Origin of the sequence: Marinobacter sp. LQ44, assembly GCF_001447155.2 — a bacterium.
In the GTDB taxonomy this organism is placed as follows: domain Bacteria; phylum Pseudomonadota; class Gammaproteobacteria; order Pseudomonadales; family Oleiphilaceae; genus Marinobacter.
In genome coordinates, this window is the sequence record NZ_CP014754.1 from 2,574,560 (window position 1) to 2,632,230 (window position 57,671).

At 57.2% G+C, this 57,671-nt stretch carries 45 protein-coding genes (2 of these 45 running past the window's edge); 28 read left to right on the forward strand and 17 right to left on the reverse strand.

Annotation, left to right across the window (positions count from 1 at the left end):
• The 9 genes from ASQ50_RS11885 to ASQ50_RS11925 form a co-directional block, all read left to right on the forward strand.
• Window positions 1-2,072, forward strand: the 3' portion of a protein-coding gene (locus ASQ50_RS11885; RefSeq protein ID WP_068351499.1) for a type VI secretion system Vgr family protein. The gene continues 52 nt to the left of window position 1, outside the view; 2,072 of the gene's 2,124 nt are visible here — the last part of the coding sequence; its start codon lies beyond the left edge, outside the window; the stop codon is at window positions 2,070-2,072.
• A 17-nt stretch (window positions 2,073-2,089) separates the two neighbouring features.
• The gene (locus ASQ50_RS11890; protein WP_227513150.1) at window positions 2,090-2,629 is read left to right on the forward strand and encodes a DUF4123 domain-containing protein; all 540 of its coding nucleotides are present in this window, start codon (window positions 2,090-2,092) and stop codon (window positions 2,627-2,629) included.
• A 39-nt stretch (window positions 2,630-2,668) separates the two neighbouring features.
• Window positions 2,669-6,787: a hypothetical protein gene (locus ASQ50_RS11895; protein ID WP_058090732.1), complete on the forward strand. Its 4,119-nt coding sequence runs from the start codon at window positions 2,669-2,671 to the stop codon at window positions 6,785-6,787.
• Window positions 6,780-7,937 carry a hypothetical protein gene (locus tag ASQ50_RS11900; protein WP_156510005.1) on the forward strand — a complete coding sequence of 386 codons (1,158 nt, stop codon included), beginning with the start codon at window positions 6,780-6,782 and terminating at the stop codon, window positions 7,935-7,937. Before ASQ50_RS11895 ends, ASQ50_RS11900 begins: the two co-directional genes overlap by 8 nt.
• A 66-nt stretch (window positions 7,938-8,003) precedes the next feature.
• The gene (locus ASQ50_RS11905) at window positions 8,004-8,549 is read left to right on the forward strand and encodes a hypothetical protein (protein WP_058090730.1); all 546 of its coding nucleotides are present in this window, start codon (window positions 8,004-8,006) and stop codon (window positions 8,547-8,549) included.
• Window positions 8,550-8,671: 122 nt separating this feature from the next.
• On the forward strand, window positions 8,672-8,914 hold the full coding sequence (locus tag ASQ50_RS11910) for a hypothetical protein (RefSeq protein ID WP_058090729.1): 243 nt from the start codon (window positions 8,672-8,674) through the stop codon (window positions 8,912-8,914).
• 129 nt (window positions 8,915-9,043) lie between these two features.
• Window positions 9,044-10,345: an IS1380 family transposase gene (locus tag ASQ50_RS11915; RefSeq protein ID WP_058092932.1), complete on the forward strand. Its 1,302-nt coding sequence runs from the start codon at window positions 9,044-9,046 to the stop codon at window positions 10,343-10,345.
• 266 nt (window positions 10,346-10,611) lie between these two features.
• Window positions 10,612-10,818 carry a hypothetical protein gene (locus tag ASQ50_RS11920; RefSeq protein ID WP_058091636.1) on the forward strand — a complete coding sequence of 69 codons (207 nt, stop codon included), beginning with the start codon at window positions 10,612-10,614 and terminating at the stop codon, window positions 10,816-10,818.
• A 45-nt stretch (window positions 10,819-10,863) separates the two neighbouring features.
• A complete protein-coding gene (locus tag ASQ50_RS11925) occupies window positions 10,864-12,513 on the forward strand; it encodes a hypothetical protein (protein ID WP_058091635.1) in 1,650 nt (549 codons plus the stop codon).
• A 53-nt stretch (window positions 12,514-12,566) separates the two neighbouring features.
• On the opposite strand, the gene ASQ50_RS11930 is transcribed toward ASQ50_RS11925, so the two are convergent.
• The 4 genes from ASQ50_RS11930 to ASQ50_RS11945 are packed head-to-tail and all read right to left on the reverse strand — an operon-like array spanning window position 12,567 to window position 16,031.
• On the reverse strand, window positions 12,567-13,655 hold the full coding sequence (locus ASQ50_RS11930; protein ID WP_058091634.1) for a rhomboid family intramembrane serine protease: 1,089 nt from the start codon (window positions 13,653-13,655) through the stop codon (window positions 12,567-12,569).
• Window positions 13,652-14,377, reverse strand: coding sequence for a hypothetical protein (locus ASQ50_RS11935; RefSeq protein WP_058091633.1), 726 nt, complete (start codon window positions 14,375-14,377; stop codon window positions 13,652-13,654). The genes ASQ50_RS11930 and ASQ50_RS11935 overlap by 4 nt, the downstream gene beginning before the upstream one ends.
• Window positions 14,378-14,380: 3 nt before the next feature.
• On the reverse strand, window positions 14,381-15,289 hold the full coding sequence (locus tag ASQ50_RS11940; RefSeq protein ID WP_058091632.1) for a hypothetical protein: 909 nt from the start codon (window positions 15,287-15,289) through the stop codon (window positions 14,381-14,383).
• A gap of 7 nt (window positions 15,290-15,296) precedes the next feature.
• Window positions 15,297-16,031 (reverse strand): DUF1190 domain-containing protein, encoded by a 735-nt coding sequence (locus ASQ50_RS11945; protein ID WP_058091631.1) that lies wholly within the window; start codon window positions 16,029-16,031, stop codon window positions 15,297-15,299.
• A gap of 163 nt (window positions 16,032-16,194) precedes the next feature.
• Between ASQ50_RS11945 and ASQ50_RS11950 the strand changes: the two genes are divergently transcribed.
• Entirely contained in the window at window positions 16,195-17,358 is a 1,164-nt protein-coding gene (locus tag ASQ50_RS11950) for a glutathionylspermidine synthase family protein (protein WP_058091630.1), read from the forward strand.
• A gap of 9 nt (window positions 17,359-17,367) precedes the next feature.
• Here the strand turns inward: ASQ50_RS11950 and ASQ50_RS11955 are convergent, their stop codons facing one another.
• From ASQ50_RS11955 to ASQ50_RS11965, 3 genes are read right to left on the reverse strand one after another with little or no spacing between them, the layout of a single operon-like run.
• Window positions 17,368-17,691, reverse strand: a complete 324-nt coding sequence (locus ASQ50_RS11955; protein WP_058091629.1) for a hypothetical protein — start codon at window positions 17,689-17,691, stop codon at window positions 17,368-17,370.
• Between the two features lie 44 nt (window positions 17,692-17,735).
• On the reverse strand, window positions 17,736-18,431 hold the full coding sequence (locus ASQ50_RS11960) for a PspA/IM30 family protein (protein WP_058091628.1): 696 nt from the start codon (window positions 18,429-18,431) through the stop codon (window positions 17,736-17,738).
• 14 nt (window positions 18,432-18,445) lie between these two features.
• Window positions 18,446-18,850, reverse strand: coding sequence for a YjfI family protein (locus ASQ50_RS11965; RefSeq protein WP_058091627.1), 405 nt, complete (start codon window positions 18,848-18,850; stop codon window positions 18,446-18,448).
• A gap of 205 nt (window positions 18,851-19,055) precedes the next feature.
• Here ASQ50_RS11965 and ASQ50_RS11970 point away from each other — a divergent pair, with 205 nt between their 5' ends.
• From ASQ50_RS11970 to ASQ50_RS11990, 6 genes are all read left to right on the forward strand, one after another.
• Window positions 19,056-19,682, forward strand: coding sequence for a hypothetical protein (locus tag ASQ50_RS11970; protein ID WP_058091626.1), 627 nt, complete (start codon window positions 19,056-19,058; stop codon window positions 19,680-19,682).
• A gap of 43 nt (window positions 19,683-19,725) precedes the next feature.
• A complete protein-coding gene (locus ASQ50_RS11975; RefSeq protein WP_058091625.1) occupies window positions 19,726-21,729 on the forward strand; it encodes a hypothetical protein in 2,004 nt (667 codons plus the stop codon).
• A gap of 78 nt (window positions 21,730-21,807) precedes the next feature.
• Window positions 21,808-23,328 (forward strand): DNA repair ATPase, encoded by a 1,521-nt coding sequence (locus ASQ50_RS21440; RefSeq protein WP_227513151.1) that lies wholly within the window; start codon window positions 21,808-21,810, stop codon window positions 23,326-23,328.
• Between the two features lie 76 nt (window positions 23,329-23,404).
• Window positions 23,405-27,064 carry an ATP-binding protein gene (locus ASQ50_RS11980; RefSeq protein ID WP_227513152.1) on the forward strand — a complete coding sequence of 1,220 codons (3,660 nt, stop codon included), beginning with the start codon at window positions 23,405-23,407 and terminating at the stop codon, window positions 27,062-27,064.
• A gap of 34 nt (window positions 27,065-27,098) precedes the next feature.
• Window positions 27,099-28,715 (forward strand): hypothetical protein, encoded by a 1,617-nt coding sequence (locus tag ASQ50_RS11985; RefSeq protein WP_058091624.1) that lies wholly within the window; start codon window positions 27,099-27,101, stop codon window positions 28,713-28,715.
• Window positions 28,716-28,791: 76 nt separating this feature from the next.
• On the forward strand, window positions 28,792-30,180 hold the full coding sequence (locus tag ASQ50_RS11990; RefSeq protein WP_058091623.1) for a hypothetical protein: 1,389 nt from the start codon (window positions 28,792-28,794) through the stop codon (window positions 30,178-30,180).
• Window positions 30,181-30,324: 144 nt separating this feature from the next.
• On the opposite strand, the gene ASQ50_RS11995 is transcribed toward ASQ50_RS11990, so the two are convergent.
• Window positions 30,325-34,032 (reverse strand): ankyrin repeat domain-containing protein, encoded by a 3,708-nt coding sequence (locus ASQ50_RS11995; RefSeq protein ID WP_058091622.1) that lies wholly within the window; start codon window positions 34,030-34,032, stop codon window positions 30,325-30,327.
• Between the two features lie 157 nt (window positions 34,033-34,189).
• Here ASQ50_RS11995 and ASQ50_RS12000 point away from each other — a divergent pair, with 157 nt between their 5' ends.
• From ASQ50_RS12000 to ASQ50_RS12010, 3 genes are all read left to right on the forward strand, one after another.
• A complete protein-coding gene (locus ASQ50_RS12000) occupies window positions 34,190-35,017 on the forward strand; it encodes a hypothetical protein (protein ID WP_156510006.1) in 828 nt (275 codons plus the stop codon).
• A gap of 126 nt (window positions 35,018-35,143) precedes the next feature.
• A complete protein-coding gene (locus ASQ50_RS12005) occupies window positions 35,144-35,581 on the forward strand; it encodes a YtoQ family protein (RefSeq protein WP_058091620.1) in 438 nt (145 codons plus the stop codon).
• A 52-nt stretch (window positions 35,582-35,633) separates the two neighbouring features.
• Window positions 35,634-36,524: a DNA ligase gene (locus ASQ50_RS12010; protein ID WP_058091619.1), complete on the forward strand. Its 891-nt coding sequence runs from the start codon at window positions 35,634-35,636 to the stop codon at window positions 36,522-36,524.
• Here ASQ50_RS12010 and ASQ50_RS12015 read toward each other — a convergent pair.
• Window positions 36,521-37,120 carry an ATP-dependent zinc protease gene (locus tag ASQ50_RS12015; RefSeq protein ID WP_058091618.1) on the reverse strand — a complete coding sequence of 200 codons (600 nt, stop codon included), beginning with the start codon at window positions 37,118-37,120 and terminating at the stop codon, window positions 36,521-36,523. The genes ASQ50_RS12010 and ASQ50_RS12015 overlap by 4 nt on opposite strands.
• 229 nt (window positions 37,121-37,349) lie before the next feature.
• Between ASQ50_RS12015 and ASQ50_RS12020 the strand changes: the two genes are divergently transcribed.
• Both ASQ50_RS12020 and ASQ50_RS12025 read left to right on the forward strand, forming a co-directional pair.
• Window positions 37,350-38,261, forward strand: a complete 912-nt coding sequence (locus ASQ50_RS12020) for an esterase/lipase family protein (protein WP_058091617.1) — start codon at window positions 37,350-37,352, stop codon at window positions 38,259-38,261.
• Window positions 38,258-38,548 carry a hypothetical protein gene (locus ASQ50_RS12025; protein WP_058091616.1) on the forward strand — a complete coding sequence of 97 codons (291 nt, stop codon included), beginning with the start codon at window positions 38,258-38,260 and terminating at the stop codon, window positions 38,546-38,548. The genes ASQ50_RS12020 and ASQ50_RS12025 overlap by 4 nt, the downstream gene beginning before the upstream one ends.
• Before the next feature lie 32 nt (window positions 38,549-38,580).
• On the opposite strand, the gene ASQ50_RS12030 is transcribed toward ASQ50_RS12025, so the two are convergent.
• Window positions 38,581-41,154, reverse strand: coding sequence for a diguanylate cyclase (locus ASQ50_RS12030; protein ID WP_412535684.1), 2,574 nt, complete (start codon window positions 41,152-41,154; stop codon window positions 38,581-38,583).
• A gap of 309 nt (window positions 41,155-41,463) precedes the next feature.
• On the opposite strand from ASQ50_RS12030, the gene ASQ50_RS12035 reads away from it, so the two are divergent.
• On the forward strand, window positions 41,464-42,243 hold the full coding sequence (locus ASQ50_RS12035; protein WP_058091615.1) for an ATP-binding protein: 780 nt from the start codon (window positions 41,464-41,466) through the stop codon (window positions 42,241-42,243).
• A gap of 6 nt (window positions 42,244-42,249) precedes the next feature.
• Here ASQ50_RS12035 and ASQ50_RS12040 read toward each other — a convergent pair whose 3' ends face one another.
• Genes ASQ50_RS12040 through pdsR form a run of 3 tightly spaced genes read right to left on the reverse strand, consistent with a single transcriptional unit; the run spans window position 42,250 to window position 46,315 of the window.
• Window positions 42,250-43,557: a DUF3422 family protein gene (locus ASQ50_RS12040; RefSeq protein WP_058091614.1), complete on the reverse strand. Its 1,308-nt coding sequence runs from the start codon at window positions 43,555-43,557 to the stop codon at window positions 42,250-42,252.
• A complete protein-coding gene (pdsS, locus tag ASQ50_RS12045) occupies window positions 43,554-45,611 on the reverse strand; it encodes a proteobacterial dedicated sortase system histidine kinase (RefSeq protein ID WP_058091613.1) in 2,058 nt (685 codons plus the stop codon). The genes ASQ50_RS12040 and pdsS overlap by 4 nt, the downstream gene beginning before the upstream one ends.
• 2 nt (window positions 45,612-45,613) lie before the next feature.
• Window positions 45,614-46,315, reverse strand: coding sequence for a proteobacterial dedicated sortase system response regulator (pdsR, locus tag ASQ50_RS12050; protein ID WP_058091612.1), 702 nt, complete (start codon window positions 46,313-46,315; stop codon window positions 45,614-45,616).
• Window positions 46,316-46,595: 280 nt separating this feature from the next.
• Here pdsR and ASQ50_RS12055 point away from each other — a divergent pair, with 280 nt between their 5' ends.
• The 5 genes from ASQ50_RS12055 (at window position 46,596) to ASQ50_RS12075 (ending at window position 50,701) form a co-directional block, all read left to right on the forward strand.
• Complete coding sequence (locus tag ASQ50_RS12055; protein WP_227513153.1) at window positions 46,596-48,635, forward strand: marine proteobacterial sortase target protein; 2,040 nt, start codon at window positions 46,596-46,598, stop codon at window positions 48,633-48,635.
• On the forward strand, window positions 48,632-49,213 hold the full coding sequence (locus tag ASQ50_RS12060) for a class GN sortase (RefSeq protein ID WP_058091610.1): 582 nt from the start codon (window positions 48,632-48,634) through the stop codon (window positions 49,211-49,213). The genes ASQ50_RS12055 and ASQ50_RS12060 overlap by 4 nt, the downstream gene beginning before the upstream one ends.
• Before the next feature lie 48 nt (window positions 49,214-49,261).
• On the forward strand, window positions 49,262-49,981 hold the full coding sequence (locus ASQ50_RS12065; RefSeq protein ID WP_058091609.1) for a lysophospholipid acyltransferase family protein: 720 nt from the start codon (window positions 49,262-49,264) through the stop codon (window positions 49,979-49,981).
• A 74-nt stretch (window positions 49,982-50,055) separates the two neighbouring features.
• Window positions 50,056-50,298: a GlsB/YeaQ/YmgE family stress response membrane protein gene (locus ASQ50_RS12070; RefSeq protein WP_058091649.1), complete on the forward strand. Its 243-nt coding sequence runs from the start codon at window positions 50,056-50,058 to the stop codon at window positions 50,296-50,298.
• A gap of 1 nt (window position 50,299) precedes the next feature.
• Window positions 50,300-50,701, forward strand: a complete 402-nt coding sequence (locus tag ASQ50_RS12075; RefSeq protein WP_058091608.1) for an MAPEG family protein — start codon at window positions 50,300-50,302, stop codon at window positions 50,699-50,701.
• A gap of 64 nt (window positions 50,702-50,765) precedes the next feature.
• Here ASQ50_RS12075 and ASQ50_RS12080 read toward each other — a convergent pair whose 3' ends face one another.
• The gene (locus ASQ50_RS12080) at window positions 50,766-51,206 is read right to left on the reverse strand and encodes an OmpA family protein (protein ID WP_058091607.1); all 441 of its coding nucleotides are present in this window, start codon (window positions 51,204-51,206) and stop codon (window positions 50,766-50,768) included.
• Window positions 51,207-51,501: 295 nt separating this feature from the next.
• Between ASQ50_RS12080 and ASQ50_RS12085 the strand changes: the two genes are divergently transcribed.
• Window positions 51,502-52,953 carry a rhomboid family intramembrane serine protease gene (locus tag ASQ50_RS12085; RefSeq protein WP_058091606.1) on the forward strand — a complete coding sequence of 484 codons (1,452 nt, stop codon included), beginning with the start codon at window positions 51,502-51,504 and terminating at the stop codon, window positions 52,951-52,953.
• A gap of 50 nt (window positions 52,954-53,003) precedes the next feature.
• On the opposite strand, the gene ASQ50_RS12090 is transcribed toward ASQ50_RS12085, so the two are convergent.
• The 3 genes from ASQ50_RS12090 to ASQ50_RS12100 all read right to left on the reverse strand — a co-directional run.
• Window positions 53,004-54,458 (reverse strand): hypothetical protein, encoded by a 1,455-nt coding sequence (locus tag ASQ50_RS12090; protein WP_058091605.1) that lies wholly within the window; start codon window positions 54,456-54,458, stop codon window positions 53,004-53,006.
• A 129-nt stretch (window positions 54,459-54,587) separates the two neighbouring features.
• Window positions 54,588-55,583, reverse strand: coding sequence for a two-component system response regulator (locus tag ASQ50_RS12095; RefSeq protein WP_058091604.1), 996 nt, complete (start codon window positions 55,581-55,583; stop codon window positions 54,588-54,590).
• Window positions 55,580-57,671: the 3' portion of an MHYT domain-containing protein gene (locus tag ASQ50_RS12100; RefSeq protein ID WP_058091603.1), read on the reverse strand. 815 nt of this gene lie beyond the right edge of the window; the window shows 2,092 of its 2,907 coding nt (coding positions 816-2,907); its start codon lies beyond the right edge, outside the window — the gene reads right to left on this strand; the stop codon is at window positions 55,580-55,582. Before ASQ50_RS12100 ends, ASQ50_RS12095 begins: the two co-directional genes overlap by 4 nt.

The window sequence follows — 57,671 nt, forward strand, 5'->3', positions numbered from 1 at the left end:
CAGATCACTTTTCGGTAGTTGGCTTTAAGCTGGCCGAACAGCTGTCTTCCTTGTTTCATGGCCGGTTAGAACTGGCGAGCACCGACCCCGATGTGGCCGCTGCTGACGTTCTGGAACAGCCGGTGGACCTGGTAGTCTGGCAAGATGGCCAACCCCTGCGGCGCTTCACCGGCGTGGTCAACGAATTCGTCCGAGGCAACACCGGCCACCGCCGCACCGCCTATGAAGTGGTCATCCAGCCCCCGGCCTGGCGCCTGGGCCTGATGCACAACAGCCGCATCTTCCAGACCCAGAGTACCGACACCATCGTGCGCACCCTGCTCGAGGAGCGGGGCATTATTGATACGGTCTTTGACTTCAAGCGCCCCCCTGAAGAACGGGAATACTGCGTCCAGCATCGGGAAAGCGACCTGCAGTTCATTGAACGACTGGCCGCCGAAGAAGGCTGGCACTACCGTTACCAGCACGGCAGCGTGGATGGCGAAGAACAACCAGCATTAATCATCGCTGACCACCACGGCGACGCCCCCAAGCTGGACCCGGTGCCCTGCAACACCCAGGCCGGCGGCAGCAGCAAACAGGCCTGCGTATTCAGCTTCGCCTACGAAGAACGCATCAAAGCCGCCTCCGTGGCCATGAAGGACTACACCTTCAAAAACCCCGCTTACGCCCTGATGCACGAGCACAGTGCTGGCGGTGTGAACCACAGAGAAGACTACCAACACTACGACTACCCCGGCCGCTACAAGGCCGACGCCAGCGGCCAGCCCTTCACCCAGGCCAGACTGGACGCCCTGAGAAACGACGCCTCCCTGGCCCAGGGCGAAAGCAACCGCCCGGACTTTACCCCCGGCGCCAAAGTCGAGCTGCAGGACCACGACAGCCAGAGCCTGAACCGGGAATGGCTGCTGACCGCCATCACCCACACCGGCAAACAGCCCCAGGCCATGGAAGAAGAGGGTGGCAGCGAACCCACCAGCTACCACAACGACTTCACCGCCATCCCGGCCGACAAAACCTGGCGGCCAGTGTGTGAACACAAACCCATGATGGACGGCCCCCAGATGGCCATCGTCACCGGCCCCGAGGGTGAAGAGATCCACTGCGACCAGTACGGCCGGGTGAAAGTGAGATTCCCCTGGGACCGCTATTCAAAGAACGACGAACACTCCAGCGCCTGGCTGCGTGTGGCCCAAGGTTGGGCCGGCGGCCAATACGGCTTTATGGCGTTACCCAGAATCGGTAACGAAGTGATTGTCTCCTTCCTGGACGGCGACCCGGACCAGCCCATCATCACTGGCCGAACCTATCACGCCACCAACACACCGCCCTACGCGCTGCCGGAACACAAAACCCGGACCACATTAAAAACCAAAACCCACAAGGGTGAGGGCAGCAACGAACTGCGCTTCGAAGACGAAGCAGACCAAGAGCAAATCTACGTTCACGCCCAGAAAGACCTGGACCTGCTGACGGAAAACAACCGTACCGAAGTCATCAAGAACGACAGCCACCTGACGGTGGAGAACAACCGCTTCAGCCACACCAAAGGCAACAGCCACCATACCGTGGACCGCGAAAAGCGCGAACAAACCGGCAAAGACCACAGCTTCAACGTCACCGGCACCCTGCACCTCAAAGCCGGCACCGCCTGGCTCAGTGATTCCGGCACCGAGCTGCATATCAAAGCCGGCCAAAAAGCAGTGATCGAAGCAGGAGCCGAAATCACCCTCAAAGCCGGTGGCAGCTTCGTAAAGATCGACCCCAGCGGCGTGGCCTTGGGTGGTGCGAGCATCAAGATGAACGCCGGTGGCGCTGGCGGCAAAGGCAGTGGGCAGAAGGTGCAGGTGCCGGAGAGGCCCGGGTTGGTGACGGCTGCAGGCGGGGTTGTGGCGCCGGTGGCGTTGGCGGAAGTCGATCAACGTCTGGATGCCGAGCCAAAAGCCATCGTTGCCCATCGCCTCAAGCAGGCACGCATGCAAGGAACGGCCATTGTTGAGCAGTGCCAGCAACAACCTGATGGCTCCTGTCCGCTCGGTAACTGCCCGTGCGGCAAGAACCAGTCGGCATGATCGGAGGGGAGAGGTCCGTGGCATTACCAAAACCTTCATCTGACAAAGTGCGTTACCTGGTGTTGGAAGCCCGCCAGAATCCGCCGGTTGTGCGGTCTTTGTATGCGCAGGCAGACAACCCGAATTGGGTGCACCTGTTTGCTGAAACAGACTGGCAGCAATACCTGACTGAAAGCCCCGTTGTCCTGGAAGCAAACCAGAGTAGCCCTGAATACCAGTGGGCGCTGAAAGGACTGAAAGAGGGACGATTAACGGGCCTGATTCTGGAGTCGTCAGAAGGGCTCGAGTCCGTCACGCAATGGTTAAGAGCGCGTCTGAAAGTACGCTTCGATGGGCAACGACAGGGCCTGTTGCGCTTCTATGACCCGGATGTTTGGCATCGGCTATCTCCGGTGGTCCAGGACCAAGCGGATGTAGTGGAACGAGTTATCTACTGGCATGGTGATTCCGGTGAGGCCCGCTGGCTAACCACCGAAAAACCAAGCCCGTTTAACATGTTCCCTGTGCCCACACTGAACGAAAGCCAATGGCAGGCATTGAACATTGTTATTGCCTGAGAATGAATTCACCGCTAGACAAAGCAAGGAATGACAGGGATGTCTGAGAACAACTCGAACCAGGTTGCCGGAAGCTGTGGTCCCGCCTGTGAGGGCGAATTACTCTTTGTCGAGGTAATGGGAAGGGATCACCCGAAAGGGCATGCCTTCCGGATCTTTGATGAGCAAAATGTCGAACGGCAAGAAAAACTGGAAAGCCGGGTGGCTGTGGAGGATCTTGGCGATTCGCTTCTTCATATCTGGCCGTGGCAAGGGGAACCGAACCGTAGCCTATGGCTGGAGATTGCTGCAGATGAGGGTGATCCGATTCATGTACCGTTTCTTAAAAGTGCAACTGCTGTGCAACGTGAATCGGAGCGCCAGCATCATGTGATACTTCCCATCATTCCGACCACGCTGATCTCGGGTGTAACCCTGAAAGGTAACAACCCCGCCCACCGCGTAGTGTCGCGTCCCGGTTTTATCTATCTATTCCACGAGGGGAAACTTTGGCGTGAACTTGAAGTACGAATGAACGAGCAAGGGGTTACGAGTTACCACGATGTGGCGCTTGAGAACTATAGGCAGACCGGTGGTGAGTTTGAGCCTGGCTATCGAGCTGTGACAGGTGCCGCCCTTAGTGAAATCTGGGTGCCGGCACGAATTGATGGCAACTGGATCAGTATCGACGCAGCGTACAGTGAGTCTCAGTGGCCAGGGGCCCGAGTTAACTATTTACAGGGTAAGCCTCTGGTCAGAGTGGATCGCTGCAGCACCATTAAAATGGAGCTTGCGGATCCGAAGCATCAAGACGGCGAGACCTACACAATCAACCCAGGCCTTACCAATGCGTTCCTGGCTAGCCATCTCGCACCCCAAAGGAGCCGAAACCCTTTAATCGAGTGGCATTTTGATCGCCCGGAGAACTACCTCTTTGATCTCAAAGGTAGCTATGCTGCGTCGGCAGCGGAAGCGGCAGTCGGAATCCACCAACGTCAGGAGGATCCAGACCCCGAGGACGTGATTCATGAGGATGAGCGTCCGGAGATGTCGGTGCTAGCCAAATGTCTTTATCGGACATTGAAAGAAGTGGAAGTGGCTGATGAGCCAACGAGTGATGAAGAAGGGCTCGGGATACTGGATTGGCCTGAAAATATACAAACTGTCGGAGATTGTATTAAGGACGCACGCGATCGGCTGATTGGGGCTATCCAGCTGGATGACCCGGTTGGAAAGCTACGTTATCTGCAGCAGCGTCGTCAGGTAGCGGCCTGGTTCTCCAATGCTGCAGTGAGACGGGCAAAGGCCCGGCCTTATTTTGAGTCCGCCCTGTTAATGAATGCCGCAGTTGTACCCAGCAATATTGGTGGGAGATTAAACCCACTGCACAAGTACATGTCTGAACTAAATGATGAGGGGCGGAAGGAGCTTGAACGTTCCATCGCCGTGTCTGAGAGAAGGCTTGCAGTGGAGTATGGGGCTAACCTGCAAACTGATCTTCTGGATCTGTTGCAGCGTAGCTGGGTCCAACATAGTTTGGTGGATCTGTTTACGCATGATGGTTACGACTATGCGGGTGCTTTTCATTTTCTGGTGTCATTAATCCAAGAAGTGATCAAGGAGTCTGCCGAATGTGACGTTTTGGCGGCTAGAACAGACGGCCCGATGACCGGTAAAGGAAAAGAGTGGCTTCTGGACATCTGTCGCGCAGGGCGCGGCCAATTACTTTACACACTGCTGTTTCCCAGCGTTACTATCGAGGACCTGAAGCAGCCCTATGTTACTCCGGCCGAACCGGACGAAAACACAGGCGACGGTCAGTTCCGGGCCAGCGAGTTGGCATCGCTGGAGGATGAAGATCTCCCAGAAATAGATCTTGTCAAGACGCGGGATGGCCTGGAATTGGCCGCCGCGGCCGAGACAGGGATTTTCTCAACGGTCTTTGCTTCAAGCATGCGGATAGGCACCCAGACACTGTTGAGCATCCATGGCAATCTTTGGTCGGCAATTCAAAGTGCCAGTCAGCCCTTGATCAGCAATAACCAGAAACTTAAAGATCTTGACGCCCAACTCAAGGCAATCGAAACGGAAATGGATCGGTTGCGGCAGGAAAGGGCAGACGCCGAGAGAGCGAGTACGGAGGCAAGGGATAACGCGGTTGATGAGCGGAATGAAGGTCACCGACAGGCCGAACAGGCCAGGCAGAAAGCGCGGGCAAACCTTGCGCGTATAGCTGCACAGGAGTCTGAAATTGATCTACGCTCAAAGAATCTGGCAGGACAAAGACAACTGTTATACGCAGGCTTGATCCAAGCGCGAATGAAGCTGTATTCAGGGTCAATTGAGCAACTCAGGGCATCCCTGCCTTCCCTCATGGGCAGCATCCGGCTGGAGCGCTTTTCAAAGGCGAAGCAAAAACGCTTCCTCGTGCTCGGGATCACTGGCTTGGAGGAGCTTCCCGAAGGAATGAGGGCCATTCAGATGTTTGGTGATATTACCGAACTGACCGAGGGAAAGGTTCACCATAGAGCCTCCACGAACAAGTCTCGTGCCCGTGCACAAGGGTTGCCTTCCGGTAAAGCGAGCGAAGTCTTGTTGCTGGTTGTGCCGGAGAACGAGCGAATGGCGAAAATTCTGAAACACCTAGATGCGGCACAAAGACAATACTCCGGGGCGTTGAAGGAGCTGGGCATATGGGAGCGCTATGCGGCCCAATCCTCCAACTTGTCGGCGGCAGCGACTGCTGTGGTGGCCCGGCGGGTGGCAGAGGCAGAGCTCAAACTAGACAAGGCATTGAGCCAGTTCGAGAAGGTCGATGGTAACCTGCGAGCGGCCAACGATGCTGTTGGCGATCTGGAAGCCAACAGAAATACCCTTGGGGCCAAAGTCCGCGAGCTCGAAGAAACGGTGACTAAGACGGAGAAAAGGCGTCTTTACCGGGTGCTCAATTCTCCACTTTTGCCTGCTTCAATCATGCTTATGGAGTTGCATAATGTGTCAGGCGTGGTGGCTGCTTACGAGAGAAATTTCAGAACTAAGGGGGAGTGGAATGCAATTTCGGGGGCTGGAAGTGCATACTACGACATAGGTTATGCCTCCGTTATGCTAACAGAGCGATTTCTGCAGAATGTGGCGATTGTTGAACGGGTATCGAAGCAGTTCCTGTCTCGTGAATGGAATGGTCGTTTTGCTACAAAGCTAGCTGGATATCTTGGTGGTCCCCTAACGTGGGGCAGGGCCTTGGGCGGAGTGGGCGGCGTCCTGATGAGCCTCGTCTATGCCCTTGACGCGAATTATTTTTTTCGTATGGGTAATACTGGCGCGTCGGTTGGTGCGGGAATAGTCGCTGCTGGGGGGGTGGCATTGACATTTGCCAGCGTGGCCGGGTCTGCAGGGTTGTTGTTTCTGGGGCCGGCTGGGTGGCTTGCTTTGGGTGTGGCGCTGGCAATTTCGGGTACGGCAGTGATGGCCTGGTTCAACGAGAAGCCCATTGAGATCTGGATGCGCCATGGTCCCTTCGGGTCGATGGCCGAGAAACCCTTTCTGAAAGAACCTCAGGAAGCTTATTACCGCCTGGCAAGTCTATTAATGGGTGTGAGTGTCGTGATCGAACCCAACCCTCTGCGTGGGCGGGCGCTCCGGCGGGAGTTGGCTGAGGAGGACGAGGATCGCCTGGCGGTACTCCGAGAGGCAAATACCCGTTTACGGATCGAAAGCGCTTTCCCTGGTTTATTCAAAGGAGCTGAGATGGTGGCTGTGAAGCCACACCTTCAATTGGTTGAGACAAAGTCCGAGCGGGGGTATTTGCTGGGCGTGAGTGACATGTCCAGAACGATGGTTAGGCCATTCGCAAAAACTGAGTTGAAGGAACATGTACTTCTGGAGGAGGAGTTCGATGGTGGGACTTATGTGTATCTGAAAACGCCTCTTACCCGCAGCAAGGGATCGGAGCGCTGGTTCGGAGCGGTGGATCTGAAAGAAACCTGGACCTATCACTGGGATGTCCGCATTCAGGTGCAAATTCACGCTGAAGAAGGCAAGGCTCCCATGGTTTTCCCCGCGCCAGATCCGGAGGACCCATTGACTTACAACAAAGATGATCCTAAACATGCTCAACCGGACTTCAGTAAGAAGGGTCGCCCATTCTGGTATGAGGAACAGGTCCGTTACTATGGTTGACCCAACAAACACAGGGACTGATTTCGGTGGCTACTATGGCACCGACGCATATTGTCCCGAATCAGTACCGGAGCAACCCGTTCAAAGTCAGGATTTCAATCATTCTAAATTAGGGCGATCAGCGGGCTTTCGGCTGCCTTGGGGGAGAGCGCAGGATGTCATGCCATCCAACTTATTTGCTCGCTGGCCACCAAAAGCCTTGCGAGAGATAGAACTAATTGGGAATCTTTTGGAGGAAGCAGGGCACCAAGGCCAGCAAGATCATCAAAGTATTCGGTATGCGCCGCTCGCTTTCCGGTCTAAGTTGATCAATGCGCTTGAGGTATTCGGAAAAGCTCTCTTCTGGGTCAGTTTACCTCTTGGGGTTGTTATATATGTGATGCATGCCTATCTTACAGACTCCAAGTTGTTAATTGCACTGCAAGATGTCTACTCATTTATTCTGATGATAACAGGCATACCCGCCCTCATGTGGCTGTCCTCAACACTCGTTTTCACCCTATTTCCCCGATGGAGCGTAAAAGCCGGACGCGGTCCTGAATGGGAACTCGACCGTCGCAACGGGATGGTTCGGGTGTGGAGTTACCGCCGTGCCGTGCCTTTTATTGGGCCACGCAAAGTCACGGTTTTCGAGGCGCCTTTCTATGAGTTCGACGGCTTTGTGGCCGGTGGGGCAACCCGGTATGGGCCAAGGTTCGATTTCATCCTGTGCCACCGCTATAGCAAGCTGACGGTGCATATCGGCGATATTCTTTTGGGCTGGCACCATAACCCCCGGCCTTGTTACGCGCTCTGGGATTTCCTCCAGAACTACATGGATGTGAGCCGCCCACTGCCCGAGTTTCCGGTGCTGGAGCCCCATCGACACAAAGACCCTGTAACCGCCGAACACGACAGGAAATCAGGGCGCCCGGAACGTTACTGGCGGGATATGGACGATAAAACCTTCAAGCAAAAAGAGGATGAGATGCTTAGCCGGGTCCTGAGCATTGACACCGAGCAACGCCCGAACCTGATGGCAAAGAAGGTTCGCTATGCGCACATGACCCCAGAGGACATGCTCGCCTATGGGCGTGGTTCCCGTCGGGGTCGTAATGGGGCTCGTGCACCCAGGCCGTCAGTTGGATATGTGCAAAGGGATTGGAAATAATCCAGTATCGGCTTGCCGTACCTACACTTATCAATTCTAAAAGCATCGGTTAATGGACTAACTCCGATGGATTCAACGTATTCAAAAATATCAACCGTCAAGCATCAGGTGTACCTGAAGAACAGGGCATTGATGTATACAACCGGCATTCTATTGTTCGGGACGGTCCTGGGTTTCGGATATTTGTTCTATTTGGAAGCAACTGCCGCGTTTGCACTTGGCTTCATATTGTTTTTGAGTGTTGCCGTGCTGGGCCTATTGCGTATCGATTTCGGCAAGATCAATCACATGATCGAGATTACCCCTCAATTCCTGAGAGTGGATGACTGTATCTTGAAAGAGATTGCCTGGCAGGATATCGCTCACCTCAAGCTGGAAAGCCATTTCAGCAAGGGAATCAAGCGGTCTGCGCTTCTGATCGTTTACCTGAAGAACAATCACACGTACGACCTGCCAGAACCTGGGCGAATTCTATCCCGTCATCGATCGGACGGAGGGATTGTTGCTACGAATCTGTACAACTATGCCGGCGATTATAAGGACATCTTCAATAGTCTCTGTGAGGCGCGAGAAAGCGGTCAGTTTGTTTTGTGGAATCGCTCTCAACATTGAGTATGTAATTTGCGCATTTCATGCCAGGGTCAAGTTGCCCGAACGCTTGGTCGGGTAAACTGCCAGGGTTGATGCATTAATCATTAGAACCATCAATAACGTGTCACCACAAGGAGAACACTATGTCAGGAAGTCGCGATCATCTCGAAATGTCATTCATGTCCATCCAGTGCTTTGCCGATGACGGCAAGTTGGATGCCGAGGAACTAGGATCAATCGTTCGTATTGCCGAGCGCGATGGTGTGATTGATGAGAACGAAATCCGGGTACTTCGGAACATCATTTCCAGAATCAAACCGGAAGAGGTGGATGACGCCATGCGCCGCCGCTTGCAGGAAATTGAGCGCAAGATTTCGGCAGCATGATTACATGAAGAAACTGGGGCTAACCCGGATTTCTCATGAGAAGGTAGCATAAGGAAGGAAGAAGCGGCTGAAAGTGTTATGATTTCAAGCTCCTACACAAAAAACCAACACTAACCGCCGCTATCCAAAATGGTACCCGAAAAGCTGACCTTCTCGCCACTCGTTCGCCGTAAAATTGAAGCCGATTTCTCCGGTGGTCATATCACCTCCGATGCCGGGTTGCTCCTGCTTCGGGAAATCGACAAGCAACACCGTCTGACTCAGCGCCTGGCCTCGGTGCTTAACGATTCACGGAATCCGGTCTTGGTTCGTCACAAGCTGGAAACCATGACTCGACAACGGGTCTTCGGCGTAGCCGCCGGATATGAAGACCTGAACGATCACGAGGCACTGCGTTTTGACCAAGCTCTGCAAACCGCTGTTGGCCGAGAGAGCGATTTAGCCGGCAAGTCCACGCTGTGCCGAATGGAGCAGCAGGTGGACAGGCAATCGGTCGTTAAAGCCCACGAACTACTTTGGCATCACTTTATCGAACAGCATGAGACACCGCCGAAGGAAATCGTGCTGGATTTTGATGGCACTGATATCCCGGTTCATGGCGACCAGCCCGGCAAGTTCTTCAACGCCTATTACGACCACCACTGTTACTTTCCGCTGTACGTGTTCTGTGGTCGCCACCTGCTGGTGAGCTACCTGCGCACCAGTAACCGCAGTGACAGCCGCCACAGCTGGGCCATTCTGGCCCTGCTGGTGAAGTTCATTCGGCAGTACTGGCCTGATACCCGCATCATGTTCCGGGGTGACAGCGGCTTCTACCGTCCCCGATTGCTGAGCTGGTGCGACCGGAATAACGTGGATTACCTGGTCGGCATCAGCAAAAACAGCCGGTTGCTCAAGGACGTGGAAGCGCCGTCACAACTGGTCCGGGACACGCACCAGAAAGTCGGTGAAAAAGTCTCCGCCACTTATCGGTTCCGGTATCAGGCGCATTCCTGGAAGTTCCCTCGCTGGGTGGTGGCTCGCCTGGAAGAAGGCGAGCTGGGTTCCAACCCTCGCTTCGTGATCAGCTCCCGCTATGACGACGGTTTTAAGCTCTATTACGAACAGTACTGCGCCCGAGGCGACATGGAAAACCGGATCAAGGATCAGCAGCTGTATCTGTTCGCGGATCGAACGTCGAGCGTTCAGTGGTGGACCAATCAATGGCGGCTGATCTTATCCGGCTTCGCTTACACCTTGTTCGAGCGATTACGAGCGCACCTGAAGAAGACACCCTTCGAACGGATGAGCGCCAGCAATCTGCGGCTGAAGCTGATCAAGGTTGGCGCGGTCATCATCCGCAATACCCGCCGAATCCGGGTGCTGATGAGCGACAGCTATCCCTATAAAGATGAACTCACAGATCTGGTACGCCGCCTGGTTCCGGGGTAGATGCCCGGGCTCCCCCGGCCCGACGCAATGGGGGAAAGGGGGAAGTGTGTCCAGGCAACAGAAAATGATCACAAATTGGCCAATAATGGCCGCGCCTGAGCTGTCATGGCGGTAAACCGCCCAACCTGCAAGGCTGGCTGGGTAGCTATGAGAAATCCGGGCTAACCATAGTTGCGCTCGCTCGGTGCATCGCAGCGGTTGAATCCTGAAGTGGAGCTGCTGACCATACGCCGCTCAAATGGACACGAATACAAGGAATGTCAGGAATGGAATCTTTCTCAAAGCGCCGGCTTACCGCCGACGAATTACCTCACCGTATTGAAAATTTCCCGCTTGCTCAGAATTGGGAAATGATTCTTCTGAATCCCGGGCCCATTTTTTCCATTGGCGTCATGCTCCTGGTAGCCGGTTCTCAGATCACACCTTCCGTGATTCAGGAAGTTCAAACATACGTCTACGAGCAGCAAAGCTGAGCAAGGCTCGTTTCAAGAAAATCAGTTCCAACAGGGATCGTAGCTATGGGCGCAGTTGTAGAATCGTCACCGTCTGCTTCGCTGAAGAAAGCGTTGGACCAGAACAATAGCAAGGAATTGCTGACTCGCTGGGCAGAGCAATCCTTTTTTACACTTTTTGCGACGGACCCTTCGGGTATCGAGCGTGTGGCCTTTGTCCAGTATGGGCCGGATCAGGCTGCTATCGTTGCATTGGACCAGCAGGAGGCTGAGGATCTGGTCTCGGCGCTTACTGAGCATAACCCATCAGTCAAACCCTTCGTCAAAACCTTGCCCCTTTGGGAAATTGCTCGTTTGGCCCATTCCGATGGGGGCATCGTGACGTGGCACCAACAAGGCACCGTGCTTGAGGGGCGTCCTTTGGCGGCGCTTGGGTATATGGCGCTGGTCACAAGCGAAGAGGGCGGCGATCGTTATTACAAGATAACAACTTTGCCCCTTGAGGGTGAGGGCGCTGAGGACCTGGCTCCGGGCTGCCTGCAGCACTGGAACGACGAAGGTGAAGACGCCGACACCGGTAATCTGCGACTGATTTACGATGACACCGTTGATTGGCAGGGTAATCCCATGCTGCCGGATTTGCCGGAGTCAGCAGTGCCACGCTCAGCTCTTTCAGACGGTGAGCGCCGGATATTTGATCGTTGGGCAACGCCGGTGCTTGGCCGGCACGTGCCGTTGACGCGGGATCAGAACGCCAGTCATCAGCCCCGGTTATCCGCCGTTGAGACAATGCCTCCGGCACTCCTGGCCACGGCACAGCAGTTCTACGAGTTGCTGGAGGAGCGGTTGTTCAACCAGAGTTCGGGCCTGAAACTCGAAGTGGCACCCACGACGATTACTCCAATCGCCGTTGACGATGATGGTAACGAATATGAGGGAGAACCTGTCGGAGCCATTCGATTTGCGGTTCAATACATGCAGCAAAGCCGCTTTGGTGCCGGTATAACGTCGCTCAAACTGTATGAAGAAACACTGAGGGTTGAAGAGGTTGAACGAATGCCGTATCGGCTGCCGCAGGCGCCGGGGCTTCATCCACTTCCAGACGCCCTGCGTGGACTGCTTCTGCGGCACATTAGCTGGAGGCTGTGCGTGCTTTCTCGCAGGTTGGAAGACGGTTTGTTTTTCTTGGGTGGGCATTTACGGGACCTGCTTTCAGCTCAGCCAGAAAACTCGGATTCACGCTTTTTCAGTGATCCCGATGACGAACGGTTTCCCTTTCTGGCCGGTTTCCGGTGTGGTGAGAATCTGGTGCCGGTGTTGGTTCTCGGGATGCAGGATGGCAACTATGTCTGTAGTCCTCAGCAAGACGTTGAGTTGGATGAAGAGCAGGTCGCCACGGAGCTGCCGCAACGGGAATTTGTCGTTGTCGATGGTGTTATGACCCTTTGGGACGCGCTGGGCTCTATTGTTGTGCCGCCGGCGCTGATTGAATATCCGGAACCCTGGTATAACGGTGTTCGGGTGTCGCTGGACCAAACCGTGTCACAAACCATCAGGAGTCTTGCGCTTCTGAGTTTTGCCTCTCAGGACGATGACACCTCAGGGCCAGCTGTTTCCGAAAATCGTGACAACGCTTCCGAAGGCAAATTGCTCCTGAAGTGGATGGGAGCAGCCGCCATTGTCTTTGTTTTCGTCATGATTCTGGTTGGCTACTGAGTCTGCGTTGGCTTGGGCGATTGTGTGTAACCCGTCAGCCGGTGAACGCCTACCTACCGGCTGATGGCTGCCTCTGGCTGGTTCAGCATGGCGATCAGCGGATTCTTTGCAAGAACATAGTCTCGCATCAGGTATCCGATCAATAGACCAAATACGAACCCGCCAAGATGAGCAGCCCAGGCCACGCCGCCCTGGGCGGTAAACATCCCGAACAGATTGATCAGGCTCCAGATCAGGAAATACCAGTGGGGGGCCAGTTTCTTCTGGTAGATAACGATCATGAATGTCAGGCTGGCATGGCGGAACCACATGAGATAGAGGCCGAACAGGGCCGCGATGGAGCCGCTGGCGCCTACCAGTAGCAACGGCCCTTGAGAGGCATCAAACAGCATAAGTTCTGCCAATGCGGCGACCACCCCAGACAGCAGATACAGGCCTAGAAAAGTCCAGTGGCCCAATGCGTCTTCCAGGTTGTCGCCGATAATCCACAGAAAATACATGTTACCGACAAGGTGCATCAGCCCGCCGTGAACAAATTGGTAGGTAAACAGTTGCATGGCCACATGGGCTGCACTCGGGGAATCTGAGTTAAGGCCAAGGTTCAGAAAGATCCATTCGTTGGAGCCGGCATCATAGACGCCACTGAAAAAGACAAGAGAGCATAGTGCGATCAGCAGCCATGTCACCCAGGGTGTGCGATGGGGCTGAATGTTGTATTCAACCGGCATGGCCGTGAAGAACTGGAACACCCAGGATTTCCAAGTGACCTTTTTGTTCAGTTCCGCCAAGGCATCCTTAAGCAACGGGGAGTGAATGACTTGATCCACTTCATGCTGGTCAAGCCAGACACCGTCGCAGGTCGGGCAGCAGTCGATCTCTACGCTGTAATCGGCCAGTAACTGGTAGTGCGTCATGGGAACCCTGCATCTGGTGCACTGGCGATTGCTTTCGCCCAGTTTCGGCCCCAGGTGCTGTTCATGATCGTAGCGCTCAATATGATCGTGGTGGCCGGTTATGGCACAGTTCAGGCTGCCATCTTCAAACCACACCCCATGGCAATGCCTGCATTCAGCAATTCGTTGGTCGCCTCCCTGGAGTGGCCTCAGGGTGCGGGTGTCGCAGGCAGGACAGTAGGATTTCACAGTTGCTCCATAACTTGCTGATCACGCTTTTCCAGGAACCAGTCAAGAGTTTGGGTGAGGGTCCAGGCCGCAAGCATGTAAATCTGGCACATGATCAGAAAGCCGAAGGTTCCGGAAACAAGATGTATAACGACTAGCGGGATATTCGCGACGACAAACAGGGTTGTAAGCGAGCCATCTTTGACCTTTTTTCGGATGTGGTCCTTGAGTTTAGCCGGTTGCCACCGCCGGATCGACGGCACTTCCGCCGGGGTTAATTCCGCCACAATCCGGGAATCCACGCCCAGATGCCAGCCACTATCCAGGGGGGTCTTCAGGTCAAGGTAGCTGCCTTCTGATCCTTGGCGAAGCTCGAGTGCTAGGGACGTGCTTTGCTCTGAGTTCAGATGACTGATGGTGTGATTGGCCAGGTCAACAGAATACACGTGCCGTCCGGTGCCGAAGGTAACGCTTGCTGCCGTAAGAGCCAGCCAGAGGCCCGTCCAGCAATACAGAATCAATAACAGGTTGTTCTCGCCCCATGCTGTGTAGGTAAACGGCACCACAAAGCCGTAAGTCAGCACTGCGATTACCGGGAACCAAACCACGAGCAAACTGGTCAAGGCCGACCGGTTGCCGGCAAGCAGAAGTTGCCCTGCATAACGGTTGTGGTTTCGGATTTGTTTCAGGCTATCTAGCGGGTTAGTAACCGCCTGAGACGGTTCCATGCTGGCGGTCGTCATGACTTACAGATTCCTTTCTATTGGAAGAAATACCAATTCATAGGGCAAACCGGCACTGAGCCGTTGCATGTTCTGGGAGGCGGCACCGGCAGTCACATCGGAAAGTGCTAAAGCGTAATCTGTGCCGTTCGCTCGCAGGCTGTGCAGAAGAAACATCGGCTCACCCGGAGGCGTGGTGCCGCGCCAGACTTTTTTCACCGGGCGGATCAAGCCTCTGGCGAAAGGTGGTAGCGCGTCCTTTGAGGACAATTCTTCCAGCAGGTCGCTGGTGCCTGCCAGCGTTCCATGTTGAAGCAGAAGTTGGCCATTGCGACGGAGCCCGACCACCGCATCGGGCCATGTCAGTTGGCGCCATTGTTCCAGGGATTCCAGTACCGGCAGTTCCCCGGTGTCAAAGCTATTCCAGAACTTGGCCAACTTGCGGAGATCGGTCTCTGACAAGACGGTAAGGCTACGTTCGTATGGTCCTGCCGGCTCACCTTTATGCCACACGGTTTTGTACTCCACTTGCCTTGAGCTGTACCGGCTTGTAGGAGAATTGTCGATACCGCGAATGGCGATGATTTGCCCTGTGCTCCAATCGCCGTCGGAGTAGGCCCAGGACGTCAGTGTTTGAATGTCCGTAACACGAAAATTGACCAAGGCGCGGTTGACGCAGCGGACCAGAAAGCGGGGATGAGTTCCTGCCCGGGCGAGCACCGGGGCTTCGCAGGTTTCCGGGTCAATGCCCAGGTCTGTGTGCGCTAGCGGTTCGTCTTTGTTGGGCTTCAGCCAGCGCAGGGTCTCCGGTGATTGCGTTAGCCGCTGCTGAAGGTCTTCGGCGAGTGCCGATATTGTCGTTTCTGCTTGCGTTGTTACGGTGGTGAACAGGCAGGCTACCAGTGTCAAGGCGCTGAAAGTGCGTTTAACCATTTTTTGATCAGCTCCTTGCCGCCTGCATGGTTTGCCTGGCAGTGGAGCCAAAGCCGCCACGCTGGCTGGTGCCGGTGAAGGTTCTGCTGGTGTTGGCTGCCAGTTGGCTTTTGGTGCGTGTTACGGGATCACGAAGATTCTGGTTGCCAAGGTACTGACCGTTGGCCATAACATAATGCCAGAGGAAGGGCGTGTGGCTGCGATAAGTCGAGCCCTGGCCTCCATCACCACTGCTGCTCAGAGTCTCGTCGGAAATGCTGTACACCGGCTGCAATTGCCTGTCATCCAGAGATTCGGGCGCGGGCTTGGTTCCCTCATAGGTGCCATCAAGGATGGCTTGATCGACCAGAAAGCCCGAAAAGGGGGGACGATAGTAGCCATCTGCTGTGCGCTCGCAGACGGAGAGATCGTCAATACCGCACCAGCCATTTTCACACGAACTGTTGACGGTTACGTGAGCAAAGTCCGACTCACATTGGTGGCGAGAAGTGTACTTTGGGGCGATTGACGGATGCCGCTCTGCTGCCTCTGCGTTCAGTGTCTCGCAATAGTCCTGTGCGCCTGGCAAGGCGGTCTGGCATGCCTGCAGGTCCCGAAAAACCCGGACCTCAGAATGCAGAGGGTCCAGGCCAAGCACAGCGAAGGGCGTAGCACCCATTAGCACCAGCGTCGCGGTCTGGGAGCGTTTCTGACGACGGGTACGGGTTGGCAGTATGGCGTTTGCCTCGTCCTGAGTGGCCATGGAGTATCCTTCTCCTGTATGCAGTTTGGGCGGGAATTTATAGCAAGCGAAAGGAAAGGTCAATCCGGTTGGACTTGGCGACTTTCCCGGGTGTGGAAATGCCGGTAGACTCTCGCGCTTCAGGAAAGTATTAGACTGGCCCGCCTCAGGAGAAGGACACTCCATGGAACGCATACAAATGGCTCCCCGCCCGGATTGGTGCTCTCAGGCGGAATCCTATGGATTCCATTTTCATACCCTGGAGGGCGAACCCTATTGGGATGAAACCGCCTGTTATCGGTTTACGCTTGCCGAGATTGAAGACGGTATTGAGGCACCCACCGAGCAACTTCACGCAATGTGCCTCGATCTGGTGGGTGAGGTGGTCTCAAGCGAGCGCTTGATGGATCAATTGGCGATACCCGGGAAGGCCTGGGATCTGATCGCCGAAAGCTGGAAGTTTTCTGAGCCGTCACTTTATGGGCGAATGGACTTCTCGTTCGATGGTGTCGGGCCTGCGAAGTTCTACGAATACAACGCGGACACCCCTACCTCTCTCTATGAAACGGGTTTCTTCCAATGGTTGTGGCTTGAACAACAGATTGAGCGAGGGCAGCTGCCGGCAGGCGCCGATCAGTTCAATCGATTGCAGGAGGCTCTGATCGAGCGGTTGGCAATGATTGGTCGTGCAGGGCAGTCGTTTCACCTGGCCTGCTGCCGGGACCATCCCGAAGATGCCGGTACCATTGAGTATCTCGCCGACTGCGCGGATCAGGCCGGGCTTAATCCCAAGACCTTATTTATTGATGAGATTGGCCTTGGAGAGCGTCAGCGATTTTTTGGCCTTGATGATGAGCCTGTTGATCAATTGTTCAAGCTATACCCTTGGGAATGGATGTGGCAGGAATCTTTTTCCGATTATGTGGGTGCCAGTGGCACCCAGTTTGTCGAACCGCCATGGAAGCTGATCCTGTCGAACAAAGGTATCCTGCCTTTGTTGTGGGAGCGCCATGAGGGCCATCCAAATCTTTTGCCAGCCTGGTTTGAAAGCGATAAGCGACGTGATCCGAACCTCGAACGCTGGGTTCGCAAGCCGTTGTTCTCCAGAGAAGGTGCAAACATTGCGATTGAAACCGGCGCCGGAGTGGAGGCTCAGGTTGAGGGGCCATATGGCGATGGGCCAACCATCATTCAGGGTTGGTGTCCGCCTCCCCGTTTCTCCGGGCACTATTGCCTAATCGGGAGCTGGATTGTGGGTAACGAGGCTGTCGGGATGGGTATCCGTGAAGACAATACGGCGATCACGCGCGACACGTCGCGGTTCGTCCCGCATTTCATAGACGGCTGACGAGCGCCGCTATCCCGCCAGGTAGTTGCTCGCAAACGCCTGCAACTCCCCCGCCACCCGCTGCCGAATCGCGGCGCGGTCGTTGGGATCAAGCCCGTACTTCTTTGCCAGTACCTCAAAATCCTCATCCCGCAGGGTGATGGTCAGCCGGGGCCTGGTGCGATTCTTACGGTAGGGCAGTTGCAGGACTTTGCGGACCATATCAGCGGTAGTCATGTCCTGCAGGGCCGCAGACACCCGGAAGGCGCGCTGGATGTCGTTGGAGAGATCAAAGGCCAGTTGCACCGCCTGAACCGCTTGTTCTTCTTTTGACCAGTCCGGTTTCTTTGCCATTGGCTTAGCCTGGATAGGCGCCCCCGTGTTGGGGGCGCAAAGTGTTACTGAGCCTGGTTGCCTTTCAGGCGGGCAAGGACATCGTTTACCGCGTCTTGCTCGCTGTCAATGCCGGCGGCTTTGAGCTTCTCATCGAGGTCTGCCCCGGTGAGCTCCTTCTCAAGCGTAGCGCTGGCGGTTTGCCGGTCTTCTTCCCGGGCCTGGCGGTCGCGGATGCGCTCCAATGTTTCCTTGGCGGTGCTCAGGGAAGACTGGTTGCTGTTGATATTGGTATCGATCTGGGCGGTGGTGCGCAGCACCCGCTCGTTGGTTTTCACCACCTGCAGTTCCCGGCGGTAGTCGGCCAGCTGCTTTTCTGCCCGTTGTACGCGCTCTTTCAGGCCGCTGATGCGCTGTTGCAGCAATTCGCGGGTCTGGGTCAGTTCCCCGGCGCGGCGTTCGTGGCCCACGATCCGTTCTGCCACTTCCCGGGCCAGCTCTTCCTGGCCGGCGGCCAGGGCTTTGCTGGCGTCCTGTTCGCGTTTGCTGGCGCTGTCCTGCTCAACGCGGATCTGCCGGGCCAGCGATGCGGATTCGGCCATCAGGGCAGCCAGTTCCTGCTTGGCCTGTTTCAGTTCCTGTTCGGCGTCTCGCAGTTCCTGTTCCAGAATGCGGTTGCCCTGGCCATCCACAACGGCTTCACCCAGTTCGTTAACGCCACCGCGCATGGCGGTCAGGATTTTCTTCAGTACGGTTCTCATGGTTCAGCCCTCACTCAAGCCAGGTAGTCTTCAAAAGTCTGTAACAGGTCGATGGCATTCTCGGCGAGCGTGACCAGTTCCTGCATGATTTCGGTCGTACCGGAGGTGGGGCTCAAGGCGCCATATACCACGTAATGATCGCCGGTTCTTCCCAGTGCGCTGAGGGGCATGGGTACGCTTAGGCGGAGCATGTTTTCATGCAGCTCGTTCAGGCGTTCCGGGTTAAGCTCCTGTTCGTCAAAAAGGTACGCAAGGCACAGAATCTGGGTGTCGGTTACGGTAACGTACACCGGCGTTTCTTCAGCGCCGGAAACGACCACTTGCAATACCGGCTCGTCACCGGCTACGGGCATCACATCAAAGGTACGGCCTGCATGGGTAGCATCACCCAAGGCCAGGGTGAGGGATTGAGTGTCCACGAATAGCTCCTTCCTGTGGCATTGAATCGGTTCGGCCGATCCGGACGAACCTTGTCCTGTCGCTTGACATTTTATGTCAATAAGCCGAGTCTATACTCCGCAATTAAATATTTGCAAGAAATAGTTTATTTGCGTTATAAAAGCGCCTAATTGCTGACATGAACTGTCAGCGCATGGATTTACCGGAACGGATGTCTGGTCGCGTATGGAAACATTCTTCGCAGTTGCGTTCTCCTTCCCGACGGTGGTTTTCTCCGTACTGCTTTGCGTGGCCATTATTTACTGGCTGATTTCCCTTTCCGGTATGGGCGATGTAGATGCCGAGGGTGATCTTGATGTGGCCGGTGATTTCAGTGGCCTGATGGTGACTCTCGGCTTGCAAGGCGTGCCCCTGCCGCTGGTGCTCACCCTGTTGTTCCTGGCTGGCTGGTTGACCAGTTATTTCATTGATCTTGCCTTGGGCGCCCTGGTGCCGTCGGGCATTCTGCACTGGTTGTACGCGCTGGCGGTGCTGTTCACAGCCCTGGTTGCCGGCCTGTTGGTCACGTCCATTGTCGTTCGTCCCCTTCGGCCCCTGTTTCGCCGTGCCTATCTGCCGCCTCTGCAAAAACGCATTATAGGAACACCCTGCGTGGTGATTTCCTCCTCGGTTTCTGAAACATCCGGGCGGGCAGAAGCCCATCTGGACGGTGCCCACCTGGTGTTGCAGGTGCGCAGCCATTCCCCGTTGTCCCATCGGGAGCGGGCCATCCTCATTGAACATATTCCGGATGCCAACGCCTGGTGGGTGGTGCCCGAATCTGAATTTCTGTCCGGCGGCTCCGCCGGTTAACCCTGCACAAGCGTCCTTCCAATCAGCTCAGGAGAAAGCGTAAATGGACTTATCTTGGATCATCCCGGTCTTTATGACTGTCGGCGTTCTGGTCTTGTTGATACTGGGCATTCTGGCCCTGTTCAAGGCTTTCTATCGCAAGGTCGATCAGGGCCAGGCCCTGATCGTGAACGATCTGTCGCCCACCCCGAAGGTGTACTTCACCGGCGCCATGGTGCTGCCGGTTATTCACCGTTCCGAGACCATGAAAATCTCGGTCATTACCCTTGAGCTGAACCGAACCGGCAAGGAAGGGTTGATCTGTAAGGACAACCTGCGGGCGGATATCACCGTAGCTTTCTACCTGCGGGTCAACGAAACCGCAGAAGATGTCTTGCGGGTTGCCAAATCGGTTGGGGTTGGCCGTGCCTCTGACCGCGATGCGGTCAACGAACTGTTCAATGCCAAGTTCAGTGAAGCGCTGAAAACCGTTGGTAAGAAGCTGGAGTTCATGCAGCTGTTCGAAGAGCGGCAGCGGTTCCGGGATTCCATTGTTGAGACCATCGGCGAAGATCTGAATGGCTACATCCTCGAAGACGTGGCCATCGATTACCTGGAGCAAACACCGAAAACCTCTCTGGATCCAAACAACATTCTGGATTCCGAAGGCATCAAGCGCATCACCGAAATCACTGCGCTGCACAACGTAGAAACCAACCGCCTGGAACGTGATCAGGAGCTGGAAATCCAGCGCAAGAACGTCTCCGCCCGCGAAGCATCGTTGGAATTGGAGCGTAGTCAGGCCGACGCAGAAGCCCGTCAGCGCCGTGAAATTGAAACCCTGCAGGCCCGCGAAACCTCGGAAACCGAGCAGGTACGTGAGCAAGAGCGTGCCCGCGCTGAAGCTGCCCGCATCAAGACCGATGAAGAGCTGGCGATTGCCGAAGAGAACAAGCAGCGTCAGATCGAGATGGCCATGAAGGCCCGTGAGCGTGCGGTGCAGATTGAGGAAGTGCGCATTCGCCAGGCCCGTGAGCTGGAAGATGTAAACCGTGAGCGCGCCGTAGAGATCGAGCGCATCGGCATGGAGAAGGCGCTGGAAGGCGAGCGTAAGGAAATTGCCGACATCACCAGTCAGCGTATTGCGGTTGAGCGCAACGTGGCGGAAGAAGAAGAGAACATCAAGGATGTGCGGAACCGTTCTGAAGCCGAGCGTTTGAAGGTGAAGAAAGTGGTTGCGGCCGAAGCCGATGCCGAAGAGCTGAAGCTGATGGATGTGAAAGCCGCTGAAGCCGCGTTCGAACGCTCCAAGCTGGAAGCGGAACAGGTGCGCGTGAAAGCCCAGGCAGACCTGGATGCGGCCGAGAAGAAGTCGGTGGCTGATGAGAAGCTGGCTCGTGGTCGTCAGGCCATGGCAGCGGCCGATGGCCTGGCCGATGCCCAGGTCAAGGAAGCTCAGGCAACTGCGATCCGTGCGGATGGTCTGGCCCGTGCCGAAGTTAAATCGGCCACGGCGAAGGCTGACGAAGAAGCTGGCCTGGCCGAAGTACGTGTGCTGGAGCAACGCCTTGAAACCGAAGCCATGGGCGAAGAGAAGCTGGGTCTGGCCAAAGCGGATGCCCGCAAAGCCATGGTGCTGGCGGATGCCGAAGGCGAGCAGCGTATGGGGCTGGCCAAGGCCGATGCCCGCGAAGCCATGGCCAAGGCCGAAGCGTCTGGCCTGGTCGAGAAGCTGAAGGCCTACGATGGTATGTCTGAAGAAGCCCGCCACTTCGAAGAATTCCGCATGAACCTGGAAGTTCATGAGAAGGAAGTGATGGCGCAGATCGAAGCCCAGAAGACCGGCCTGTTGGAAAATGGTCGCGTGATGGCGGCGGCCCTGAAAGACGCCAAGTTTGAAATGATTGGCGGCGACGGCGGCATCTTCGAGAAGTTTGCCCAAGGGCTGGGTTACGGCAAGAGTGTGCAGGGCGTTCTGGACAAGTCGCCCTCGCTGCAGGCAGCCCTGGCCGGCATCGCCGGACGGGTTTCCGGTGAGAAGTCCAGCCGGACTTCGGAAACCGCCTGAAGCCCCAGCGACCGCCGGTCCAAACACCGGCGGTCGCTGTTCCCATTCCGATTTCCCTTCAGTTCAGGATGATTTGGTATGTCGACGGATCGCACCGGCCTTGAAAGCATTGTTCAGGAAGGCTCTGCCTTCGAAACCATCCAGCGGCGGCTGAAAGAGCAGGGCGGGCAGCTCCGGGAGCAGGTGTCCGGGTTGAATCAGGCCCGGGAAGAGGTTTTCGGCAGTGCCGGCATGAACGTACTTGGCCGGGCCCGGGTCAGAACCGAAAACAATGCCATTGCACGGGATGTGGTTCGTCTTGGGGACAAACTGCTGTTCGGCTTCAATCTCCAGCTTGGCTTGCGCAAGTCCCTGGCGGTTGAGGATGTGTTCCGGCTGTACCACCTGAATGACGGCGACAGCGGTTTCGAAATGACCGAAGCCGCCATCGAAGGCTCCTTCCTGACCGATGCCCGCTTCGCCACAGACTTCCGGGAACTGCAGCAGTACTACAACACCGCCACCCTGTCTCAGCTGGTCATCCTCAAGGGCATGTTGCTGATGGCGTTCCGTATTGGTGACAAGCTGGACGACCTGAGGGTGTTCCGCTGGGAACTGAAGCCGGATGGCAACGTAAACCGATACGTGGACAACCGGGGCGAGCGCGACCTGACCTTCCCGGACCGTTTCAGCTTCCCCTGGAAAACCGTTGGCCGTGACAGCCAGGTACAGGGCCGTTCGCCGCATCTGAACATTGCCGACACCCTGTTTGTCGACAACCTGCGGGGCAACATCACCTTCAAGGTGGAGAACAACACCGCCACCGGCGAGGGCATCTATCAGGACGCCGTGGAGTCTGACTCCCAGTCCCTGGACGACGCCAGCTTCGACTACGCCGACCTTGGCGAGATTCTGCTGGTGCGGATTCTGCCGTTCAATGAAAAGCACTGGCGCTACTACCTGTTCAATCGCACCCAGCGCAAGGTTGAACGGGTGGATGCCATGGCCGGTTCGGTGGCGTCGTTGCCGGACAATCACGGCCTCATTTTCCCCTCCGGCTATTACCTCACCACCGGTGAACTGAAAACCTTCCAGATTCCGGATGGCGATTTCCGGCTCAAGCGCACGCTGCGCTCACCGAACGGTGAGGACATGTTGTATGTGTTCTACGAGCAACTGACCGGGCAGGTGATACTGTTCCGCTACAACCTGATTCGGAAACAGGCGGATGTGCCCCTGATTGGCCATGGCTTCGCACTGTTCGAAAACGGCCATCTGGTGGTCCTCAATGCCGATAACGAACCGACCCTGGTGCACCCGCTGCAGGTATGGGAAACCCCGTTTACCTCCGAGAGCTTCCATGCCCAGGCCAGCGTGGCAAACGATTCGGAACTGGCTCGGATTGGCAATCCGGAACTGGTCCGCGGCATTGCCGAATTGAACACGGTGGTAACGCTGGTGGATTCCTCCAGTGCCAGTGAACGCCACTTCACCAGCCTGATTCGCACCGTTGACCGTGTGCTCGACCAGTTCTTCTGGCTGTCTGGCAGGCAGGAAGAGGCTCTGTTCGCCGGCCTTCATCAGCATCTGAGCACCATCCGCGGCACTGGTACTGGATGAGTATGAGAAAGTCCAGAGTATCCGGGCCCAGACGGAAACCGCCATTAATGACGTGGCTGAGGCCCAGGGCACCCTGATGCGAGATCTGAAGCCGGACAGCTGGAAAGCGCCGGATCAGTTCGTCAGTTACCTGGCCCGCCTGCGCGAACATCGGGGGCGGGTGCGCACCTTGAATGATCGGCGGTATGCCGATAAGGCCCGTATCGAAACGCTGGAAAGCGATCTGGCCGACGCTGAGGAGCGGCTGACGGAGCGAACCTTCCGTTTTCTGGCCTCACCGGAGGCGCTGGATGGTTACCGCAAGACCCTGACCGAATTACAAACTGACCTGGCCGAGGCCGACACCCGGGATGCCCTGCGCAAGATTGTAGACCGCTACCGGGAGCTGACTTCCGGGCTGGATATGATTCAGGGCATGCTGGCGTCCATGGCCGGTGACGATGCCGCGCTGGAAACCGCCATCACCGATAACATCTCGGGCATCTACGCCACCATCAATCAGCAGCGCTCGGAAGCGGAACTGCGCCTGAAAGAGCAGGGCAGTGCCGAGGCCCGGGCCCAGTTTGCCGCCCGGCTGCGGTTGTTTGAGCAGAGCCTGGCCAACGGCGTGAGTTCCCTGACCGATGTGCGGGAATGCGATGGCCTGATGACCCGTATGCTCGACCAGTTGCAGGAACTGGAAAGCCAGTTTGGCGAATACGATGAGTTTCTTGCCGCCATTCTGGAGCAGCGTGAGAACGCCCACGAAAGCATTGAGGCCCGGCGCCAGCAACTGCAGGATCAGCAGCAGCGCCGGGTAACGACACTCACCGATGCCGCCGAACGCATACTCCGGAACGTCACCCGCCGGACCGAAAGGTTCGCCAGCCCGGAAGAACTGCACGCCTTCTTCGCCTCCGATGCCATGGTGGCGCGCCTGCGCAGCATGGCCAAAGAGCTGCGGGAGCTGGGCGCGGCCATGGAAGCGGATGACTGCCTGGGGCAGCTCAAGGCCGCCCAGGACACCGCGCTCAGAAGTGTTCGCGACAAAGCCGATATCTTTGAAGACGGCGGCGCGGTCATCCGTTTGGGCAAGCACCGGTTCAGTGTCAACCAGCAGGAGCTGGACCTGACGCTGATCCCGCGAGACGACCACGTGCTGCTGCACCTGACCGGCACCCAGTATTATGAGCGCCTGGACGAGCCAGAGCTGGACCGCCTGCGCGGCTACTGGAACATGAGCCAGCCGTCGGAGTCAGACAGGGTCTACCGGGCCGAGTACCTTGCGGCACTGGTGATCGAGGAATTCCGGCAGGCATCTGATCTGCCCGTCAACGTGGCCGACCTGGATGAGCTGACCGACTACATCCGCAAATTCGCCTCCCCCCGCTACCGTGAGGGCTATGAAAAAGGCATTCATGACCACGATGCGGCCTTGATTGTCAGTACCCTCTGGCCGGCTATCCAGAGCGCCGGATTGCTTCGATTCAGCCCCAAGGCCCGTGCCCTAGCCATGCTTTACTGGGCCGAGGTGGCCCGGCAGGATCTGGCGGCACAACAGTTGCGTTCTCGCTGTCTGTCTGCCGGTATTCTCAGCCGGATGATGCAGTCGAACGAATTGTTGTACTCCCTGGAGCAGGAACTTGCTCCGCAGATGTCGGAGTTTGTCGCCCATCATCAGCTGGCGATAGCGGAAAAAGGCAGTGCCGAGCGTACCCTGATTGAGTCGGCGGCCCAGTATTTAGTGCAGCAGCTGGCGGAGGAAACCGAGCAGTTTGATATCACCCGTTATGCGGGTGAGCTGGCGGCCGGTTTCACCGAATCTCTGAAACGGGATAACCAGTTTGCGCAGTACCAGCAAGCACTGGATGTGGTGAGCGGCCAGCCGGCGGCTCGCTGGACCATTGCCCAGCATTGGCTCAAGGCCTGGATGGGCAAGACCGACCAGCAACACCTGATGCATTACTTGCCGGAAGTGGTGGCCGTCCTCAATGTGGGCGATGCCATCAAGACTGGCGTTCGCAGCGTTGAGTTGGCCTTTCATGTGGAAGGCCTGCTGGGCCAGCACAGTCGCATCAACGAGCGCACCCTGAGCCTGCAGCTGGACGAATTCGATGAGCGCCTTCGCTACCACCGCCAGGAAATCATTCCCGGCTGGCAGCAATTGCAGGAAGTTCGCCACAAAGTCCTGGAGCGCTGGCGCGACCAGCTACGCCTTGAGGAGTTCCGGCCCCGGCCGCTGTCGTCTTTTGTGCGCAATAAATTGATCAGCGAGAGCTACCTGCCGATCATCGGCGACAACCTGGCCAAGCAGATGGGTACCGCCGGTGAAGACCGGCGCACAGACCAGTCCGGCCTGTTGATGATGATTTCGCCACCCGGCTACGGCAAGACCACCCTGATGGAATACGTGGCAAACCGCCTGGGCCTGATCTTCATGAAGATCAACTGCCCGAGCCTGGGCCACGATGTCACCTCCCTGGACCCGGAAAAAGCGCCGCACTCCACCGCCGAGGCAGAGCTGATCAAACTCAACCTGGCCCTGGAAATGGGTAACAACGTGATGCTGTATCTGGATGATATCCAGCACACCCATCCGGAGTTCCTGCAGAAATTCATCTCCCTGTGTGACGGCACCCGGCGCATTGAGGGGGTCTGGCGCGGCCGCACTCGCACCTACGACATGCGCGGTAAACGCTTCTGTGTGGTCATGGCCGGTAACCCCTACACAGAGAGCGGTGAAGTGTTCAAAGTGCCCGACATGCTCGCTAACCGGGCCGATATCTACAACCTGGGTGACGTGCTCTCAGGCATGGAACACGCCTTTGCGCTGTCCTACATCGAGAACAGCCTGAGCTCCAACCCGGTACTGGCGCCCCTGGCCACCCGGGGCATGGCGGATTTCTACCGCTTTGCCGACCTGGCCGAGGGCAAAGCCGTGGCCGATTCCGAATTCGAGCACGATTACAGTGCTGCTGAGCGGGACGAAATCGTCTCCCTGCTGAAGAAAATGATCCGCGTGCGGGAAACCGTACTGCGAGTCAACCAGGCTTACATTGCCTCCAGTGCCCAGGCCGAGGCCTATCGCACCGAGCCGACGTTCAAGCTGCAGGGCAGTTACCGGAACATGAACAAGCTGGCAGAAAAGCTTTCACCGATCATGAGCGAGGATGAACTGGACGCCTTGATTGATGACCACTACCAGGGTGAATCCCAGTTGCTGACCCAGGGCGCGGAAGAAAATCTGCTGAAACTCAAACAGATGCGCGGCACCCTGAGCGAGGCAGAAGCCGCCCGCTGGCAGTCCATCTGCGAAGAATACCGCCGCCGCCAACAGGCTGGCGGTGACGAAGAAACCGGCGTCAAAGTGGTGCGCCAGCTGGGCCTGATTTCCGAGCACATGCAGCAACTGGGTCAGCAATTGGTGGCCGGGCTGGACAGCCGAAAGGGGACCGAACCGGATCTCGACAAGGCCCTGAGCCAGTTGTCCCGCTCGCTGGAAACGGGCCTCACCGAAGGCCTGCAATCGGTGCAGCTCAACCCGGCAGTCACCGTCAACCTGGACAGCCCGCCCCAGGTAGGCGATGCCCTGATGGCTTTTGCGAGGATCTTCGAGGAATCCATTGTGCCACTGGTGAAAACCATGGATGGCAAGCTGGACCTGGACCTGAAAACCCAGCAGGAAATGAGCCGGGTGTTGAGGGTTATACGGGATCTTCAGGACAGATTGCTGACGCAGGATCGAGCTCAAAGCTAAGCCGTTAATAATGCAAGCAAGGATGTAGTCCATCATGATCAAGGAAGATTTGGCAGTGCCCACAGCGGCACAGTTTTTAGAAACACTCAACAGCGGTGATCACCTGAAGCTCATTCGGGAATGGCGCGATGTTGTGTTTCACACCGTATTCGTCAAGAAACCCTCTGGGCTTGAATTGCCAATGCTCTATCCGGTTGACGAGCATCAGAGCTTTCTGGCGAGCCCGGATGCCAATGAGGTTCAAGAGGCATTGGAAGGCTTTGCGCTTCCGGACGATGCCGACGTTTTCGTTAAAGCGGAACCGTTACGAGAGCTGGCCAGAAACGCCCATATGTTGGGAGCCTGGCTGAACTGGCTGGGTGCCGAGATCATCATGAACAGTTCACTCATGGAACTGTTGGGGATGAAAGCTCTGGTGACAGTGGAAGGTGGGCAAGAGAAATTGTATCAGGCAAAAGTTTATGCCTCCCCTGCACTGAATAAGACGGGCCCCTCGGCCAACGCAAGCGCCCAAATCTGGAACATCAACCAGGTCGTTGGCGGGTCCGACATTCAGCGCTCCCAAGAAGTCATGATTTATGATGACAGCAAATCTTTTGCGATTGCAGAGAATGAAGGCTCGATTCTCTCTTCACGCAAATTAAGCCAGTTGACGGCGGATGAAGCAGCGCTCTTCGACAAATGGGCGGCGCCGGTATATGACTTTGAGGCGTTAACCCAGGGTGAAGAGAAGGGGAGCGGCTCTCTTACTCAGGACACTTACGTTCCCCACCCCTCATTGCTTGACGATGCGTTACTGAATTCATTCCGTGAACTTGAGCGGGCGATTAACAATGAGATCATGCCCGATGCAAGCCGCCTTCATCTGGAGGTTAGCAAAGACCAGGTTTTCGCCGAAATGGAAGAGTCGGGAGATGACAGCCTGGATCGCGTTGAGGGCCGCAAGTTCTGTATTCTTTTTGAGGATCACCCCGAATGGTGTCTGTTGCTCGGTGGGGATGGCCTGGCACTGACCGATTTCTCCGATGAGGTTTGGCTACCGAGCTCAACTGGTCGCCATGAGGTGCCGGAGCCCCTGCGCCTGAAAGTGGTTCGGGGCATTGCCTGGACGTTATTCTGGAAGGGGCGGGAGCCTGGTACGCGGGTGTCGCTCATTCCCGGACAGTTTGCGGGTCTGAAACCCTTTCGCCCGGACAATCTGAACAGGATCTTTCATCCGCCTTTGGATGACACCCGGTTCCCGGTGCTGGCTTCCATGCCTTGTGGCGCACAACCAATGCCTGTGCTGGTGCACGGTGAGATACCCGAAGGTTACGTGGTTGAAGCACTGGAGGATCTGAAAGTTCAAGCTTCAGATCTTCCCCGGGGAACACCGCGTCGAGACAGCATACTGGTGAACGACGCGGTTCATTTTGGCTCGATGTGCGGCCCCATAGTGGTGCCACAGAGTGCCATCAAATTCCCGGATGAGTGGTACACAAGCGCTCGAACGTCCAAAACCCAGCTAATTTCCGATTTCAAGTTTTTCCTGCAGAGCCAGCCCCGGAGGACGTCTGCGCCGGGTAAAGATCTTGATAGCCCGGGGGTGGTGATAGGCATCTGCGTTGGTTTCATGGCCTTTTTGTTACTACTGGTTGTCATGCTTGGGTGATAGTAGGCTGATCCGAACCTGACTGGTCGGTATTTAACGCAGATAAGCGCAGGTTCGATGCAGAAGGATTTGTAGCATGGCAGGGAAACTCAGTTATCAACAATTTCACTTTATTCGACGGGATGTTATTGCGGCAGGCTTGCCAAACTACACTCTCACCGACCGTGAGTCTCAGGGCGGGAGGTATGTAACCAGCCACCGGGAAAAAGAGGTGTTTCTGTATCTGGAGGATGAAGAAATATTCTGCCTCTCGCCTGATGAGAAACCTTCGCGCATGCCTCTGACATCAGTTCGTAATTTGTATCTGGGCCCAGGTGGTTCTGACTGGGAGGTGTCGTGCGCCATTCATAGAGGCTTGGGTAGGCCGATCGTTTTTGGGGATCACAGCTACCATCGAGGCGTTGATAGCATTGCTGAAGTTCTCCGGTCTGACTTCAGGACTTTCATTGAGCAAATTCAGCGTGCTCTTATAGAGCGGAAGCGGGACGCAAAGGTAACGTACGAAGCAAGAGGGCCAGCTTCTCGCAGCGTAGGTTGCCTTACCGCCTTTACGCTTTTGGGCTTGGGCCCGATGCTGGCCATAGTATGGTCGACGTACTGGTTGGACAACGCGAACGATGCAGGTGAGGCGAACTCCTGGATATTTGCTGGCGTGAATCTTCTGCTTATTGGCATCGGCATTTTTTTCTCTGTCTTTCTGAACCGTATTCTCAGCCCACGGATTCGCTTTGAGAAGGCCAAAACACCTGACGCCATGTTTGACGCGGCAGATGCTGTCATAACGTCCGAATGTCACAGATATCAATCAGCCCTGCGGTTTATCAACTACCAAATTCCTAAGGCCGAAAAAGGTGTTTACCAGTCTGCTGATGCCAAGGGATATCAGAGTCGTTTTCAAGTGACGGATAAAGAGGTTGTTTTCACGTCGTGGAAGGAGCAGCACGAGGCCAGGGAAGAGCGATACCGCCTTGGTGCTATTGTTAGCGTGAATATGAACCAGCCGAAAATGAATTTTCACACCATCTCGATCACCTTCTACGATGGAAATACTTGGCTGATCACTACTGAGGATTTCAACCCGAGTGTTGGCAATCAGCGGGCGCATGCTGACTTGCAAAGAGCCCGGTTTCGTCATTGGGTTGATCACCTTCATAGGCAACTGATAGATCGACAATGTAGCGGTCGTATCGCTTTCACAAGCGGAAACTCTGCCTCTTACAAGTTGGCCCGGGTCGGGTTGTGGCTATTTAACGTTTTTGTATTTGGCACGGTCGCATTGCTGATAATCCTCGGGTTTGCGGTTGCGTGGTCTCCCAGACTTTTATTCTCGGCAGTTTTGCTCGGGCTCGTCGGCGTGACCACCAACGTTGTTTCATCTTTACTGAGCACGAAACGTCCGACTCAGCCTTATTCACCCGAGTCACTGCCGTGGCGGCATGTTCCACATCAGTCTGTTGAAAGGTAAATTCTGGATAAAGAATCCTTTAACTACTTGGGCCCGAGCGCCGATACCTCGGAAAGTATTCCCTCAACACCTGATAAGCCGGAAAATTTAAATCGCACTGGGGTGGGGATTGCTGCGGGATCCGTCTCAAATTTCCCAGTCAGGCTAAAACGCAACACCACGTTGTAGTAAGTGCCCTCTCGCCCATTCACTACCATGCTCCCAGGCCAGATCGAGTTCACTCTGCTGCTGTTCCGTCGTGCGCTCAAAGGTATCTTCCAGATAGAGAACAATATCTTTGGGGGCGAATTTGTATGCAGCCGGGAGTACGCTGTAGGGAGGTGCGCCGAGGAGCGGGTTTTCGCTCGCTCCCGCGTTGACAAGCATTTTGACTATCTCAAGATCTCCACTAACAACCGCGTCACGCAACGCGTTGGATGACATCTGCTCGCTGAACCCATCGGGGTGGGCGCCGTGGTTCAGTAGCTGTTTAACCACAGATTCTGATTTATTGAACACAGCGAGTTTTAGCGGGAATCGATAGTCCTGGTTGTAGACATTTGGCCTTGCTCCCATTGAGAGCAAGGCTTCCACCATGTCTTCCCGGTCGGCTTTGACGGCGGTCATGAGAGGGGTATTCCCTCTGAAATCCCGGGCATTAAGGTCGTATATCGCGGGATGGAGGGCCCGAAGTGCCTCAACCTTGCCAGTGTGTGCCGCGATATGGAGAGTTTGCGGTGTCACTGTGGCACCGTTTTTCAGCAGGGATTCAATAGCCTTAGTGTCGTTCTGGAGGACAGCTGCATCCAGAAGCGTCAGCCTGCTAACGGGGTCCTCTTCGTTGAGCTTTTCTCGATCAACGGTCGGCAACACGCTGAACCCTTCCTGGAGGTAACTCCAGACAGGGGGTATGGGTTCGTCGGCATTCGTGAACAGTTGGCGGAGGCGGTCCAGAAGCGGAGAAGTCTGCCTGTTTTGTTGATCTTGCTGGAGCAGGCGGAGAAGAGCGATACGGTGCCCCCACTCGATGTCTTCTCCAAGAACCACTGTGGCCTCCTGAACCGGTGATGAGCCGGAATAATCTTTGTCGCCAAGATCAGCGCCGCTGCGAACCAACGCGTTGATCAAAGACAGATTTTTTCCCGAACGGATGAGCGGGTTCAACACATCTGCCAAGGGTTTATCCAGAGCCGCGCGTCCTTGCTGTTTGAGCCATGAAACCAGCTGCTCTTCAGGCATAGCCTGCGAAAGATGCTCCAGGCTGGCGATAAGGAACTCGGCTCTTTTACCAGAATCCATGGAATTGAGCAGCGTTTCAGCCAGTTCCGGCTTCTGGGACAGCAGTGCAAACTGGTAGGTCGCGCTGTACTTACGCATAAACAGGCTCGGCCGAAACACTGCACCCTTCTGGAGCAGTGACTCAAACGCCGGGAGGTTGTTGTACCTTGCGGCCATGGATAGCAGAGGCTCCCCGGCAAAGGTATCGTTTGGGTCAAGGGACTGTTCCAGAAGCATGTCGTACCAATCACGGTTTTGTTGTGCGAGGGCGACCATAAAATAGGCGGCTTCGGGCTTTTCTTCATAGTGCCCGGAATCCAACGCTGCAAACTCTCTGCTCAGGTAGCTCATCAGCCTCTCCTGACCGTAAATTGCAGCAAGGATAGCGAGGTTGTCGGAATGGCGGGCGTCCGCTCTGGCGAGAAGCAACGCGACAGGCTCGTTCAGGCGAGCGGCATAATCCAGGGGGAACTTTCGTGCATCGTCTTCCGGGTAGACTCCCTCGCTCAGCTCGATGGCCCGGGATGCAAGTTCAGGGGTGCCATACGCACCAATCAGATGGAAAGGGGTTCGGCCCCGTTTGTCTTTCTTGAGCAGCACCTCAGAATTCAGTAATAAGGACGCTGCATCAAATTGCCCGGCGCGTATCGCAATGTGAGCAGGTGTTTCACCTTGATCGTTGGTTTGGGTAAGGTTGGCCCCCTGTTCTATTAATGCCAGCAGTGTTTCAAGATCATTTGTGTTCAAAGCCGTCAGCAATGGCGAAAGTTCAGTTTCGGGCGCAGCCGCTGTCTGTTCAGGGTAGTCCGAACTATCCGGGTTTTTTTGTGCAAGCTCCAGAATTGTGCCCTCGGGAGCTTTAACGGCAGAAGGATCGCCGCCCGCCTGCAAAAGCGCCATAAGTATCACAAGCTTTCGATCCCGAACCGCCCGGACAACGGCATTGTGATAGCCATCCCCTGTACCGTTTGGGTTAGCACCATGCTTCAGCAGTGGGTCAAGCATTGCCACATCACCGTTGTCGATAACACTGAGCACAGCTTCAGACAGGCACTCTTTGTTACCGGCGTGCGTTCTCGCCAGCAACTCAACGGCTGGTAATGAGCTCTGCCGGATTGCCACATCAAAAACGGAACGACACCGGCGCCTTGGCGCTCTGACGCCCGCAGTCACAAGGTCCACCAAAAGATCGACGTTGTGATAGCGAACAGCTTCCATGAGTGCGTAGGTCAGGAGGTCTGCGCGTTGATGGGTAAACGACAGAACCTTTTCAGTCCACCCTGCTGCTGCGAAGTAGTCCAGCCGCTCATAGTAATTGTCGTCGCCCAATACGGCATCCGGATGCCATAACTGTTTGGCAAGATCAGTGTTTCCCGTCTTGGCTGCGACTATAAATGGTGATGGCTCGGCTTTGTTGATCTGTTGTAATGGAGGGTTCTGTTTTAAAGCCCACTGCACCAGGTAAGGATTGTCTTGTCGCAGGCCTGTGCGCAGAACTTGAGTGATCGGGACACCTTGTGACACCACGAGTGGAGCAAGTTCCAGCATCTTGTCTCCGTGGCTACCTATCTGATTCAGTAGCCAGTCTGGGCTGATCACTCGCCGGTTGACCAGATACGCAAGGTCCTCGGGATCATAATTGATCAGGACAGCGTTGCCCTCTCGGGGATAAAACGCCAGATCGTCTTTCTCTTGCTCTAATGAGTCGTACAGCACTCTTGCAAGCGTCGCGGAACCATACTTTACAGCGAGCCTGACGTCCTGCACGTCAACAGACTGCCAATGATTGAGGAGCTCGCCAACGGCCTCCGGTTGGTTGAACCGAATGGCGATTTTCAGCGGGGTCCATTTGTTGAAGCATGGGCTCGACAGCGTCGCCCGAGGGGCGAGTTGGAGCAGTCTTTTCAGTGTGGGCAAGTGGCCAGATGCAGCCGCCCAGTGCAGGGCGTTGCACTCCGCCTGATGTAGGTCCTGTGTCAGGAGGCCCTCAGGAACCCGGCCTGGCTGCCCAATGAATGACCACCAGGCCGCTGGTGAAAGTCCAGGCGGCGGCATGCCATCCCCATGTTTTTGCCAGTGCGCCATCAACGTGTGCAGAACAAGGACATTATCAGCCAGCTCAAATGCTGTACCTGACCGCGAGTTGATGAGCGGGTCGGCGCCTGCTTCTAACAGGAGGGTGACGGATTCGGAAGCGCCATATCGCGCGGCTTTATGCAGTGCGGTTGGATGGTTAACCGTCTTTTGAAGATTTGGATCGATACCTGATGTCAGGAGCCAGTGGACAACGTTAACCTTGTTGGAAGACGAGGCGGAGTGAAGCGTGCTGTTTCCGAAGCTGTCGAACTGGCTGAAATCGACTCCGAGATTATGCAGATATTCCAGAATTTCAAGCTGCCCCTGTTTCGCCGCGGTGTTGGCAAACCCTGCCCACTTCGCATTCTCCGGGTTGATGTTATTGCCTTGAAGCCGAACCCAGAGCTTTAGATCATCCAGCTGGCTATTGTTTGCCATGACGTGTGGGGCTTGGCTAGTAGCCAGAGGGCTCCAAGTGAGCAGGAGCGATGACAGGCAGAACGCCCAGAGCAGCTTCATTCAGGAATCTCCGTTTCCTTGGGGGGCAGTACATCCTTGTGAGATCAGCGAGGAGCGTAACAAAATCGGATGTTATAGTCAGCTCTGGTGTTGCTCCGTCCAAGGCTTTGAAGACCATATTAAGGGACTCTTGTGGCTATCTTATGCGGGGCTCGATATGCATGTCCTTCCCCAGTATGTGAAGAACTACCAAAAGAAACTCGAGTCGGGCGGGGTTGGCTGGGTGGGGCCTAAATGGACGCATCGACAGCAGCCTTCGGATTTTGTCAAAACCCGTTGGCAGTTGTTACTTATGCTCGCTGGTGGTTTAGCAGACTACGGAGTAATGAAAGTATTCTTCATCGCCTTCGCTTTTGCTGAAATTGTCGCCTATATAGAGTTTGGAGAGTTTTCGTTTGTTTTTCTGGCGTTGGTCGGTCTTCACTTATTCTTCCACTACCCCTTCACCTGGTATCTGGAACGCAATCCAGAATTCATTGTTAAAGATCTGGGCTGTGGTTTTTTTCGACCCACCGGTATGGTGAAGTTTCGCACATGGCGCGAAGAAACCTTCGAGGCACCGTTTATCGAGTTTGATCCCTACATCTCGTTTCATGTGAATCCGAAGGGCCCCGTCAGCTACAAGCTGCTTCTGCGCCATCGTTATACCGGTTGGCAAACGACCGTCGCGCAGGTGGCGGATGTCCACAAAGTAGAGCTGTATGCGCACTGGGATGAACTGCAGCGGTATATGGACGTTAGTCAGCCCTTACCCGACGTTCCGGCGTTGGAAAAGTACCGTCACCTGGACCCCACGACAGCCGAGTACGATGCGGCAGGCAAGCGGGGAAGACTCGCGGACTATTGGGCGACTCTGGATCTGACGTGGTGGGAAAACGAGGGTTATCCGGCCCACCTGAAGGCTATTCGGGAATTCCCATGGTCGACACTGGAAGATCGGATGGAGAAAAGCGTTCCGAATCTGGCTGAGGCGGCCATGGTTTAATACCCGTGAGGTTCTGCCACCGACATCGGCAAGGCAAGGCAAGGCGAGGCTCGGCCGTGAACATCGCTCCCCATTGGCGTATTATCCCCGCCTGACTGATTAACCAACACTCCAGGGGAGCCCACCATGATCTGGACCGTATACCTTTCCGGCGAAATCCACACCGACTGGCGCGAGCAGATTGCTGCGGGTGCTGAGGCGGCGGGGTTGCCGGTTGAGTTTACCTCTGCCAACACCGACCACGAATCCAGCGACGCCGCGGGCGATTTCCTGGGTAAGCCGGAGAGTAATTTCTGGCGTGATCACCAGTCTTCCAAGGTGAATGCCATCCGCACCAAGACCTTGCTGGAGCAGTGCGATCTGGCGGTGATCCGCTTTGGCGACAAGTACAAGCAGTGGAACGCGGCCTTCGATGCCGGCTACTGCGCCGCCATGGGAACGCCCTACATTACCCTGCATGATGAAGACATTGTGCATCCGCTCAAGGAAGTGGACGCGGCCGCCATGGCGTGGGCACAAACGCCGGAGCAGGTGGTTGAGCTGCTAAAGTATGTAACGGCCTGAGTACAGCGTTTTTCGTAACACCATCAACAGGATGTAAAAAGGGCAAAGGAACATGCCACTCTTCACTACCGGCGGTGTCAGGGCAGCAGCCCTGGTACTCAGCCTGCTTATTCTCTCGTTACTCGCCAGTGATCCGGTTAAGGCCGATGCACGGCCGCCTGCCATCCCCCTGGCCAATGTCTATCACCCGGGTGTAAACTTGGAGGATTACTGGGTCAGCGAAAAGCTGGACGGTGTCCGGGCCTATTGGGATGGCGAGCAGTTCTGGTCCCGGGGCGGGCATGTATACCCGGCGCCGGACTGGTTTACGGCGCAGTTTCCCCGGCAGCCGCTGGATGGTGAACTCTGGAGTGGTCGCGGGCGCTTTGCTGAGCTGTCTGGGGTGGTGCGCAAAGTGCAGCAGGTGGATCGGGAATGGCGTCAGGTGAGGTTTCATGTGTTTGATCTGCCGCAACCTGAAACCGTGTTCGAGCAGCGCTATCGTCAGTTGGAACGGCTGGTTGCAGGCTCTGACTCACCGTATCTGGTATTGGTGGAGCAGCGCCCGGTTGCCAGCCATGACGAACTGAAAGCACAGCTTGAAGCGATGGTCTCAGCCGGCGCGGAAGGGTTGATGCTGAAGCGCAGAAACAGCCTGTATCGGGCTGGTCGTTCAGACGATCTGCTCAAGGTGAAAACCCATGAGGACACCGAAGCCCGAGTGGTTGGCCACCTGCCGGGCAAGGGCAAGTATGAGGGCTTGATGGGTGCCTTGAAAGTTGAGCTGTACGATGGCCGGCGGTTTCGCATCGGAACCGGGTTTACCGATGCGGACAGGCGCAACCCGCCGGCGATTGGCTCAGTCATTACCTTCCGCTACCGTGGTTTGACCGCCACCGGCTTGCCACGGTTTGCCAGCTTTCTTCGAGTCCGGAATGATGAACCGGTGCCAAAAGCCGATTAGGGCGAGATGGCCTTGCTGCTCTGGGCCAGCTCTTCCAGGGTGCTGTATTCGCACTCTAGTTCAGCCATAAAGGTGCGGCCCGAATCGGTCAGGATGTTGTCGTCCCGGAGCAGTCGGCGGCCCAGCAGCACCGGGTAGGAGAATTTGCCTCGATCCGTCAGCGAAAACTGGGTTTCATGAACCTTGCCGCCAAGGCAGAAATCCATTTTTACCACGTAGCGCCGCTGTGAGGGGGCGCCCTTGCGTTTGATCAGTACGGTGCGGTAGACCGGCCGTTCGAATTCCAGAATCACTTCATCGTGCTCCAGGTCGCCCTCGCTGGGCTGGTCTTCGTGGTCGCCCAGCGGGAGTTGGAAACGCACCCACTCTTCGTTGTCCTTCTCGAAAGGTTCCACATTCACAGCATGCAGGGAAGAGGTCTTGGCACCGGTATCCAGGCGTGCTTTCAGTCGGATGCCTGTCTCGCCCATCACTACCCATTCCACAAAGCCCATAACCTCGGGCTCCGCCGAAGTTTGTGACGAAACCTCGGCCGCGGCCGGGCTTGCAGTGAACAACAGGCTGGTCAGGGTCAGGGCAGTAATGGCAGATCGCATGTAATGCTTCCTCTGTCTGCTCAGTGATGAATGGCATCGGTATGAGCCGGTTAGAATCAATGTACGGCTCAAAAGCCTAACAGGGTCAAGCTTATGTAGCCCTTTCGGGCACATTAAAAAATGTTGAGCGGCCAGCCCGAGTTGCTTCGGGGCCGCGCTCTGGCCCGAATTGAGTCATAGCAACGAGGCGGCAAAGGCGTAGACTGCAAGTATAAACGGGAGAATTTTCATGGTGTCTGTTCCTTCCGCTGGGCGAGTCCAGCAGCACATTTCGGCCATTGCCAGCGGCTTTCTGGGTGACTGGCTGGAGCACCGGGGCAATCCGCTGGCGGTGCCGATGACGGTGTTTGCCGATGGCGAAGTGCTGGATCTGCAGAATCCCCAGCCCGCAGTGCCGGGCAGTGTACTTTGCCTGTCGATCCATGGGCTGATGGAGCTGGAATCGGTGTGGGATTTTCCGGCCAAGCCCGGTGAACACTACGGCACCCTCCTCGCCAACACCTTGGGCGATACGTCTGCCCTCAAGCTCCGTTTCAATACCGGCCGGCCCATTTACCGTAATGGCCAGGATCTGGCCGCCCTGCTGGAACGGTTGGTAAGCAACTGGCCGGTACCGGTAAAGCGGATTGTTCTGATCGGCCACAGCATGGGAGGCTTGCTGATTCGCAGTGCCTGTCATTACGGGGCTGCGAATGATCATCGCTGGATCAGCCTGAACCCGGATTGTGTGTACATCGGCTCACCCCACGACGGCTCCTGGCTGGCGGTTGGCGCCCACAAAGCGGCAGGCTGGCTGAATCGGGTGCCCCGGGATTATCTGAAAGTGGTGGGCGAGGTGATTGACCTTCGCAGCGAGGGTATCCGTAACTTGTCCCGGGGGGATGTGTTTGAACCGGGAACCTCGGATCAACCACTGTTGCACGGTGCCCGGCATTACGTGATCAGCGGATTGCTCGCCAAGGGCGAACGGCACCCGGTAAACGTTCTGTTTGGCGATGCCCTGGTGCACCAATCCAGCGCCCGTGGTGATCGCCGTGAAGGCTGGGAACTGGCGGGCATCGCCAATTTTCCCGGTGTTGACCATATTCGACTGGCCCATCACCCTTTGGTGAGCCAGCAACTGCAGGAGTGGTTGTCATGAAAGGACCGGACAACAACACACACTGGTGGCTGGGTGTGGCGGAGCTGGTGGCCCAGGGCATGCATCACGGCGCGGTGAAGTTGAAGCGTGTGCACCTTTCCATTGCCGACGAGAGTTTTCGGGTGCTGGACGCCATTCCGGCCACTCGGCCCGGCAGCCGGCTTGTTCGAGTGTGCCACCATGGTATCGCCAGAGTCAGCTACGACAGCGTGTCGCTGGCCGGTCGTGTGTTGGTTAAGGGAGCCGGATTGGTTTTGAGCGGCAGGCCGGATACGTCGCAAAGTTGAGGCTCAGGGCTGTAATCAGCTTCGTCGTCGCTTCATGCCTTCGGTTGTTTAGCTTTGTCTGGCGGTGATGTCCGCCTTGCGGGTATAACTTCCAGGCGGTTCCGGCCGTTACGTTTGGCGGTGTATAGCGCCTGGTCGGCCAAACGGAGATATTCCGCTGATGTGTGCTCTGGTGTTGGAAAACCCAATGCCAGTCCAATGCTGACGGTCAGATCAATTCCCTTATCCTTGCAGGTATCGCAGCGCCGGGTTGCGACCTCTTCGCGGAACCGGTTCAACCTGTCCTGTATATCCTCGGCATCCTGATAACTGGTAAAAATCACAAATTCTTCACCGCCAAACCGGGCCAAGCGGTCGGTATCGCGCCGGAAGTGCTCGCGCATCGTGTTTGCCAGGGATTCCAGGCATCGGTCGCCGGCCTCATGCCCCCAATTGTCGTTGATCTTCTTGAAATGGTCCGCGTCGACCATGGCCACCGCAAAGCCGGTCTGGTGTCTCAGGCACCACTGATAGCTGTTGGAGAACTCCCGGTCAAAGTAGGTGCGGTTGCCCAGGCCAGTGAGGCTATCGGTCACACTCAGACGGGACAGGGCGGTATTGGCCTCAGCGAGTTCCCGATTGAGCCGCCCAAGTTTCCGGTTCCAGTAGACCAGCAGGGCGGTGGCCAACAGGCCGAGCGAAAGTATTTGCCAGAACCGGGTATAGTCCACGCGTTCCTCGATTCGCAAGTTGCGCCAGGTGCTTTCTAGCCGCGTGCGCTCTGCAGGAGTCAGGCTCAACACCAGTTTCTGCATGATCCCATGCAGTGTAGGTTCGTCGTTGCGGGTGCCAATGGCCAGTGACCAGTCGGCTGGTACCCGGCCAATCACCTTCAGATCCGCCAGTCCCAATGACTGCATGTAGTAACTGGCGGTAGCCAGTGTGGTGATGTAACCGACGAGTTCCCGGTTCTGGAGCTTTCTCAGGCCTTCATGCTCGGATGCCACGGTAACCAGTTGCAAGGAAGGATTGCGTTTGCGCAGCAATTCGGCAAAGGCGTAGCCTTCCACAATGCCAACGCGGCCGCTCTCCAGTTCGTTAAGTCGCTGAATAAACGGGGCCTCAATGCGGCCGATCACTACATTGGGTACTTCCAGGTAGGGAGAGGTAAAGTCCAGATAAACGGACCTTTCGGGCGTACGCATGGCCATCGGGAACATGTCGCAACGCCGCTCCTTCGCCGCTGTGATGGCTTCCTGCCAGTTGCTGGTGGGCACCAGCCGGAAACGAAGGTTACCCCGTTGGCTGAACAGCTCAAGCACATCTGCGGCCAGGCCGGTGTGTTTGCCATCCCTTACGCCTTCCAGGGGCATCCAGTCCGGATCAGCGCAGATGCGAATTTCCCGATTCCGCTGTTCCAGCCAGAGCGATTCAGTGTCAGTCCAATGTACCAGTTCCGCTGTGCTTAGCGACGGCTGATGACTGGCGCCGAGCCATCGGGTTTCGATCACCTGCTGCTCCGTTGGCGTGATGCTGGTCAGAGCCTGATTCAGGATGTCCGCCAGCGGCGCGAGCGCGGGCCTCACCCCAAAGCGCAGGTCCTCGCCGCTGAAACCCGGAAGTTGAAGTTCACCGGCGATTCGGGTGCCACTGATACCCAATTGCCGGATCCAGTAATTGCCCGAATGCAGGGCCCCGATTACAACGTCCACATCGCCGTTTGCCAGCGCCTGGAACATGGGTTGCTGCGAGCTGAAGCTGAGCAGCGTGCCGCCATCAAGTATTTGCCGGACGGTTTCCTCGTAATAGATTCCCGCGCCCAGCCCAACCCGATATTGCCTCAGGTCCTCCAGGTTCCGGTAGTTGAGACTTTCGTCACGGGTAAAGATGACGTTGGGGATGATGTGATAGGGCGAGGTAAAGTGGGCGAAGGATTCCCGTTCCGGGCGATAGGACATGTTGGCCATGACATCAATATCGCCGTTCCTGAGCATGGGGATCAGTTCATCCCACTGGCCACTGACAGGAATAGCCTGCAGGCCTGTCAGATCAACCAGCCGGTTCATGATATCAACGCTCAGGCCCCTTACCCGCCCACCATCGGTGAAGCTGAACGGCGCGTAATCATCCATGAATCCGACCCGAACTGGCCCCAGACTCGCCAGATACTGGCGTTGTTGTGGGCTGAGCGCCAGCTGTGTACTTGTCGAACCGGCCAACCCGCTAAACTCCTGCCAACGCTGAAGCAGGTTGTGGAGTCTTTCCTCCGGCACGGCATTAAGCCCGGCTTGAATCCGATTGAACAGGTCCAGGTTGTCGGTGAGAACACCAATACGAAAATCCTCGCCGGCGTATTGCCGCAGCGGCGCCGGGCCCAGCAGTTCCAGAAAGCGAAAGCCGGCCTGGTTGGCGAGATACTCCATCGTGAGTTTGGGGCCCACGGCAATATCGATCCAGCCGAAGGCCAACGCCCGAACAACGCTCGTCAGAGAATCGTAGGTGGTCAGTGAAATGCCGGCGTCGGCAAATTCACTTCGGTAGAAGATGTCCTCGACCATGCCAACGCGCAGGCCTTGTAGGTCGTCCAGCGCCTCAATCGTGGGAGTCGGGCGGGCGCTGTCATGCATCAGATAGATTTCGCGGTAGTGATAAGGTTCGGAGAACAGGACCTTTTCAGCCCGGTCCGGGCGCCAGGAAATACCGTCTATCGCATCCAGATCGCCGCGCAGGAAGGCCGCATAGATGTCTGGACAGCGTTAGCCAGGCAGAGCAGAATTTTCGCTGGGGCGGTTGAGGCAGGCGGCTTTGCAAGGTATACCTTCCCTGTGAATAACAGTGCCAGTGTAGTTGCAGATCGTAACCTTTGACAGTGGTGTGTGGCTATATTGAATACAGATTCAGGCTATGAAACGGCACGCCTTTGATGGAGTAGGGGAATGACAGAAACGGGTTTTGACTGGCAGCAGGTTCCGGCCGCGGTATGGCGCCGGCACCGCTCCGGCCTGAGGGCCATTCGCCGGCTGGATCCGGTCAGATGGGCTGATCTCTCGGGTATTGACCGGCAGAAACAGGCGCTGGCCCGCAACACCGAACGCTTTCTGGCGGGGCAGCCCTCGAATAATGCGTTACTTTGGGGTTCCCGGGGCACCGGCAAGTCGTCCCTGATCAAGGCGTTGCTGAACCGTTACCAGGCTGATGGCCTGCGCATGATTGAAGTGGACAAGGATGATCTGGTCAACCTGCCGGAGATTGTCGACAACATCTGCGAGCTGCCGTACCGCTTTGTGATCTTCTGTGATGACCTGTCGTTTGATGTGGGGGAGTCCGGTTATAAGGCCCTGAAAAGCGTGCTGGAGGGATCACTGGAGCTGCCCCCGGAGAACGTGCGGGTGTATGCCACCTCCAACCGCCGGCACCTGATGCCAGAGTTCATGAGTGACAACCTGAAAAGCGAGGTGCGCGACGGCGAGCTGCACCCGGCGGAAGCCATTGAAGAACAGGTCTCACTGGCAGACCGGTTCGGGTTGCAGCTGTCGTTCTATCCGTTTTCCCAGGATGTCTATCTGCAGGCGGTAGACGCGCTGTTTCCGGAGGTGGCAGACCGCTCGCAACTGCACCAGGAGGCCGTCCGGTTTGCCACCGGCAAAGGCGTCCGCAACGGCCGCACAGCGCAGCAGTTCTACCGGCAGTTCGCCGGCGACCCTAGATTCAGTTGAAGCCCGCTACTGCCGGCGGGCCATGCGGATAAACCGGTGGTGGATGGTCCGGATGCCCAGGAACACCAGCACCATGATCACCGGGATGGCCACGCCCAGCACCAGGGATTTGTTGAACGCCAGGCCACTGTCCTGCAGCACGTCCAGGCCGAGCTTGAGCAGGCTGATCAGGTAGTAGGAGATCGCCACCACCGAGAAGCCTTCCACCGTGTGCTGCATCATCAACTGAATGCGGGAACGGCGGTCCATGGAACTCAGCAACTGCTGATTCTGGCTCTGGATCGCCAATTCCACCCGGGTACGCATCATGTCGGAGGCGCGGTCCACCCGGCGGGACAGGTCTTCAAGGCGTTCTCCCACGGCTTCGCAGGTTTTCACGGCCGGTGTCAGCCGGCGGGTCATGAATTCGCTGATGGTCAGGTGGCCGGAGACTTCGTCTTCCCGCAGTTCTTCCAGCCGGGTCAGCACCAGTTCGTGGTAGGCCCGGGTGGCGGCAAAGCGGAAGGTGGAGTGGGCCCGGTAGGCTTCGATCCGGGCGGCAATGTGGGTCAGTTCGGCCAGTATCTGTTGTTCGTCCAGGGATTCGTTATCGGCCAGGGACTGGGTGATGGTGGCCAGTTTGTGGTCCATGTCGTTCAGACTGGGCGTCATTTCCCTGGCCAGTGGCAGCGCCAGCAAAGACATCAAACGGTAGGTTTCAATCTCCATCAGGCGTTGTACCAGGCGGCCCAGCTGGCTGTTGGACATCTTGTGATTGAGCACCATGAACCGGCCGAAATGGTCGCTGTGCAACTGGAACGAGCCCAACACCCGGGCGGCGCCTTCCTGTGGGCTGCTGCCAATGAGGCGCATACCTTCGAAATACTTGCGCATGAACGCCAGTTCGCTGCGGGCGTCCTCTTCTGAGGGGCGCACCTCAATGTGGAAGGCCCCGACAATGGTGCCGTCCAGCTGTTCCAGCCAACCCTCAGGTAATGAGCTGATGCCGGTCTCGGCAAACGGGGCGGCATTGGAAACGTCCAGATTGGTGAAGGTGTAGGAGGCAAACTCCATATGTACTTCACGCCGGACCCGCAGCTTGCCGAAGTTGTGCTCATAGCAGCTGACTTCCTGTTCCGGCCAGGGCTCGCCCAGCAGGCGGTGCAGCCGCTGAAGATGCGCGAACTGTGTTCGGCGCTGCTCCGGTGTGACCAGCACGGCAATGTGGGTCACCCGGGCGGTGGAGGGTATCACCTGAAAGGGGCGTGAGTGCAGTTCCTGGTAAAGGTCTGCCCGCAAGGGATGAAAATCCAGGGATGACGTTTCGGCACTCACAATGTTGATCCTGTTTCCGGGCGGTATACCGGGATGATAACCCGGAAGCTCACCCCGTCAATGCCACCTTCGCGGGTGTTTCGGGCCTCCACATAGCCACCATGGTAGTCGGCAATAAGACGTACGATCAGCAACCCCTGCCCCAGGTGCCCCTCGCTCTGGCCCTGGCGCTGGGAGACAAAGGCGCCAAAAATATCCAAGCCGGCGTGTTCCGGCAATTGTGAGCCTTCGTTGAACACACACAATTGGTAGTGGTCCGAATGGCGTTGCAGGCTGACCTCTATGGCGCCGCCTTCGGGGGTAAAATCCCGGGCGTTATCCACCAGTTTGTCGAGCATTTGCACCAGCATTTCCGGTGAGCCCATCAGTGGGCATTCCGCTTCGGGAATCTGGTAACGGATCTGGTGGTCGGCATCCAGTTGTTGGTACGCCGCGGTGGCTTGCGCGACCACCTCGGACAGGTCGAACTGTTCTTTGTCGGCCTGGTCGAAGCTCTGCTCGAGCCGTGCAGCCTCACTCATGCTGTTGAGAATTCGGCGCAGCCGCTCGGTGGCCCCGGCGGCCCGTTCCAGGTATTGCTGCCGTTCCTGCTCGGAGCTGTTATGAGCGAGGTTCTCGAGGGACGATCTGACTACCGCCACGGGAGTTTTCAGCTCATGGGACAGGCGGCGGGAGAAACTCTCCAGATAGTGGTTGTAACTCTGCAGCCGTTCCACCATCTGGCTGAAATGCTGCTGCAGTTGCCCCAGTTCATCCCGGGTTCTGGCCAAGGGCACCGGGCTCAGAATCCGGCCATCTTCGTCCACACTGGCGCTGACCAGGCGCTGCAGGCGGGCAATTCGCCAGGACAACCAGCTGGCGTAGCCCAGCAGAACCAGGGTTAACGCGAGAATGATCAGGAGGCTGCGGGCCAGGACACTGCCAAGGGCCGAGCCGGACACGGTCAGTAACTGATCAAGGGATTGTTCCAGTACCAGCGAGCGACCGCCAAACAGATCATGCTCGGTGGCCAGCCAGACCGAGCCGTCATTTCGCCTGACCAGATGGTTGTCTGGCAGACCACCGGTGATCAGCCGGTGCCCGGTTTCTGCCAGCGGTGTCGGTTCTGGCTGGTAGAGCCGAATCAGCGCTCGCAAAGCGTTCAGTGTGATTTTCTCAAGCACTTGCACGGGGGACAGGTCATCAAAATCCGGGCCTTGGCCCGTGGCCGGATGCCGGTGATGGGCAACTATCCAACCCGCCGGCTCAACCACGGTGACTTGCTGGCCGTCACCGAGCTGGTCCGCCAAGGCCCGTTCCAGCTCCGGGATTCGTTGCACCAGTGGGGGTGGTGGCTCAGTACCGGTACCGGTGCCGGGTACTGACGACTCCTGGCCTCGCTGGGTCACCTGGAAGCCCAGCAAGCTGCCCCGCGCAGGCTGCGGCATCTGCAGCTCCAGCTGCCAGCCAGACCCCCGATCCCGCCAGGCACCCTGAACCCGATAATCTGGAGTCTGCTGGCGGTCTTCCCGAATGGCATTCACGCTGCCCGGCGCTGAGGTTCGTAGTGTCCAGCGTTGCCGTGGCACCGGCTGTTGCAGGTCGGTGACCGGCGGTTGCAGCACCAGCTCAAAGCGATCGTGGGGTTGGTCGGGCCGGTTCTGCTGAAACAGTTGCATGGCCTGGTTCTGCATCTGGACCAGCAGGAACAGGTGTCGGCCATCACTGGCGGCCTGCCATCGCAGATGGGGTGCGCCGGGCACGGGCAGGGGCTCAGCCGATTGCCAGGGCTGCAGGTGATCGGGCTCATCGTAACCGGGCCAGTCGTCGGCATGGCCGTCGGGTTTGATCGGTGTTTCTGCCGGGCTGGCGTAGAGCGCGTTCGGGGTGGCGATGGTGGGTTGCCCCAGCAGCAGGTCGCCGGCCAGGTTTGCCATCCGCTGGCCCCGCTCCTGGAGCTGTTGCAGGGCCTGTTGGCGCAGGGCGTCATCCAGTTCCAGCACAAACTTCAGCCCGGCCCAGGGGATCAGCAGCATCAGCAGGCTGGCGAGAAACAGCTGGCGTTTAAGGCTCAAGGTCAGGCCTCACGGGCATTCCAGCGGTAACCCATGCCGTAGGCGGTCTGAATGCCATCAAAGCTGCTGTCCAGCTGGCTGAATTTACGCCGGATGCGTTTGATATGGGAGGTCACCGTGTTGTCATCCAGTACGGTGCTGGCGGCTTCCATCAGCTGGTCCCGGCTGCGAACGTGGCCGGGATGCTGAACCAGGCTGTGCAGCATCCAGAATTCGGTTACCGTCAGGTCCACCGGCTGGTTGTCCCAGGACACGGTCATGCGCTCGACGTTGAGCGACAGCCGGCCCCGGTGCAGCAGCTCATCCGGTTTCTGCAGCGCCTCGGCCCAGGCATCGGCCCGGCGCAGCAGGGCAGTAATCCGGGCCAGCAGGTGGTCCAGGCTCATGTCTTTGGTGACGTAATCGTCTGCGCCCAGGCGCAGGCCGTGCACCGAATCGATATCGCTGTCCCGGGCGGTCAGGAAGATAATCGGCAAGGTGGCAGACTGTGACCGAAGGTCCTGGCACAGAGCAAAGCCGCCTTCCGGCTCGTCTCCGAGCCCGACATCGATAATGGCCAGGTCTGGCAACGCCTGGCGCAGCACCTGCCAGGCCGATGGCCGGTCGCCATAGGCAGACACCCGGTAACCCCGGCGCTCGAACGCCGCCCGGTAGTTATCGCGAATGCCTGCTTCGTCTTCAATCAGAACAATGTGTTTTTTCATGAGTGATGCTGTTCAGCAAGATGTGTTGCCATTAAACCATGCTCCTTGTGCGGCACAAGTCGATGCCGCGGGATTGCCATAATTCATCATTTTCTATCGCCAGCTTGCCCGTTTCTGCCACGGCAGGGCCCATTCAGCCTGTTGCAATGGCATCACTAACTTCCACAAAAAGGATGTCGTGATGATGTTGCTATCGCTGCTTGCCAATCCGGCCGTACGGCCCGATCTGTTCACTGCCCGCCGGGCGAAGCCAGCCGCTAAACAATCCAGGTGGTTGCGGATGGCCGAGGGTATCAGCCTCTGGTTGGCGGTTCTGCTGATGTTGTTTGTCCACCCCCTGTATGCGGAGGCGCGTCAGATGGGCATGGAACAGCCGGGTCAACTGTACCTGATGAATGATCAAAGCGCCCGGCAGCAGCCGGCCCTGATTCTCGACAGTGACTTCCAGGTTCATGTGTCTGGCCTGCTGGCGGAGACCAGGCTGACCAGGGTTTTTCGTAATACCAGCGACCAGTGGCAGGAGGGCATTTTCGTGTTCCCGTTACCCGACAAGGCCACGGTGTACGGGCTACGCATGACCATTGGCGAGCGTGAAATCGTGGGGCACATTGAGCCCAAAGCCAAGGCCCGCCAAACCTACGAGCGGGCCAGGCAGGCCGGGCAGCAGGCGGCCACGCTGGAGCAGCATCGCCCGAACCTGTTCACCAGCCGGGTAGCCAATATCCCGCCAGGCGAAAGTGTGCAGGTGGAAATCCGTTATCAGCAACCGGTGGCCTACAAGCACGGTGAATTCGAACTTCGGTTGCCCACTACATTGACTCCCCGTTATATGCCAGGCGAACCGCTGGCGGAAACGCAAGGTCCGTGGCAGTCCGGTTGGGCGCTGGCCACCAAAGAGGTTGCCGATGCCCATGAAATCAGTCCGTTTACCGTTCGCCCCCAGGACGTTGATGGCGGCAGCCACCGGGCCAGGATCGGAATAGAGATCGAAAGCGGCCTGGCCCTGGCGGATGTCTCCAGCCCAAGCCATCGACTGCACACCGAGCTGGACGGTGCCAGGGCGACGGTGAGGCCGGAACAGGAAAAGGTGCTCATGGACCGCGATGTGATCGTCAGGTGGCGCCCGGTGGCTGGCAGTGAGCCAAAAGCGGCGGTGTTTCACCAGACCTGGCAGGGTGAGGATTATCTGATGGGCATGGTGCTGCCGCCGGAAACGGCCGGGCCAGTGCTGCGCCGGGAGCTTGTGTTCGTTATTGATACCTCGGGTTCCATGGCGGGGGATTCAATCGCCCAGGCCCGTTCTGCCCTGCTGAAGGGGCTGGAAACCCTGCGCCCCGGTGACTCGTTCAATGTGATCCAGTTTAACAGCCAGGCCCATGCCCTGTTCGCCCAGCCGGTGCCGGCAGAAGGCCATTATCTGGCCCGGGCCCGGCGTTATGTCCAGGATTTGCGGGCCAATGGCGGTACCGAAATGGCGGGTGCCCTGTCGCTGGCGCTGGGAATGGACTCTGGCCCGGGTGGTGAACGGGTGCGCCAGGTGGTGTTTATCACCGACGGTGCCGTGGGCAATGAGTCTGCCTTGTTTAACCAGATCCGCTCGGGTTTGACTGACCGAAGACTGTTTACCGTAGGGATTGGTTCTGCTCCCAATATGCACTTCTTGCGGGAGGCGGCCCGGTGGGGCCGGGGTGAGTTTACTGCAATTCACTCAGGCGCCGAGGTAGACCGGGCCCTGAACCGTCTGTTTGCCGCCATGGAGGCACCGGTGCTGACCAATCTGGACGTCCGCTGGCCGGATCAGGGGCAGCCTTTGGAGCCAGTACCGGCCAGGCCCGGGGATCTGTTTCGCGGCACGCCGTTGGTCCAGGTAGTCCGGGGGCTGCCGGCAGCAGGGCAGTTACAGGTTTCTGGCCAATTGCCCGGAGGCCGTCACTGGTCCACATCTCTGGATCTGGCTCAGGCGGCGCCCGCCAGTGGTTTGAATCGTCAGTGGGCCCGCGGCCGGATTGATGAGCTGACGGATACCGCCAGGCTTCAGGGTCAGACGCCGGATGAGCAGCAAATCACCGAGCTGTCGGTTCGCCATGGCGTGATTTCGCCATTCACCAGCTTTGTGGTGGTGGAGCAGCGCCGGGCTCGCCCGGAAACCGAAAGCGCAGGGTCGCAGAGCATACCCACACTGCTGCCGGCAGGTAGCCAGCCCGGTATGCTCAGGTACCCCCAGACGGCCACATTCGCACCGTTGTTCACTGCGCTGGGTTCGCTGGGGCTGATGTTTTCCCTGGCCATTGCCATGCTGAACCGGAGGCCATCCCTGTGAGTCGCCTGCTGCTGTTACTGTTCGGTTGTTCTGCCACGGTGCTCATGTTCGGGCTGTGGATTCCCTTCAAGGCGCTGGTAGCACAGGAGCTGCTGGCACTTGCCTGGGCCGAAACCCAGGCCCGTCAGGTCCAGGCTCGGCCCTGGCCCTGGGCGGATACCTGGCCGGTGGCCAGGCTGGAAATGCCTGAATTGGACGTGTCGATGATCGTGTTGGATGGCCTGCATGGCGAAAGCCTGGCCTTCGGGCCGGGCAAGGTGGTGGCCGGTGCCGACGGGCCGGTGATTCTGGCCGGGCACCGGGACACCCACTTCAGCCACCTCCAGCATCTCGCTCCGGGCAACCCGGTCAGATTGCAAGGCCAGGATCAGCGTTGGCAGGACTATCGGGTAACCAGTATCCGGGTAGTGGACAGTCGTAAGGAGCTGATCAACACTCACGCGTTGGCGGCCGGCACCCTGCTGTTGGTTACCTGCTACCCTTTCGACGCCATGGATGCCCGTGGCCCCCTGCGCTATGTGGTTGAAGCCCATCCCGTTTACGCTCTCGAACAAAAGGATACTGTTGCCGCGCTTTAAGTATGGCGTACACTTGTGCGCCAAGTGGATCATTAGTGGAAAAGCAGTATGGCAGTGGTAAGAAAAATCCTGGCGTGGATCAGTGTGCCAGTCTTGTGCCTTCTGGCATTGGTGTTATACCTGGCCCGGCCGTTCAACCCGGACAACAACAGGATTTTGGGCGGGATTGTCGCCCGGGTAGGTCGTTGCCTGCTGGGCATGAAGCGCCCCCTGTACGGGGCCGAGAACATGCCGCAGGACAGACCCACGGTGATCATTGCTAATCATCAACAGAACGACGACCTGTTCCTGATGGGGGACTTGTTGCCGCCGCGCACCGTGGCGGTGGGGAAGTCCTCATTGGTCTGGGTGCCGTTCTTTGGCCAGGTATTCTGGCTGGGTGGCAACATCATTCTGAACCGCGGTCGGTCCCGAAAAGCGGTGGCGGTGATGGAGGCCACCAGTGAGGCGATCAACCTGCAGCGTAAAAGTATCTGGGTATTCCCGGAAGGCACGCGAAGCCGTGGCCGTGGCCTGGGAAGCTTCAAGAAAGGTGCATTTCACACCGCTATTGCGGCTGGTGCCCCCATTACCATGGTGTGTGCCGGTGAGTATCACGGCAAAACACGAGGCTGGTCTGGCCGCCGAGAGCCAGTCCCAATGCGGATTCTTCCGCCAGTCGAAACCCAGGGGTTAACCTCTGCCGATATCCCCGAGTTGATCGCGCGGTGCCACCAACAGATGTCGGAAGCCATCGCAGGGCTTGCACGAACTCCCGGAACTGCTTGAATGGCCGTGAAAAACAGGGCAGTCTTCTGAACAGGAAAGCATTCTGGACTGGTAAACCTTGGGAGAACGCGGAGATGAGCCTGATCTGGTTTCTGATCATTGGTGGTCTTGCCGGCTGGCTGGCTGGCCTGATTATGAAGGGCAAAGGCTTTGGCGTACTGGTCAATATCGGTATCGGTATTGTCGGTTCGGTGATTGGCGGCGTGCTTTTCGGCGTGCTGGGGCTGGCGGTAAAGAGCATGGTCGGTGAGCTGGTCACAGCGACGGTCGGTGCGGTACTGCTGTTGGCAGTGGTTAACAAGATCAAGCAGGGCTGACATGATTGTACCCGTAACCGCTGTGTTCGCGGCCGTCCTCGGTTTGTTGTTGCTGGTGTTGTCCGGCCAGGTGGTTAAGTACCGGCTGAAGTACCGTAAAGGGCTGGGCGTGAACGACGATGTGGAGTTTGAGGCAGCGGTGCGCGCCCACGCTAACCTGGTCGAATATGCGCCCATTGGCCTGATCATGCTGGCGATTGCCGAGCTGAATGGTGTTGCCTCAGGCCTGATTTACTGGACCGGCATGGCGCTGGTGGTGGGCCGTATTCTCCATGCCTGGGGCATGATCAACGGCAAGGGTGGCCCCCACAAGGCCCGGATGGCGGGTATCCTGCTGACCTGGCTGGCGATTCTGGTGGCGGCGCTGCTGCTGTTATGGAACGTATGGCAGGTGTACGGCTGATCAAGCCTGATGCTGTCACGAAAACGGGGCCTGTTGGCCCCGTTTGTTTTTCGGTACCGGGTACTCAGAGAGCCCGGGCAATATCCAGAGTCAGGTATTCCAGTTCCACCCGGCGGTTGGCCGCGTGGTCTTCCGGCCGGGCCAGGGGGCGATCTGACCCCCAGGTGGCCAGCACAATGGCGGACTGGTGAACACCTTCGCGCATGAGCAGGCGTGCAACGGAGTTGGCCCTCAGGCGAGCCAGGAACCGGTTATATTCTTCCGAGCCAAAGCGGTCGGCGTGGCCATGGATTCTTACCCGCACGCCCGGGTGGTTCTTCAGGTAGGTTGCATGTTGCTTCAGAACCTCGATGTCACCGGCATCCGGGGTGTGTTTGTTGAAGCCATAGTGAAAGCGGGTGCGGTGAGGACGGTTTCCGTCTTGCGAAGGCTGGCCTGCCATGCCACCGAAGGCCAGTGCGGCCTTCGCCAGCAGGTCAGGGTTGTCCAGAACTAGTACGGTCATGTGCAGTATCCTCGAGTCCAGAATCCGGTTTTTGTTGTTATCGCTTCCCCAATATTGTTGGTTGAAGCAATAACGGCAATTGGCGAATGGTCGATAGGCACCGGAAGTGAGTGGTTACCGATTGAATGGCATTTGTGTGACTGTGTGATGACACCCATGGTTGTGTGCTGCGCCACATTTCCCGTTGCAGACCTTTGATTTCTGCTCGCCAGGTGTCATTACACCGGGAAAAGAAGTCGCTGCTGTGGTAAAAAGCAGCTTTTCAGGGACAGATTGTGATGAATTGTGACCGCCCATGCTGATTATTCCTGCCGAGAACGCCGTTAACTGGAAACGCCCGCCCTGGGTAACCCTCAGCCTGATGATGGTTTGCCTGCTGGTCTTCCTGTTTTATCAGGGTGGTGACGACCGCAAGTTTGAAGCCGCCCTGGAACAGTACCTGGAAGCCGACCTGCTGACGCTCGAAGCACCGGCCTATGAAGACTACCTGCAACGGGAAATCCGGTTTTCTGGTGATGCCCAGAGTGTGCTGGAGCTTCAGGAATTCCAGCAACTGCAGGAGGACAACGAGACCTTCTGGCTGGCAGCCACCCTGTTGGTGGACCGGGAGTTCTACCAGTATCTGCAAGAAAACCGGGACCTGATCTGGGCGCCGGCTGAGCGAAGTCACTGGCTGGAACAGCGGGTTGCCATCGACGAACAGTGGCTGTCTCGAATGAGCGCTTATCAGTTGGGGCTTATCCCGGCTGAGTTGTCGCTTTACAGCCTGATCACCTACCAGTTTCTGCACGGTGGCTGGGGCCATATTATCGGTAACCTGCTGTTCCTGTTCCTGCTTGGCTTCACGGTCGAGAAAGCCCTGGGGCCTGGCCGTTACCTGATGGCCTATCTGGCCTGTGGTGCGTTATCCGGCCTGATGTATACCGGCTTCTCCATGGGCAGCCAGATTCCTCTGGTGGGCGCGTCAGGCTCCATTTCCGGGTTGATGGGCATGTATGTGGCCATATACGGCGTGCAGAAAATCCGCTTTTTCTACTTCCTGGTGGTCTACTTCAATTATTTCAGGGCACCGGCCATCGCCCTGTTGCCGGTGTGGGTAGGCAAGGAAATCTACGATTACTGGTACGCCGGTTCTACCGGTATTGCCTATATGGCCCACGCTGGCGGGCTACTTGCCGGCGCTGGACTGGTCTGGCTGTTGGGTAAAAGCTGGCTGCAGGTAAAAGAAGAGTTTTTTGAACCCGAAGAAGATGAGCAGGACGCCCGCTTCACATCGGCGTATGCCCAGGCCATGGCCAGCCTTGGGCGGATGGAGTTTGACCTGGCCCGGCGCCAGTTCGACGCGTTGCGGGAACGCTACCCCGAGCGCACCATTGTGTTGGAACATCTGTACCAGCTGGCCAAACTGCGGCCAGACCTGCCAGCCTACCGGGACCTGGCCCGGGAACTGATGGCTGATGCCATGGCCCGGCGGCAGCCGGAGCAAATGATCTCAGTATGGCAGGAATATCTGAGCAAGGGTGAGGCCCATCATCCGCTGGCGGTGGAAGACCATAACCGGGTAATGTTTGCCAGTCTAAAGCACCACGATTTGAAATCAGCGGAAAAGGCTTTTGAACGCATGCGCTCAACGGCGGATGTGGAAATGGTCAACGAGGCCTGCCGGTTGTTGCTGGCGGAGTTCGAGAAGCACCAGATGGAGCCAAAAGCCCGCCATTACCGCCAACTGCTCCAGAACACTCCCTGAAGCCTTAAATGCCGGCACAGCGCAGCTTGCCCTGTGCCGGCGCTTTCTGATTACTCCGGTATCTCAAAACTCGCTTTCGGGCCTTTCAGCGGTTGCTGATTGCGGGCCTGGTCCAGCCAGGTGTCGATCTGCCCATGCAAGGGGTGGGTGACACAGCGTTTCTTGATAAACGCGAGAAACGCACTGGCTTTCTCCCACTGTTGCAGGCCATTGGCCAGTGCCTGGGCGGCCAGTAAATAGGCCGGCGCCAGCTGGTCGCTGTCCGGGAACCGTTTGTGGAAATCCTGTAGTAATCGCAACGCCGGCTTGAAGTGGCCCCGGTGATACAGCGCGCTGGCACACTGCACGGCCAGCTCCGGGTCATCCAGCTGAAAGCCGGGCTCAGCCGCTTGCAGGGTCTGCATCAGCTGGTTCAGCCCGTCACCGTCATGCCGCTGGGCCAACCACGCCATCAGGCGCGGATGATAACGGTACAGTTCTGCAGTTGCCTGGCGGGCTGTCAGTATCTGATAGAGCTGCCCGATGCGTTTCGGATTGTCCCGGTCTTTCTTGAGGGACTCGATCAGCATGCTCTGAACCCGGTCGTAGTTGCCGTCTTTCAGGTTCATGTCCAGGTCGGCATCAAAGCGGGTGCTCCGGTCCCGGTTCTGCTGGTCTGCATCGCTGTCTTCCCCCTGAACGTCCGAGGCAAAGCCCAGTTCTTCCTGATACTGGAACAGCAGGTAACCCAGCATATGGAACAGTATCAGGGTAAACGTACTGTTGAGGAAGCCCGCCAGGGGCTGTGCCACCCACATCGGGAAGTGATCAACGGCAAAATCCTGGGCCGCTCCGGACGCCAGGGTGAGCAGAATCAGGTAGCCATACAGCAGGAAGTAGGGGGTACCGATGCGGGAAATCAGTACCGCCAGATTCATCGGGTTCACCGCCGCACCTACCGATCGCTCCATCGCCAGCACCATGATGCTGGCGGGCAGCGCCAGGATCACAAAGGCCAGGGCCAGCAGCATCAGAATCGGCCCGCCGACCATTGCCGCGGCAGCGACCAGTCCACCCATCAGCACGAACACCAGAAACTGCAGGATGACGATGTCAAAACCGCTGCCCGTGAACGCAACCGACACCGGTGGCGGTTTCAGATGGCCTTCTGCGGTGTGGCTGATCACGGCATAGGTGTATTTGAACAGCGCCAGCGCCAGCACCAGCCAGATGATCAGGCCAACAATGTTTGCCGGTGCAACGATGGGCACCAGCGTACAGATGGCGATTACCATCAATGGATCGGTGTGGAACGGGTAGCGGAAGAAAGCGCCGATGCGGTGCCAGAAGGGCACCACCTCGGTTGCCGCCCCGAGATACCGCATGGCCTTGCTGCAGCGTGGGCACAGGGCCCGGCGCTGGCGGGTGTCTGCATCGGGCATGCAGCGGTTGCAATAGTGCATCTGGCACTCGCCACAGTGCCACTTGGCCGGGTCGCCCGGGTGGTAATGACAATCGTGTTTCACGGTAGATCCTGATCCGTCAGAAAACAGCGCTAATAATGACAGAACTGGCCTTGTGCCGCAGCTGATCTGTTCACACATCCCTTCCGTGAACGCTAAAGAAATCTGCTCAGGAAGGTGCCAGCGATTGGATCAACCGCCGGCACCTTCCTGCCAACGGTTCCGAACCTCCAGTATCGCCGGCAGGCAACGGAAGAAGACTTCAACCAGTTGTGGGTCAAAGTGCTGGCCACTTTGCTCGCGAATCAGATCGGTCGCCTGGTCAATGGGCCAGGCTTTTTTATAGGGGCGCTCGCTGGTCAGGGCATCGAATACATCGGCGAGTGCGACAATTCTTGCAGAGACAGGAATGGCGTCTCTTTTCAGACCTCTTGGGTAGCCGCTTCCGTCCCACTTCTCATGGTGGTTAAGGGCAACTTCCCGCGCCATGTTAAGCAGGTCTGAGCCATCCTCACCAATGATCTCTGCGCCGATCTCGGCGTGGCGTTGCATCACGGCCCATTCATCCGGGTCGAGTTTTCCGGGCTTCTGCAAAATGGCGTCGGGGATGCCGATTTTTCCGACGTCGTGCATTGGTGCGGCGTTGAGCAGGGTGTCTGACCAGGCTTCGCCCAATCCGGCCTCCAGGGCAATCAGCCGGGAAAAGTGGCTCATGCGGATAACGTGCAGGCCGGTTTCGTTATCCTTGTATTCGGCAGCGCGCCCAAGCATCTGGACCACCGCAAGCCGGGTTTCCACCAGCTCGTCTATACGCACCAGCGACAGGTGGGTTTTGACCCTGGCCCGGACGATCGATGCACTCACCGGCTTGGTGATGTAGTCCACGGCGCCCAGCGCAAATCCTTTCGCTTCGTCTTCCGCCTCGGCCAGTGCCGTGACAAAAATCACCGGAATGTTCCGAGTTGCCGGATTGGTTTTCAGTGCCTGGCATACCTGGTGGCCTGTCATTTCGGGCATCATCACATCCAGCAGGATCAGGTCGGGTCTCTCTGCCGACGCCAACTTCAGCGCCCGCTCGCCGTCTTTGGCGAACAGCATCCGGTAGTCATCGGAGAGAATATTGCGAAGCACCTGGAGATTGGCGGGTTCGTCATCCACCACCAACAGGGTGCGGGTGTCTGTGATCATGAACGTTCCTCCAGGGTATCCCGATACTGCTGCAACAGGTCTGCGGCTTTCTCAGGCTCAAACTCCGCCATGGCATCAGCAACATCGCTGGCCAGCTGCTCTGGAAGTCCGGGTTTCAGATGTGCAAACAGATGGTCTGGCAGCTCGCCGTGCTGCAAGCGATCAATGACTTCAGCCAGAGCAGCTGCGCTTGTTCTTTCGTCAGGGAAGACGGTTCGTTGCGTTTCAGGCTCGTCCAGGGCTGGGCGGGTTTCAAGCCAGGCACGGATTTCTGCGTAGCGAATGTCCAGAGAATGCCAAAGGTGATCCGCAATCGGCTGGTTTTGGGCCAGGGCAGACTCAAGGCATTCAAGGGCGTCAGCCAGAGCTTTGAGCCCCAGATTGCCCGCAACACCGCGCAGACGGTGGGTTAGACTTGCGGCATCCGGCGCCCGGGTTTGCTCGCGCAGCGTATCGGGCTGGTTATCCTCTGAGCTCAAAAAACGGGCGACCGCTTGTTGGTGAGTGATTGCATCAGGCCAGAGCTGGGTGATCACTTTATCATCAACCACGGTCAGTTCGTGGACCTCTCGCCGGTTAACGGCGGCGCCGGCATCAATACCCAGTACTCGCGCAATTTCCCGGGTCAGCTCCGGTAAATCAATCGGTTTGATGGCAAAGCCGTCCATGCCGGAGTCTAGGGCTTCTCTGCGGTCGTCTTCCAGAACACTGGCAGTCAATGCAATCACTGGGGTGGAGTGGCGGTTTCCGGCCGCCTCACGCTGACGGATTAACCGGGTAGCCTCGTGCCCGTTCATTTCCGGCATCTGGACATCCATCAGGATCAGATCAAAGCTTTCGTGGCAAGCACGCTCAAAGGCTTCGCGTCCATCGCTGGCCGTGGATACCGTGTGATTGCGCTGTGCCAAGAGGGTTGAGAGCAACTCCAGGTTCTGGGGCACATCGTCGGCCACCAGAATGCGAAGAGGTGGCAGGGTGGCTTCAAGATCAGAATGGTGTTCCTCTGCGACGGGTTGCCCCGGTTGTAGCGGCAGGTTTATCCGGAAGGTCGAGCCCTGGCCGAGCGCGCTGGTTACGGCGATGTCGCCCCCCATCAGCTCTGTCAATTGCCGGGCGATGGTGGTGCCAAGGCCGGTGCCACCAAATCTCCGGGTCATACTGGCATCGGCTTGGGTGAAAGGCTCGAAAATCGTGTCGATTCTGTCGGCGGCGATACCGATACCGGTATCTTCGATCAGGATGGTCACTTTTTCTGTTTCTGATTGTTGAACCTTCAGGGTAACGCCGCCGGTTTGGGTAAATTTGACGGCATTACTGACCAGATTAAGCAGTACCTGCTGGATTCTGAGTGGGTCGCCTTTGAAGTGTTCCTGTGCCTGATAATCCAGTTTCAGAAACAGCCCTTTGCGCCCCGCATTCAGAGACTGGGTTGCGATGATTTGTTCGCACAGTGCCCGCAGGCTGAAATCCCGGTGCTCCAGTTCGGTGTGGCCGCCATCCAGTTTGGCAGTATCCAGAATGTCGTTAAGCAAATTGAGCAGTGACCGGGCTGAGGTTTTGACCAAGCCCAGATGCCTGGCCTGGGATTCATTCAGAGGGGTATCCAGCACCAGATCGGTGAAACCGATGATGGCGTTCATCGGGGTGCGAATCTCGTGGCTCATGTTGGCCAGGAAGGCGCTTTTGGCGGCCGCGGCCTGCTCTGCCTCTTCCTTGGCCCGCCGAAGGTCGGTCTCCATCCGGTGCCGTTCGGTAATGTCACTGATGAAGCCAACGAAGGTGCTGACGCCACCGAGCCGGGCTTCGCCAATGGCCAGGCGCACGGGAATCTGGTGACCGTCCTTGTGGAGCGCCCAGACTTCCCGGCCAGAACCGATGATTTTACGTTCGCCGGTTTGCAGATAGTTTTTGAGATAGCTGTCGTGGGCATCCTGATGGGGGTTGGGCATCAACATGCGCACATTCTTGCCTACCACTTCGTCTGCGCGGTAACCGAAGATCCGCTCAGCGGATTCGTTGAACGATAAAATGATGCCTCGGTCGGAAATTTTGATAATGCCGTCGACGGCCGCATCGACAATGGCTTGT

Coding starts and splice junctions, on each gene's coding strand:
- ASQ50_RS12035 (WP_058091615.1), top strand. CDS start 41,464: ATGACAGAAACGGGTTTTGACTGGCAGCAGGTTCCGGCCGCGGTATGG.
- ASQ50_RS11995 (WP_058091622.1), bottom strand. CDS start 34,032: ATGAAGCTGCTCTGGGCGTTCTGCCTGTCATCGCTCCTGCTCACTTGG.
- ASQ50_RS12095 (WP_058091604.1), bottom strand. CDS start 55,583: ATGATCACAGACACCCGCACCCTGTTGGTGGTGGATGACGAACCCGCC.
- ASQ50_RS11975 (WP_058091625.1), top strand. CDS start 19,726: ATGGACTTATCTTGGATCATCCCGGTCTTTATGACTGTCGGCGTTCTG.
- ASQ50_RS11935 (WP_058091633.1), bottom strand. CDS start 14,377: ATGACGACCGCCAGCATGGAACCGTCTCAGGCGGTTACTAACCCGCTA.
- ASQ50_RS12075 (WP_058091608.1), top strand. CDS start 50,300: ATGATTGTACCCGTAACCGCTGTGTTCGCGGCCGTCCTCGGTTTGTTG.
- ASQ50_RS11910 (WP_058090729.1), top strand. CDS start 8,672: ATGTCAGGAAGTCGCGATCATCTCGAAATGTCATTCATGTCCATCCAG.
- ASQ50_RS11960 (WP_058091628.1), bottom strand. CDS start 18,431: ATGAGAACCGTACTGAAGAAAATCCTGACCGCCATGCGCGGTGGCGTT.
- ASQ50_RS12010 (WP_058091619.1), top strand. CDS start 35,634: ATGCCACTCTTCACTACCGGCGGTGTCAGGGCAGCAGCCCTGGTACTC.
- ASQ50_RS21440 (WP_227513151.1), top strand. CDS start 21,808: ATGTCGACGGATCGCACCGGCCTTGAAAGCATTGTTCAGGAAGGCTCT.
- ASQ50_RS12055 (WP_227513153.1), top strand. CDS start 46,596: ATGGCCGAGGGTATCAGCCTCTGGTTGGCGGTTCTGCTGATGTTGTTT.
- ASQ50_RS11985 (WP_058091624.1), top strand. CDS start 27,099: ATGATCAAGGAAGATTTGGCAGTGCCCACAGCGGCACAGTTTTTAGAA.
- ASQ50_RS12030 (WP_412535684.1), bottom strand. CDS start 41,154: ATGCATGACAGCGCCCGCCCGACTCCCACGATTGAGGCGCTGGACGAC.
- ASQ50_RS11945 (WP_058091631.1), bottom strand. CDS start 16,031: ATGGCCACTCAGGACGAGGCAAACGCCATACTGCCAACCCGTACCCGT.
- ASQ50_RS11920 (WP_058091636.1), top strand. CDS start 10,612: ATGGAATCTTTCTCAAAGCGCCGGCTTACCGCCGACGAATTACCTCAC.
- ASQ50_RS12005 (WP_058091620.1), top strand. CDS start 35,144: ATGATCTGGACCGTATACCTTTCCGGCGAAATCCACACCGACTGGCGC.
- ASQ50_RS11950 (WP_058091630.1), top strand. CDS start 16,195: ATGGAACGCATACAAATGGCTCCCCGCCCGGATTGGTGCTCTCAGGCG.
- ASQ50_RS12080 (WP_058091607.1), bottom strand. CDS start 51,206: ATGACCGTACTAGTTCTGGACAACCCTGACCTGCTGGCGAAGGCCGCA.
- ASQ50_RS11990 (WP_058091623.1), top strand. CDS start 28,792: ATGGCAGGGAAACTCAGTTATCAACAATTTCACTTTATTCGACGGGAT.
- ASQ50_RS12065 (WP_058091609.1), top strand. CDS start 49,262: ATGGCAGTGGTAAGAAAAATCCTGGCGTGGATCAGTGTGCCAGTCTTG.
- pdsR (WP_058091612.1), bottom strand. CDS start 46,315: ATGAAAAAACACATTGTTCTGATTGAAGACGAAGCAGGCATTCGCGAT.
- ASQ50_RS11970 (WP_058091626.1), top strand. CDS start 19,056: ATGGAAACATTCTTCGCAGTTGCGTTCTCCTTCCCGACGGTGGTTTTC.
- ASQ50_RS12070 (WP_058091649.1), top strand. CDS start 50,056: ATGAGCCTGATCTGGTTTCTGATCATTGGTGGTCTTGCCGGCTGGCTG.
- ASQ50_RS11895 (WP_058090732.1), top strand. CDS start 2,669: ATGTCTGAGAACAACTCGAACCAGGTTGCCGGAAGCTGTGGTCCCGCC.
- ASQ50_RS11900 (WP_156510005.1), top strand. CDS start 6,780: ATGGTTGACCCAACAAACACAGGGACTGATTTCGGTGGCTACTATGGC.
- ASQ50_RS12020 (WP_058091617.1), top strand. CDS start 37,350: ATGGTGTCTGTTCCTTCCGCTGGGCGAGTCCAGCAGCACATTTCGGCC.
- ASQ50_RS11905 (WP_058090730.1), top strand. CDS start 8,004: ATGGATTCAACGTATTCAAAAATATCAACCGTCAAGCATCAGGTGTAC.
- ASQ50_RS11925 (WP_058091635.1), top strand. CDS start 10,864: ATGGGCGCAGTTGTAGAATCGTCACCGTCTGCTTCGCTGAAGAAAGCG.
- ASQ50_RS12085 (WP_058091606.1), top strand. CDS start 51,502: ATGCTGATTATTCCTGCCGAGAACGCCGTTAACTGGAAACGCCCGCCC.
- ASQ50_RS12025 (WP_058091616.1), top strand. CDS start 38,258: ATGAAAGGACCGGACAACAACACACACTGGTGGCTGGGTGTGGCGGAG.
- ASQ50_RS11940 (WP_058091632.1), bottom strand. CDS start 15,289: ATGGTTAAACGCACTTTCAGCGCCTTGACACTGGTAGCCTGCCTGTTC.
- ASQ50_RS11955 (WP_058091629.1), bottom strand. CDS start 17,691: ATGGCAAAGAAACCGGACTGGTCAAAAGAAGAACAAGCGGTTCAGGCG.
- ASQ50_RS11915 (WP_058092932.1), top strand. CDS start 9,044: ATGGTACCCGAAAAGCTGACCTTCTCGCCACTCGTTCGCCGTAAAATT.
- ASQ50_RS11980 (WP_227513152.1), top strand. CDS start 23,405: ATGCGAGATCTGAAGCCGGACAGCTGGAAAGCGCCGGATCAGTTCGTC.
- ASQ50_RS12000 (WP_156510006.1), top strand. CDS start 34,190: ATGCATGTCCTTCCCCAGTATGTGAAGAACTACCAAAAGAAACTCGAG.
- ASQ50_RS12015 (WP_058091618.1), bottom strand. CDS start 37,120: ATGCGATCTGCCATTACTGCCCTGACCCTGACCAGCCTGTTGTTCACT.